Origin of the sequence: Bacillus sp. FJAT-27986, from assembly GCF_001685035.1 — a bacterium.
Classification (GTDB): Bacteria; Bacillota; Bacilli; order Bacillales; family Pradoshiaceae; genus Pradoshia.
The window spans coordinates 115,344-173,014 of the sequence record NZ_MAYV01000018.1; the positions used below are offsets into that span (position 1 = coordinate 115,344).

53 protein-coding genes, 1 pseudogene and 1 other annotated feature are annotated in these 57,671 nt (G+C 37.7%); of the genes and pseudogenes, 17 read left to right on the forward strand and 37 right to left on the reverse strand.

All coding sequences use genetic code 11. The features are described 5' to 3' along the window. Positions 1-125 precede the first annotated feature (125 nt). Positions 126-1,241, reverse strand: coding sequence for a citrate synthase (gene citZ / locus A8L44_RS16315; protein WP_066108903.1), 1,116 nt, complete (start codon positions 1,239-1,241; stop codon positions 126-128). Positions 1,242-1,565: 324 nt separating this feature from the next. Continuing rightward, positions 1,566-2,024 carry a DUF441 domain-containing protein gene (locus tag A8L44_RS16320; RefSeq protein WP_066108905.1) on the reverse strand — a complete coding sequence of 153 codons (459 nt, stop codon included), beginning with the start codon at positions 2,022-2,024 and terminating at the stop codon, positions 1,566-1,568. Positions 2,025-2,173: 149 nt separating this feature from the next. Here A8L44_RS16320 and ytvI point away from each other — a divergent pair, with 149 nt between their 5' ends. Continuing rightward, a complete protein-coding gene (gene ytvI / locus A8L44_RS16325) occupies positions 2,174-3,301 on the forward strand; it encodes a sporulation integral membrane protein YtvI (RefSeq protein ID WP_066108908.1) in 1,128 nt (375 codons plus the stop codon). Between the two features lie 52 nt (positions 3,302-3,353). On the opposite strand, the gene A8L44_RS16330 is transcribed toward ytvI, so the two are convergent. From A8L44_RS16330 to dnaE, 8 genes are all read right to left on the reverse strand, one after another. After that, complete coding sequence (locus tag A8L44_RS16330; protein WP_066108911.1) at positions 3,354-3,746, reverse strand: FxsA family protein; 393 nt, start codon at positions 3,744-3,746, stop codon at positions 3,354-3,356. A gap of 124 nt (positions 3,747-3,870) precedes the next feature. After that, positions 3,871-5,631, reverse strand: coding sequence for a pyruvate kinase (pyk, locus tag A8L44_RS16335; RefSeq protein ID WP_066108914.1), 1,761 nt, complete (start codon positions 5,629-5,631; stop codon positions 3,871-3,873). A gap of 29 nt (positions 5,632-5,660) precedes the next feature. Then, positions 5,661-6,620, reverse strand: coding sequence for a 6-phosphofructokinase (pfkA, locus tag A8L44_RS16340; protein ID WP_066108917.1), 960 nt, complete (start codon positions 6,618-6,620; stop codon positions 5,661-5,663). Positions 6,621-6,913: 293 nt separating this feature from the next. Then, positions 6,914-7,891 carry an acetyl-CoA carboxylase carboxyl transferase subunit alpha gene (gene accA, locus A8L44_RS16345; protein WP_066108919.1) on the reverse strand — a complete coding sequence of 326 codons (978 nt, stop codon included), beginning with the start codon at positions 7,889-7,891 and terminating at the stop codon, positions 6,914-6,916. Continuing rightward, entirely contained in the window at positions 7,891-8,754 is an 864-nt protein-coding gene (gene accD, locus A8L44_RS16350; RefSeq protein ID WP_066108920.1) for an acetyl-CoA carboxylase, carboxyltransferase subunit beta, read from the reverse strand. The genes accA and accD overlap by 1 nt, the downstream gene beginning before the upstream one ends. A gap of 373 nt (positions 8,755-9,127) precedes the next feature. Next, positions 9,128-9,766 carry a FadR/GntR family transcriptional regulator gene (locus A8L44_RS16355; protein ID WP_066108923.1) on the reverse strand — a complete coding sequence of 213 codons (639 nt, stop codon included), beginning with the start codon at positions 9,764-9,766 and terminating at the stop codon, positions 9,128-9,130. Positions 9,767-9,772: 6 nt separating this feature from the next. Beyond that, the gene (locus A8L44_RS16360) at positions 9,773-11,011 is read right to left on the reverse strand and encodes an NAD(P)-dependent malic enzyme (protein WP_066108928.1); all 1,239 of its coding nucleotides are present in this window, start codon (positions 11,009-11,011) and stop codon (positions 9,773-9,775) included. Between the two features lie 102 nt (positions 11,012-11,113). Continuing rightward, entirely contained in the window at positions 11,114-14,470 is a 3,357-nt protein-coding gene (gene dnaE / locus A8L44_RS16365; protein ID WP_066108931.1) for a DNA polymerase III subunit alpha, read from the reverse strand. A gap of 182 nt (positions 14,471-14,652) precedes the next feature. Here dnaE and A8L44_RS16370 point away from each other — a divergent pair, with 182 nt between their 5' ends. Further along, positions 14,653-14,988 (forward strand): YtrH family sporulation protein, encoded by a 336-nt coding sequence (locus tag A8L44_RS16370; protein ID WP_066108934.1) that lies wholly within the window; start codon positions 14,653-14,655, stop codon positions 14,986-14,988. After that, positions 14,985-15,485, forward strand: a complete 501-nt coding sequence (gene ytrI, locus A8L44_RS16375; protein WP_066108937.1) for a sporulation membrane protein YtrI — start codon at positions 14,985-14,987, stop codon at positions 15,483-15,485. The genes A8L44_RS16370 and ytrI overlap by 4 nt, the downstream gene beginning before the upstream one ends. Before the next feature lie 43 nt (positions 15,486-15,528). Here ytrI and A8L44_RS16380 read toward each other — a convergent pair whose 3' ends face one another. Beyond that, the gene (locus A8L44_RS16380) at positions 15,529-16,476 is read right to left on the reverse strand and encodes a DHH family phosphoesterase (RefSeq protein ID WP_066108940.1); all 948 of its coding nucleotides are present in this window, start codon (positions 16,474-16,476) and stop codon (positions 15,529-15,531) included. Positions 16,477-16,624: 148 nt separating this feature from the next. On the opposite strand from A8L44_RS16380, the gene A8L44_RS16385 reads away from it, so the two are divergent. Further along, positions 16,625-16,927 carry a YtpI family protein gene (locus A8L44_RS16385; protein WP_066108943.1) on the forward strand — a complete coding sequence of 101 codons (303 nt, stop codon included), beginning with the start codon at positions 16,625-16,627 and terminating at the stop codon, positions 16,925-16,927. Positions 16,928-16,996: 69 nt separating this feature from the next. Here A8L44_RS16385 and A8L44_RS16390 read toward each other — a convergent pair whose 3' ends face one another. Continuing rightward, positions 16,997-18,304 carry a CBS domain-containing protein gene (locus tag A8L44_RS16390; RefSeq protein ID WP_066108946.1) on the reverse strand — a complete coding sequence of 436 codons (1,308 nt, stop codon included), beginning with the start codon at positions 18,302-18,304 and terminating at the stop codon, positions 16,997-16,999. Positions 18,305-18,363: 59 nt separating this feature from the next. Beyond that, positions 18,364-18,612 (reverse strand): hypothetical protein, encoded by a 249-nt coding sequence (locus A8L44_RS16395; protein ID WP_066108949.1) that lies wholly within the window; start codon positions 18,610-18,612, stop codon positions 18,364-18,366. Positions 18,613-18,863: 251 nt separating this feature from the next. Here A8L44_RS16395 and A8L44_RS16400 point away from each other — a divergent pair, with 251 nt between their 5' ends. Continuing rightward, positions 18,864-19,313 carry a hypothetical protein gene (locus tag A8L44_RS16400; protein ID WP_066108952.1) on the forward strand — a complete coding sequence of 150 codons (450 nt, stop codon included), beginning with the start codon at positions 18,864-18,866 and terminating at the stop codon, positions 19,311-19,313. 155 nt (positions 19,314-19,468) lie between these two features. Here the strand turns inward: A8L44_RS16400 and A8L44_RS16405 are convergent, their stop codons facing one another. Beyond that, positions 19,469-20,146, reverse strand: coding sequence for a metal-dependent hydrolase (locus A8L44_RS16405; RefSeq protein WP_066108955.1), 678 nt, complete (start codon positions 20,144-20,146; stop codon positions 19,469-19,471). A gap of 132 nt (positions 20,147-20,278) precedes the next feature. Between A8L44_RS16405 and A8L44_RS16410 the strand changes: the two genes are divergently transcribed. Both A8L44_RS16410 and A8L44_RS16415 read left to right on the forward strand, forming a co-directional pair. After that, positions 20,279-21,370: a M24 family metallopeptidase gene (locus tag A8L44_RS16410; protein WP_066108958.1), complete on the forward strand. Its 1,092-nt coding sequence runs from the start codon at positions 20,279-20,281 to the stop codon at positions 21,368-21,370. A 260-nt stretch (positions 21,371-21,630) separates the two neighbouring features. Beyond that, positions 21,631-22,101 carry a universal stress protein gene (locus tag A8L44_RS16415; RefSeq protein ID WP_066108961.1) on the forward strand — a complete coding sequence of 157 codons (471 nt, stop codon included), beginning with the start codon at positions 21,631-21,633 and terminating at the stop codon, positions 22,099-22,101. A 67-nt stretch (positions 22,102-22,168) separates the two neighbouring features. Here the strand turns inward: A8L44_RS16415 and argH are convergent, their stop codons facing one another. Next, entirely contained in the window at positions 22,169-23,542 is a 1,374-nt protein-coding gene (gene argH / locus A8L44_RS16420; RefSeq protein WP_066108964.1) for an argininosuccinate lyase, read from the reverse strand. Beyond that, positions 23,539-24,747, reverse strand: a complete 1,209-nt coding sequence (locus A8L44_RS16425; RefSeq protein ID WP_066108966.1) for an argininosuccinate synthase — start codon at positions 24,745-24,747, stop codon at positions 23,539-23,541. The genes argH and A8L44_RS16425 overlap by 4 nt, the downstream gene beginning before the upstream one ends. Positions 24,748-24,974: 227 nt before the next feature. Here A8L44_RS16425 and A8L44_RS16430 point away from each other — a divergent pair, with 227 nt between their 5' ends. Further along, the gene (locus A8L44_RS16430) at positions 24,975-25,289 is read left to right on the forward strand and encodes a hypothetical protein (RefSeq protein WP_066108968.1); all 315 of its coding nucleotides are present in this window, start codon (positions 24,975-24,977) and stop codon (positions 25,287-25,289) included. A 54-nt stretch (positions 25,290-25,343) separates the two neighbouring features. Here A8L44_RS16430 and A8L44_RS19045 read toward each other — a convergent pair whose 3' ends face one another. The 9 genes from A8L44_RS19045 to sppA all read right to left on the reverse strand — a co-directional run bounded on the left by A8L44_RS19045 (position 25,344) and on the right by sppA (position 32,604). Then, positions 25,344-25,511 carry a hypothetical protein gene (locus A8L44_RS19045; RefSeq protein ID WP_175354317.1) on the reverse strand — a complete coding sequence of 56 codons (168 nt, stop codon included), beginning with the start codon at positions 25,509-25,511 and terminating at the stop codon, positions 25,344-25,346. Between the two features lie 46 nt (positions 25,512-25,557). Next, positions 25,558-26,391: an EcsC family protein gene (locus A8L44_RS16435; protein ID WP_066108971.1), complete on the reverse strand. Its 834-nt coding sequence runs from the start codon at positions 26,389-26,391 to the stop codon at positions 25,558-25,560. A 252-nt stretch (positions 26,392-26,643) separates the two neighbouring features. After that, positions 26,644-27,831, reverse strand: a complete 1,188-nt coding sequence (locus A8L44_RS16440; protein ID WP_066108974.1) for an acetate kinase — start codon at positions 27,829-27,831, stop codon at positions 26,644-26,646. Between the two features lie 203 nt (positions 27,832-28,034). Next, complete coding sequence (locus A8L44_RS16445; protein WP_066108977.1) at positions 28,035-29,021, reverse strand: class I SAM-dependent methyltransferase; 987 nt, start codon at positions 29,019-29,021, stop codon at positions 28,035-28,037. Positions 29,022-29,185: 164 nt separating this feature from the next. Beyond that, positions 29,186-29,686 carry a thiol peroxidase gene (gene tpx / locus A8L44_RS16450; RefSeq protein ID WP_066108980.1) on the reverse strand — a complete coding sequence of 167 codons (501 nt, stop codon included), beginning with the start codon at positions 29,684-29,686 and terminating at the stop codon, positions 29,186-29,188. A gap of 122 nt (positions 29,687-29,808) precedes the next feature. Continuing rightward, on the reverse strand, positions 29,809-30,282 hold the full coding sequence (ytfJ, locus tag A8L44_RS16455) for a GerW family sporulation protein (protein WP_066108985.1): 474 nt from the start codon (positions 30,280-30,282) through the stop codon (positions 29,809-29,811). 45 nt (positions 30,283-30,327) lie between these two features. Continuing rightward, positions 30,328-30,966: a DUF2953 domain-containing protein gene (locus tag A8L44_RS16460; protein WP_066108988.1), complete on the reverse strand. Its 639-nt coding sequence runs from the start codon at positions 30,964-30,966 to the stop codon at positions 30,328-30,330. Between the two features lie 138 nt (positions 30,967-31,104). After that, positions 31,105-31,590, reverse strand: a complete 486-nt coding sequence (locus A8L44_RS16465; protein ID WP_077248180.1) for an RDD family protein — start codon at positions 31,588-31,590, stop codon at positions 31,105-31,107. A gap of 12 nt (positions 31,591-31,602) precedes the next feature. Further along, on the reverse strand, positions 31,603-32,604 hold the full coding sequence (sppA, locus tag A8L44_RS16470) for a signal peptide peptidase SppA (RefSeq protein WP_066108993.1): 1,002 nt from the start codon (positions 32,602-32,604) through the stop codon (positions 31,603-31,605). A gap of 131 nt (positions 32,605-32,735) precedes the next feature. Between sppA and A8L44_RS16475 the strand changes: the two genes are divergently transcribed. Next, complete coding sequence (locus A8L44_RS16475; RefSeq protein ID WP_066108994.1) at positions 32,736-33,536, forward strand: NAD kinase; 801 nt, start codon at positions 32,736-32,738, stop codon at positions 33,534-33,536. Between the two features lie 75 nt (positions 33,537-33,611). Here the strand turns inward: A8L44_RS16475 and mbcS are convergent, their stop codons facing one another. The 5 genes from mbcS to ezrA form a co-directional block, all read right to left on the reverse strand. Then, a complete protein-coding gene (mbcS, locus tag A8L44_RS16480) occupies positions 33,612-35,195 on the reverse strand; it encodes an acyl-CoA synthetase MbcS (RefSeq protein ID WP_066108997.1) in 1,584 nt (527 codons plus the stop codon). A 168-nt stretch (positions 35,196-35,363) separates the two neighbouring features. Next, positions 35,364-35,564 carry an alpha/beta-type small acid-soluble spore protein gene (locus tag A8L44_RS16485; RefSeq protein ID WP_066109002.1) on the reverse strand — a complete coding sequence of 67 codons (201 nt, stop codon included), beginning with the start codon at positions 35,562-35,564 and terminating at the stop codon, positions 35,364-35,366. 87 nt (positions 35,565-35,651) lie between these two features. After that, a complete protein-coding gene (thiI, locus tag A8L44_RS16490) occupies positions 35,652-36,854 on the reverse strand; it encodes a tRNA uracil 4-sulfurtransferase ThiI (protein ID WP_066109256.1) in 1,203 nt (400 codons plus the stop codon). After that, positions 36,854-37,999 carry a cysteine desulfurase family protein gene (locus A8L44_RS16495; RefSeq protein WP_066109005.1) on the reverse strand — a complete coding sequence of 382 codons (1,146 nt, stop codon included), beginning with the start codon at positions 37,997-37,999 and terminating at the stop codon, positions 36,854-36,856. The genes thiI and A8L44_RS16495 overlap by 1 nt, the downstream gene beginning before the upstream one ends. Before the next feature lie 131 nt (positions 38,000-38,130). Then, complete coding sequence (ezrA, locus tag A8L44_RS16500; protein ID WP_066109008.1) at positions 38,131-39,825, reverse strand: septation ring formation regulator EzrA; 1,695 nt, start codon at positions 39,823-39,825, stop codon at positions 38,131-38,133. Between the two features lie 195 nt (positions 39,826-40,020). Between ezrA and hisJ the strand changes: the two genes are divergently transcribed. Continuing rightward, the gene (hisJ, locus tag A8L44_RS16505; protein WP_066109011.1) at positions 40,021-40,821 is read left to right on the forward strand and encodes a histidinol-phosphatase HisJ; all 801 of its coding nucleotides are present in this window, start codon (positions 40,021-40,023) and stop codon (positions 40,819-40,821) included. 26 nt (positions 40,822-40,847) lie between these two features. On the opposite strand, the gene refZ is transcribed toward hisJ, so the two are convergent. Further along, positions 40,848-41,480 (reverse strand): forespore capture DNA-binding protein RefZ, encoded by a 633-nt coding sequence (gene refZ, locus A8L44_RS16510; protein ID WP_066109013.1) that lies wholly within the window; start codon positions 41,478-41,480, stop codon positions 40,848-40,850. A gap of 352 nt (positions 41,481-41,832) precedes the next feature. Here refZ and A8L44_RS16515 point away from each other — a divergent pair, with 352 nt between their 5' ends. Beyond that, complete coding sequence (locus A8L44_RS16515) at positions 41,833-42,312, forward strand: GAF domain-containing protein (RefSeq protein ID WP_066109018.1); 480 nt, start codon at positions 41,833-41,835, stop codon at positions 42,310-42,312. A 42-nt stretch (positions 42,313-42,354) separates the two neighbouring features. Here the strand turns inward: A8L44_RS16515 and A8L44_RS16520 are convergent, their stop codons facing one another. After that, the gene (locus tag A8L44_RS16520; RefSeq protein WP_066109259.1) at positions 42,355-44,226 is read right to left on the reverse strand and encodes a sensor domain-containing diguanylate cyclase; all 1,872 of its coding nucleotides are present in this window, start codon (positions 44,224-44,226) and stop codon (positions 42,355-42,357) included. 418 nt (positions 44,227-44,644) lie between these two features. On the opposite strand from A8L44_RS16520, the gene rpsD reads away from it, so the two are divergent. Continuing rightward, a complete protein-coding gene (gene rpsD / locus A8L44_RS16525; RefSeq protein WP_066109019.1) occupies positions 44,645-45,247 on the forward strand; it encodes a 30S ribosomal protein S4 in 603 nt (200 codons plus the stop codon). A gap of 768 nt (positions 45,248-46,015) precedes the next feature. Further along, positions 46,016-47,110 carry a CAP domain-containing protein gene (locus tag A8L44_RS19515; RefSeq protein WP_066109022.1) on the forward strand — a complete coding sequence of 365 codons (1,095 nt, stop codon included), beginning with the start codon at positions 46,016-46,018 and terminating at the stop codon, positions 47,108-47,110. A 121-nt stretch (positions 47,111-47,231) separates the two neighbouring features. Here the strand turns inward: A8L44_RS19515 and tyrS are convergent, their stop codons facing one another. Continuing rightward, positions 47,232-48,494 carry a tyrosine--tRNA ligase gene (gene tyrS, locus A8L44_RS16535; protein ID WP_066109025.1) on the reverse strand — a complete coding sequence of 421 codons (1,263 nt, stop codon included), beginning with the start codon at positions 48,492-48,494 and terminating at the stop codon, positions 47,232-47,234. A 59-nt stretch (positions 48,495-48,553) separates the two neighbouring features. After that, positions 48,554-48,784, reverse strand: a binding site (T-box leader). 150 nt (positions 48,785-48,934) lie between these two features. Here tyrS and A8L44_RS16540 point away from each other — a divergent pair. Continuing rightward, positions 48,935-51,820, forward strand: a complete 2,886-nt coding sequence (locus A8L44_RS16540) for a transglycosylase domain-containing protein (protein ID WP_066109030.1) — start codon at positions 48,935-48,937, stop codon at positions 51,818-51,820. A gap of 70 nt (positions 51,821-51,890) precedes the next feature. On the opposite strand, the gene A8L44_RS16545 is transcribed toward A8L44_RS16540, so the two are convergent. From A8L44_RS16545 to acsA, 4 genes and pseudogenes are all read right to left on the reverse strand, one after another. Continuing rightward, on the reverse strand, positions 51,891-52,238 hold the full coding sequence (locus A8L44_RS16545) for an NUDIX domain-containing protein (RefSeq protein ID WP_368072453.1): 348 nt from the start codon (positions 52,236-52,238) through the stop codon (positions 51,891-51,893). Further along, positions 52,214-52,336 (reverse strand): hypothetical protein, encoded by a 123-nt coding sequence (locus tag A8L44_RS19520; RefSeq protein WP_257469196.1) that lies wholly within the window; start codon positions 52,334-52,336, stop codon positions 52,214-52,216. The genes A8L44_RS16545 and A8L44_RS19520 overlap by 25 nt, the downstream gene beginning before the upstream one ends. 235 nt (positions 52,337-52,571) lie before the next feature. After that, a pseudogene (locus tag A8L44_RS16550) lies at positions 52,572-53,024 on the reverse strand (GNAT family N-acetyltransferase); the annotation flags it as partial. Between the two features lie 149 nt (positions 53,025-53,173). Beyond that, positions 53,174-54,892, reverse strand: a complete 1,719-nt coding sequence (acsA, locus tag A8L44_RS16555) for an acetate--CoA ligase (RefSeq protein WP_066109033.1) — start codon at positions 54,890-54,892, stop codon at positions 53,174-53,176. Between the two features lie 276 nt (positions 54,893-55,168). On the opposite strand from acsA, the gene A8L44_RS16560 reads away from it, so the two are divergent. From A8L44_RS16560 to A8L44_RS16570, 3 genes are read left to right on the forward strand one after another with little or no spacing between them, the layout of a single operon-like run. Beyond that, on the forward strand, positions 55,169-55,801 hold the full coding sequence (locus tag A8L44_RS16560) for a GNAT family N-acetyltransferase (protein ID WP_066109036.1): 633 nt from the start codon (positions 55,169-55,171) through the stop codon (positions 55,799-55,801). 28 nt (positions 55,802-55,829) lie between these two features. Beyond that, positions 55,830-56,477 (forward strand): acetoin utilization AcuB family protein, encoded by a 648-nt coding sequence (locus A8L44_RS16565; protein WP_066109041.1) that lies wholly within the window; start codon positions 55,830-55,832, stop codon positions 56,475-56,477. Continuing rightward, positions 56,474-57,622 (forward strand): acetoin utilization protein AcuC, encoded by a 1,149-nt coding sequence (locus A8L44_RS16570; RefSeq protein ID WP_066109044.1) that lies wholly within the window; start codon positions 56,474-56,476, stop codon positions 57,620-57,622. The genes A8L44_RS16565 and A8L44_RS16570 overlap by 4 nt, the downstream gene beginning before the upstream one ends. Positions 57,623-57,671: the final 49 nt, after the last annotated feature.

A 57,671-nucleotide genomic window follows, 5' to 3' on the forward strand; every position in this document is an offset into this window, starting at 1 on the left:
ACAAGGTTAGTGAAACAGTCCGTTTCAGCTAACCTTTTCTCTAAATCTATAAATTTAAGTATAACTATCCAGAAGTTAATTAACAAATCATCCTACTATTAATTTTCAGATAATTTGACCTCTTATTAACGATTATTAACTGGTATATATTTTTGCATTCCTGGTCCCACATATTCAGCACGCGGGCGAATCAATCGGTTGTTTTCATATTGCTCCAGAATATGGGCAATCCATCCTGACATACGGCTAACCGCAAAGATAGGTGTAAATAAATCATGATCAATCCCCAGACTGTGGTATACAGAAGCAGAATAAAAATCTACATTTGGAGGAAGCGGTTTTTTTGAAGTAACTAGCTCTTCAATTTTGGAAGATATTTCATACCACTTCGGTTCACCCGTTAAGTTCGTGAGTCTTTGGGACATTTCACGAAGATGCTTTGCACGTGGATCTCCTTTTCTGTAGACACGATGTCCAAAGCCCATTATCTTTTCTTTATTTGCTAATTTATTACTTATATAGCTATCAACATTTTCAACAGAGCCTATTTCAGATAGCATTTTCATAACTGCTTCATTAGCCCCGCCATGCAATGGTCCCTTTAAGGCACCAATTGCTGCTGTGACACCCGAATAAATATCCGACAATGTAGCTACACATACACGCGCAGTAAATGTAGATGCATTTAATTCATGGTCCGCATGTAAAACTAATGCTTTGTTAAATGCCTCAATTTCAATCTGTTCAGGTTCTTTGCCATTCAGCATATAAAGAAAATTCTGTGCATAGCCAAAATCTTTACGTGGCGCAATAGGTTCTTCGCCTTTACGAATGCGTGAAAAAGCCGTCACAATGGATAGGATTTTAGCTTGCAAACGTATTGCTTTTCTGAAATTTGCTTCTTCATCCATAATATCGGCTTCCTCATCATATAACCCCAATAAAGATACAGCTGTTCTTAATGCTCCCATTGGATGAATCGTATCAATCGGATACATTTTGAAATGTTCAATCATTTCATTAGGAAGTCCTGCATTTGCAGCAAGTTGATTCTTCAAATCTTCCAATTCTAGCTTGTTGGGTAATCTGCGATGCCATAACAAATAAATAACCTCTTCGAAACTTGCGTTTTCAGCCAAATCATCGATATCATAACCGACATATGTCAATGTGTCATCGATAATAGAACTGATTGAAGATGATGTAGCCACTACTCCTTCAAGACCCTTTGTAACAGACATGGTTTTTCTCTCCTTTGCTAGAAATCTCCCCTATGTTCCTGATTTTGGTTGACGAATTGGGTTACCGCTTCACTGTAATGTATGTATTGCCTATATGCTTTCATCACATTTATATCTCTTACTTGTAAGTAAGCGTTATCATAAGAGCGTAAATTTCACCCAGCATCTCCCTCGTTGAACGATTGCTCAGAATAACAATAGATTTCACAAGAAATTTTTTACAAATCTGTGAAATCTATGCCCTGTTTTCAATTATAAACAATTATTTAAAATTTGTGAAACAAAAACACCTTATAAAAATCCAAAAGTATTTTATCTTAATAATTATCTGAAAAAATCAATAAGCTGCATGGCAAGATATGCAATCCCAGCTCCGATTAATGGACCTACTGCTACCCCATTAAAAAGACCGACAGCTAGGATCGTTCCAAAAACGAGTGCCACCGTAATATGAGGATCACTTACCAAAAGCTGCACACCATTCTTCGCAATTAATGCAACGGCTATTCCAGATAACATAGCAATCCAGGCATACGGCGATTTCATTGCTTCCGTCAGTTGCTTAAACCCTATATGGCCTGTGGCAATCGGCACTAATACAGCAATGGTAATAATCGTAACACCCCAATTAATCCCCTTAGACTGAATATAACTGAACATTTTTCCATCTAAACCGACAATTTTAAATACAAGCAAAAAAAGAACTGCAAATGTAAGGGAACTGTTTTTCGCAAATATCCCTATCGCCAAAAGAATAACTAAAAATATGTATGGACCATACATGATGTTTCATCCTTCCTGTTGAAAATGTATATCAAGTATAAAAAGACTGATAATTTCAAAAAATACCACTTGTGGTTAATATATGAACTTTCTTTTAATGATCTTAAAGAATATAATTAAATTCAGAAAGCCAAATAAAGGAGGCTTATATGAACCTTGAACACCTTTATAGAGTTTTACGCTTCTTAGTCGTTATTATCGGGATTTATCTATCCGTTTATTTACTGCTTATCATAGCTAAATATACATACCCATTTATCATAGGTTTTTCGTTTGCCTACTTGCTTAAACCTTTTGTTACGTTCTTAACGAATAAACTTAAAATACCAAAAAGTTTATCTGTTATTCTCTCTATGCTTGTTACGGTTGCGCTTATTGCTGGTTTGATTACCTTTCTTGTAGCTGAAATGGTTGCCGGGATAACCTATCTGTCAGAAGCATTGCCTGAACATTTAAATACGATGGTAGTATATACACAAAATTACATTACAAATCACTTCATCCCATTCTACGAGAAAATCATATCCTTCTTTAATACTCTTGATACAGGGCAACAGGATACCATTTTGTCAAATATAGAACAGCTAGGGAAAGAAGCTGGTAATACCATTGTGTCGATTCTACAATCGTTTTTAGCTTTTTTGCCTGTTGTTATTGGCTGGCTTCCAAGTGTAGGAACAGGGGCTATCTTTACTTTACTGGCCACATTTTTTATTGCGAAGGAATGGGATAGATTTATTAATTACAGTAAAAAAATGCTACCGAATAAAACCATGTACAATCTTAAGAACGTCATGAAAGAGTTGGAGAAAGCATTATTCGGTTTTATAAGAGCACAGCTGACGTTAATATCAATAACAGCCTTAATTGTTCTGGTTGGTTTATTAATTCTGCGGGTTGATTATGCCATTACAATCGCCCTTATAATTGGATTTGTTGATTTATTGCCCTATCTGGGTACAGGTTTAGTTTTCGTTCCATGGATTATATACGAGTTGATTATCGGCAACTTCGGATTTGCACTTGGTCTTGGTATTTTATATACGGTAGTGATTGTTCAAAGGCAATTCATGGAACCGAAAATCCTTTCCTCAAGCATCGGTCTGGATCCATTGGCTACTTTAGTTGCTATCTTTGTCGGATTTAAGCTAATTGGGTTTTTAGGTTTTATTTTAGGTCCCATTATCTTAGTGATATTGAGTACATTATATAAATTGCATATCCTTCATGATTTAAAAGATTATATTATGGGAATTCAGCCCCCTCCTCCTAAATAAAAGGAGGAGGCTGCATCCAACGATTTTTCCATCGTCAGAAGCAGCCCCTCATTTATCGAATAATCGTAATCGTTTTGCGTGATTTACTCATATACTTTGTAAGCAGTGCATAGAGGATTGGCTTAAAGGCTTTCCTTGTAAATGGCATTAGCAGCAGGAACCCCACTATATCACTGATAAAACCAGGCAGTAATAACAGGAAGCCTCCAATTAGAATACAGATCCCGCTGTATACTTCTTCACCGGGCATAAATCCTTTACTCATCTGGTCCTTTGCGCGCTGGATGATCTGCAAGCCTTGTTTCTTGGCCAAGAATACTCCGATGATCCCAGTAAAAAAGATGAGGAAAACCGTCCAGCCAATACCCAAATAAGAACCCGACACCAACAAAACAATAATTTCAATAATTGGTATCAGAATGAAAAATATGGTTGAGAGCTTCATTAGGAACCTCCTTATTGCAAAGTGTCTGGCATTTTCCTTTAGTTTAGCATAATTGATAGAAGTGGATAGAAAAAAGAGCTGTTTAAATTAGCAAACAGCTAAGCAAACAGCTCCATCATGTTTATTACAGAATTCCTGTATTACCTTCGTAAATACGGCCGCTTCGGCTATCTACAGTAATAACCTGGTTGTCCTGTAACACTGTTGTAGCATTTTCAAATCCAACAATAACCGGAATACCCTGGCTTAAACCAACTACTGCAGCATGGCTTGTTAAACCGCCTTCTACAGTTACCAATGCTGCGCATTTTTCAATCGCTGGCATCATATCTTTGTCCGTTGCATTTGTAACTAAAATACAACCTTCTTTTGCTTTAGCAATCGCTTCTTCAGCGTTGTTAGCAATAACTACACGGCCTGAAGCAGACTTTCTTCCAATTCCTTGAGCACTTGCTAAAACAGAACCAATCAAGTGGATTTTCATAATATTAGTTGTGCCTGATTCATTCACTGGTACACCCGCTGTGATAATAACCAATTCACCAGGTTTTACTAAGTTTTTCTCAGTTGCTGCTTGAACTGCATTTTCAAGCATATCATCTGTAGTAGTAGTACTAGTTCCTAGAATTGGATATACACCAGATACCAACGCTAATCTTCTCATCACTCTTTCATCAGATGTGATTGCGATGATAGGTGTTTTAGGACGGTAACGGGAAATTACACGTGCTGTTGATCCACTTTGTGTCGGTGTAATAATAGCTGAAACATTTAAGTTTAATGCTGTATGTGCTACAGATTGCCCAATTGCATCAGTTACATTATAATCATGATCTTTACTGCGGGCAGAAAGAATTGCTTTATAATTTAAAGCTGTTTCTGCTTTACTAGCAATGTTGTGCATAGTTTGAACAGCTTCAACTGGATATTGGCCAGCTGCTGTTTCACCTGAAAGCATGATTGCATCTGTTCCATCAAAAATTGCATTCGCTACGTCACTTGCTTCCGCACGAGTTGGACGAGGATTACGTTGCATTGAATCTAACATTTGCGTTGCTGTAATAACCGGTTTACCCACTGTATTGCAGCGTTTAATTAAATCTTTTTGAACAAGAGGTACATCTTCGGCAGGAATTTCAACGCCAAGGTCCCCACGCGCAACCATTAAACCATCAGAAACCGCTAAGATCTCTTCAATATTTTCTACACCTTCGTGGTTTTCGATTTTCGGGATGATTTGGATATGACCTGCATTATGATTTTCAAGCAATTCTCTGATTTCAAGAACGTCCGCTCCTCTTCTTACAAAGGAAGCTGCAATGAAATCAACATCTTCTTGAATACCGAATACGATATCTTCCGCATCTTTTTGTGTAATTCCTGGTAATTTGACAGAAACTCCTGGTACGTTAACACCTTTTTTATTCTTAATCATTCCTGTGTTAAGAACTTTTGTATAGATTTCTTTTTTATCTTTATCTAAACCAGTTACTTCAAGACCAATTAAACCATCATCAACAAGGATTCTGGATCCTTCATGAACATCATCAATTAAGCCTTCATAAGTGATTGAGAATTTCTCCGGAGTACCAAGTACTTCAGTCATAGAAATGGTAACATCTTGACCTGCTACTAATTCGAACCCACCATTTTCCATGTTGTGAGTGCGAATTTCCGGTCCTTTTGTATCAAGTAAAATCCCAACTGTTTTACCAGTTTCTTCTGCAGCCTGGCGAATAGTTTGAATTCTTGCACGGTGCTCTTCATGGCTACCATGAGAAAAGTTTAGACGGGCAACATTCATTCCTGCTTCCATTAATGCTTTTAACTTTTCTAATGATTCACTGGCTGGTCCAATTGTACATACGATTTTTGTTTTACGCACGTTGTATCCTCCTATTTACTATTTCTTAATTAAATTGAAAGCTCCTGAGATAATTCATACATTTTTTTGTCAACCACATGAGGTATCTTTAATGCCTCAATAATGTCATAATCAACCAATTTATTGTTAACGATCCCTACTGCGCGGCCGCCTTTTCCATCAAGGAGCAATTCAACTGCATTAGCAGCCAATCGACTGGCTAATACGCGATCTGTCGCTGTTGGTGATCCACCGCGCTGAACATGTCCTAGAACTGTCACACGCGTTTCGAAGCCAGTGCGTTTCTGGATATCTTCACCGATTTCCATACCACTGCCAACACCTTCAGCAACAATAATAATACTATGTTTCTTTCCTCTATCATGCCCACGCTTCAGCTTATTAATGATATCATTCATATCATAGTTTTCTTCGGGGATAAGAATAGATTCCGCTCCGCCTGCAAGTCCTGCCCATAGTGCAAGATCTCCGGCATTTCTTCCCATTACCTCAATAACGTATGTTCTTTCGTGTGAAGTAGCTGTATCTCTGATTTTATCAATAGAATCAATAACGGTATTCAAGGCAGTATCGAATCCAATTGTGAATTCGGTTCCTGGAATATCATTATCAATCGTGCCCGGTACACCTATACATGGAAATCCATGTTCTGTTAAAGCTTTGGCTCCACGATAAGAACCATCTCCACCTATAACAACAAGTCCTTCAATTCCAAATTTCTTCAATTGTTCTATACCTTGCAATTGAACATCTCTTTCCTTGAATTCCGGACAACGAGCCGTATACAGCATCGTTCCGCCTCTATGTATAATATCTCCTACAGATCCGATCTCAAGCTTTTTTATGTTCCCATTTAAAAGACCTTGGTATCCGTTGTAAATCCCATAAACCTCAATATTATGGTAAATCGCTTTTCTTACAACGGCACGTACTGCGGCATTCATGCCTGGTGAATCTCCCCCACTTGTTAATACACCTATTCTTTTCATGATATCACCCCAAGTTTAGTATTATCTTCATTGAGTACACATCTGTTTATAGCATCTGTATATAGACAGACAGAAACACAATCACGAAATATAGTTGTTTCCGTTTATTCATAATCGCATCCTTATTCTATGATAACAAAATCCTTTCGTAAAGCCCTTTGTACCAAGGAATTTTATATGAAAACGCTATCACATTGAGAGATTCTCATTATTATCAAGGGATTAAAAAAAATTGTACATCGTGTGTATTTTTCCCTATTGAACAAAAAAGAAACGTACATTTTCATGTACGTTTAATGATTCTTTACAAATTGAGTCGAAAATCCGTACTTGCCAATATTTTTATATTTTTCATATCTTTTATTGACTAGCTCTTCCTCACTCATATTTTTTAATGTATCAAGCGAATTTTTTAATATTTTATCAATCTCTTCAGCCTGATCTTTAACCGAGCGATGAGCACCGCCAAGTACTTCAGGAATAATTTGATCTATAATGCCTAACTCTTTTAAATCTGGTGCCGTAATTTTCATGGATTCCGCTGCCTTCTTTGCCATGGATGCATCTTTCCAGAGGATGGATGCAGCTCCTTCAGGAGAAATAACTGAGTAAGTTGAATTTTCAAGCATATGAATATGGTCTCCCACACCAAGTGCTAAAGCTCCGCCACTTCCTCCTTCTCCAATTACTATACAAACGATTGGCACCTTTAAACCGGCCATTTCGAATAAATTTCTAGCAATAGCTTCACTTTGACCTCTTTCTTCTGCCGCTTTACCAGGATAGGCTCCCTTTGTATCAATAAAACAAATAATTGGCCTCCTGAATTTTTCCGCTTGCTTCATGAGTCGTAAAGCTTTTCTATATCCTTCTGGATGAGGCATGCCAAAATTCCGTCGTATATTATCCTTTGTATCCTTACCTCGCTGATGACCAATAACAGTCACCGGCATCCCATGATACTTAGCTATGCCGCCCACTATTGCTTCATCATCACCAAAAAGTCGATCCCCATGACATTCAAAGAACGATGTAAATAAGTGTTCTATGTAATCGCAGGTTGTAGGGCGTAATGAGTGCCGGGCTATTTCAACTCGATCCCAAGGCTTAATATCTAGATACAGCTCTTTTTCCAATTGGCCCAAGCGTTCCTCCAGCTTATTAATTTCCTCTGTAAACTCTCCATCAGAGTGTGAAGTCATTTTCTTTAATTCATCTATTTTTTTTTGTAAATCCTGTATTGGTTTTTCAAATGACAATTCACCCGGCATTATTTACTCCCCCCTGATGTATGAATATCGATAATTGCAGCCAGTGTATCTTTCATTTTATTTCTCGGCACTACTGCATCCAGTTGACCATGTTTTAGAAGGAATTCAGCAGTTTGAAAATCTTCCGGTAACTTTTCATGGATTGTTTGCTCGATTATTCGACGGCCGGCAAATCCAATTAAAGCTTTAGGTTCTGCAAGGTTATAATCTCCGAGAGAAGCAAAACTCGCTGATACCCCACCGGTAGTTGGATGAGTCATAACCGATATAATCAAACCGCTATGCTCACTGAAACGTTTTAAGGCTGCACTTGTTTTTGCCATTTGCATGAGACTTATAACTCCCTCTTGCATTCTGGCTCCTCCGGATGCGGTAAATATAATAAAAGGTACCTTTAATTCATCAGCTTTTTCAATGGCCCGGGTTATCTTTTCACCAACTACAGAGCCCATACTGCCCATACGAAATGTAGAGTCCATTACAGCAATCACAGTGGTATGACCACTAATTCGACCTATTCCTGTTACTACAGCTTCATTTTGTTTTGTCTTATTTCGATCTCTATCGAGCTTTTCTGTATAATCGGGAAAGTTCAGTGGATTTTCCGATATCATCCCCCGATCGTACTCCTCAAAAGACCCTTTATCCATTAAATTGCTTAAACGTTCAACTGCACTCATCGGGTGGTGATAACCACATTTAGGACAAACTTTATCATTTTTTAATATTTCTTTAGAGTATTTAATAGTTTTACAAGACGGACATTTCATCATAATTCCTTCAGGCACATCTTGATTTGCTTTATCAGAAGGAATGGTTGCATACTTTTTCTTTTTTGTACGAGAAAACATGTCTTTCAACAAAACTCTCGATCCCCTTTCGTAATACAGTACATCAATGGTTCATAAATAAACCTTACTGATTTTCTCATCAGCCAGTGATTACTGAAACCACCTTGTCCATTATACCTGCCATCCCATCAGATATATACAGACTATGGTAATAGGACAAACTACTTGCACATTATTGAAGTCCTATCTTATCTACATACAAGAAACACATCTTTGAAAAATCATATCCTTACCGACCAATAGGACAAATCATATGCATCTTCATTAACCCTTATGTCTTAGTAAATCTATAAACCTTAATTGCAAGCAATGGAAAGTTTATAAAATTGGCCTTATATAGTTTACAAAACGTACCTATATAAGGCCAATATACTACAGATATCTATTATTCACTTTTCGCAGTAGCTCTGATTTTTGTATCATATATTTCAAGTGCTTGATCTTTTTCCCCGTTTTCCATTAAAGCAGCTAAAATAATATATTGCTTTCGGTCTTGAATGGAGAATTCATAGCCAGATGCTTTACAGTAACTGTTTACCGTTTTCCAAATTCTTTCCATCAATCGATTGTCAGTCAAACTGGCTAATTGAGAGAAGTAAGCCTCGTCCGTAAATGAGTTGGTTCTAGCCCAATTATATAGATCTTTAATAGTCTCAGGATTTTTACGGTTGTATTCGGACATTATACGTATACAATCTTTTTCTAACAACAATTTCACTTCAATCAAATCTTCTTTTGTTTTACCTTCTAAAATGAAAAATGAGCCAAGTAATTCAACAAGCTTATGCTCTTGAAAATCATGAATGAATGTTCCTTCTCCTCTTCTTGTTTCAATCAATCCCAAAAGCTCCAACGCTCTTAAAGCTTCTCTGACTGAGGAACGGCCAACATTTAAGCGGTCAGACAGCTCCCGTTCAGAGGGGATTTTATCACCTGGAACAAGATGATCCTCTTCAATCATTCTTTGCAGCTTGCGAACTATTTCTAAATATACTTTTGGCTGTCCTTCAGTTTGTAATTCCATCTGTCATCACTCACTTTTTCCAATGGATGATAGTAATTCTGTCTTCTTTCTGATTTCTTCCGGATCAACTTTTAATCTTGCAACCCCTGTTTCCATCGCCGCTTTTGCTACTGCAGCAGCTACTGCCGGAGCAACTCGCGGGTCAAAAGGAGCAGGGATTACATAATCCGTTTGCAGCTCTTCATCTGTAATTAGATTTGCAATCGCCTCAACGGCTGCAACTTTCATTTTCTCATTAATATGAGTTGCTCTTACATCCAGAGCCCCTCGAAAAATTCCCGGAAAGGCTAAAACATTGTTTACCTGGTTGGGGAAATCGGATCTACCAGTTCCTACGACTGCCGCACCTGCTTCTTTAGCCAATTCCGGCATAATTTCGGGAACTGGATTGGCCATCGCAAAAATGACTGGATCTGAGGCCATTGATTTAATCATTTCAGGAGTTAGCGCGCCTGCAACCGAAACACCGATAAAAACATCTGCATCTTTAATGACGTCCTCAAGACTGCCTTCCAAATGATCACGATTTGTATATTTAGCCACCTCTGCTTTTACAGCATTCATACCATATGGGCGTTCTTCATAAATCGCACCCTTGCTATCACACATAATTAAATCGCGTACACCAAAGTGATATAGTAGCTTAATAATGGCAATACCGGCAGCACCAGCGCCATTTGCAACCACTTTAATCTCAGACATTTTCTTATTGGAAAGCTTCAAGGCATTAACAAGACCTGCAACCGTTACAATTGCTGTACCGTGCTGATCGTCATGGAAAACAGGGATATTCGTTTCTTTTTTCAATCTTTCTTCAATGACAAAACAATTTGGAGCCGCAATATCTTCTAAATTAATTCCGCCAAAAGTTGGTTCAAGTAATTTTACTGTCTCCACAATTTTATCTACGTCGTTCGTATTTAGACAGATTGGAAAAGCATCGACTCCTGCAAACCCCTTAAATAATAATGCTTTTCCTTCCATCACAGGGAGGGCAGCTTCCGGACCAATATTGCCGAGTCCAAGCACTGCTGTACCATCTGATACTACGGCTACCATATTGCCCTTGAAAGTATATTCATATACTGTTTCCGGTTTATCATGTATAGCTTTACACGGTTCAGCTACACCTGGAGAATATGCCAGGCTTAAATCGTGTGCATTCCGCAGAGGTACCTTGGCCACTGTTTCCAATTTCCCCTTATTTAAACGGTGCATATGCAACGCTTCTTCTCTTAAAGTCAATTACCCACACCCCACTTTTTATCATACGATACATTTTATCCCACTTCTGGTATGACCAAAATTATACTGTAAATATATCACAATATTCTGTCTTGTACATAGTTAATCTTCTTTAATCAGGACATTTCCTTCTCCTATAATTCTTTCTAAATCTTTCAGTAGGGCGGGAGTAGGGTTCACCCAGTTTTCCTTGGATAATTGAATAGTTTTTGTATCTTTTTCGTAATATATATACACCTTTGTGTTCCCACGATATTGAATCAAAACATTACGAATAGCTGTTAAGGTTTTATTGGTTTGAACATTTGGAGCAACCTTAATATAGACGGATTTAAAAAGTTCCTTTATTTTCGGTATATCATTCTCTAAATCATAAAGATTTTGTGTGATAAATTGTTTCTTCCCATTGCGCTCCTCCAGCTTTCCTTCTATTAAAACTAAATTTCCTTCTTTTAAAATGGATGAATATTGCTTGTACACATTTGGAAAAGTAACCCCTTCCATATCACCCGTTTCATCACTTAGAAGCAGAAAAGCCATATTTTCGCCTTTCTTTGTACGGATCAGTTTAACAGATTGAATATAAGCACCAACAAATCCTGTTGAATTCAGTGGAAAATTGGACAGAGGAAGTGCTCCTGCATGTTTTAATAAAGGTCTTGAACCGCTGATTGGGTGGTCGGATAAATATAAGCCGAGAACTTCTTTTTCTTTTTGTAACTTTTTGTCCGTTGGCATCGGGTCGACTACTACATATTTCGGTTTAATGAACATATCATCAGCATCAAAAAAACCAACTTCTCCTGAATCAGGACGAACCAATTCAGCATGCTCCAGTGCCACATCTATGCTTGCCAAAATACTTGCACGATCCATTTTAAACTCGTCAAATGCACCCGCGTAACATAAATTTTCCAATACTTTTCTGTTTATGATACGGGAAGGAATACGTATACAAACATCAAATAGATCTTCAAATGGGCCATTTTTACGAGCTGCAACCAGTTCTTTTAAGACGGAAGCTCCAATGCCCTTCACAGCTGCCAGACTGTAACGCACCCCTTTATCTCCTTCAAGAATAAACGGGAAATGACTTTTATTGATTGATGGCGGATAGACTATATAATCTTTTGACTTTAATTCCTGAACGTATTGAGCTATTTTATCATCGTTTCCAATTACAGATGTCATCAACCCTGCCATAAAGCTGCGCAAATAATTTGCCTTTAAATAGGCTAACTGATATGCAATTAGGCTGTAAGCGACTGCATGACTCCTATTAAACCCATAATTTGCGAACCGGACGATTAAGTCATATACTTCATTTGCCGTATGCTGTTCGTGCCCTCTAGCCATAGCCCCTTTTACAAAATGAGCTCTTTGTTCATCGAGAACGTCTTTTTTCTTCTTACTTACAGCTCTTCTCAGCAAATCAGCTTCTCCTAAGCTGAAACCGGCCATTGTCGAAGCAATCTGGATTATTTGTTCCTGATACACAATGATCCCGTAGGTAGGCTTCAGAATTGTTTCCAATTCAGTAATAGGAAAAGTAATAGGTTCAATTCCATGTTTACGATTTATGAATGTCGGGATATTATCCATAGGGCCCGGCCTATACAGGGCATTGACCGCTACCAAATCCTCAAAAACAGTGGGTTTTAGCTTTTTAAGGACATTTTGCATGCCAGCTGATTCAAACTGAAAAATCCCTGATGTTAGTCCCTTACTTAATAACTCAAATGTGGCCGTGTCATCCAATGGAATCTGACTTAACTGAATCTTCTTACCCGATGAACGATTTACCTGTCTCACAATCTGATCAAGCAAAGTTAAATTTCGGAGTCCGAGAAAATCCATTTTCAAAAGACCAATTTCTTCTAAAATTTCCATCGGGAACTGGGTCAAATAAACACCCTCATGCCCTTCCTGAATCGGAATTAAATCGGTCAGCGGTTGATCGGTAATAATTACCCCTGCGGCATGTATGGATGTATGTCTTGGAAGCCCTTCCCACTTCTTGGCGATTTCAAAAATCCGCTTATGAAGTGCAGATTCTGCAATCCATGTACGGAAACGGCTGGATTCAGAATGCGCCAATTGTATGGTCAGTCCGTTAATAGGAGGAAGCGAACGAGATAGCTGGTCCAACTCCTTCGTGTTCAATCCACAAACTCTGCCCGCATCCCGCAAAGCGGCCTTTGCTCCAAATGTACCAAAGGTTATAATTTGTGCCACATGAATGGGTCCATATTTCTTTGCTACGTACCGTATCATTTCTTCTCTGCGATTGTCTGGAAAGTCGATATCTATATCAGGCATCGTAATCCTTTCCGGATTCAGAAACCTTTCAAACAATAGATTGTATTCAATAGGATCGACATTGGTAATTCCAAGCACATAAGCAACCATCGAACCTGCAGCAGATCCACGTCCAGGACCTGTTAATATCCCTTGTTTATTAGCATGATTCATAAAGTCCCAGACAATCAGGAAATAGTCACTGAACCCCATATCAGCAATTACAGTTAATTCATATTCCAATCGTTCAAAGTGCTTTTTATCGGGAGTTGGATAACGCTTGGCAAATCCTTTTTTGCAAATCTCTATCAAATATTGATGTGCGGACAAATCATTAGGAACGGGATACTTTGGAAGTAATTTTTGATTAAACTCTAAGTTTACACAGCATTCTTTGGCTATTTGAATCGTATTTTCAAGAGCAGCCACATCGGATGAGTACCACTCCATCATTTCAGAACGGCTCGCAAAATGCTTCCTTTCATTCTCAGACAACTCGATTTTATCCAATTCTTCTATCTTTATATTATCTTTTAAACAAGTCAATGCTTGATAAGCCAGTGAATCTTCTGGCTTCAAATAACAAATATGGTGAGCTGCAACAAGCTGGGTGTTCGTTTTGTCAGCCAGTTGTTTGATCTTCGCCCTCTCCATTCCTTCCGTAGACGGTTTAGGCAATGAAAGATAAAAAGATTGATTACCAAACAAGGTTTTATATTTCAAGAGGACTTTTTCTGCAGCTTGCTCATTGTGGAAAAGTGTACTTTCAATTTCACCTTCTATTCCCGGTGTAATGGCAATGAGGCCTCTTGCATATCCTTTCAACCATCTGAATGGCAAACCATCAGGAGACTTCGTTTGAATTGCACTCGATATCTTCATTAGGTTATGATATCCTTCATTATTTTTAGCCAGCAAAATAAGAGGATAACTTTTATGCTCTTCATCATCAAATATATCTGCAGTCAAACCTATGATTGGCTTGATTCCCTGTTCCATGCATTCCTTGTAAAAAGACACAGCCCCATACATAACATTTCGATCTGTTAATGCGATACTGCTGAAACCATTATTCTTTGCCGAGGTAACGATATCCCTGATTGATAACGTACTCTCCAGAAGACTATACGCGCTATATACATGAAGATGGATTAATGACATTCTTTCGTCACATCCTTGTTATCATTTTTGTATTTAGGAGAAATTCTCTCTTATTCTCTATTATAGAAGTCCAATGCTCAAAAAGAAAATATGTTCGATGCAAGTTGAAAAACTTTTTAGCCTAATTACATATTACTCATCCCTCCCTCATATATATGTAAAAAACAAAAAGGACGAGGTAAATGAACCAGGCTTTCTTACCAGCATTTATAAACAGTTTCTTCATTTCATTTGGCGTACTGCTTGGCGGATCTTTGATCGGTGGACTGGCTGCTTTCATAACAGGTCAACCCCCATTAACTCAAGTGTTTCGCCTATCCGAGGGTTTAAGAATTTGGGCTATTGTGGCAGCTATTGGCGGAACTTTCGATGCGGTCTATTCATTTGAACGAGGAATCTTTCATGGTGCGACAAAAGATTTATTCAAACAAATCCTGATTATTATTTCAGCCCTTGGAGGAGCTCAAGCCGGTGCTCTCATTATCCAATGGCTGACACAGGAGCAGTTAAATCCATGAGAATCCCTCCATATTATCGAAATCCCTTATGGCAACGCTTTTTCGCAGGAGTTATTATAGGGGCGATCATAAGCTGGGGGCTTTTTTTGTATATGTTCGGTGATCTGCAGGAAAAGCAAATTCAGTTAATAGAAACACAGCAGGATGCTATTAAAGATTTACACGATGAGCTTGAAATATGGCAAAATGAATACGAAATTTTAAATAAAAAAAATGAGAGTAAATTACTCGTACAGGAAGTAACCGTTCATATTACAAACTATAAAAAATACAGATTGGATCCACTCAGTATTTTTGAGGTAGAGCAAAGTATTAAGAAAGATTTCGAAAGCTTATTAGGTAAGGATTTGGAAAGTGTGAGTCATGGAAAAGAACTCCTTAAAAGAGCAATTATTAATAAGAATATCAAATTAAACGGCAGGCACTATCAATTGGAAGTCCAGGAATTAATTCTATACACGCATATCGAAATTTCATTGTCGCTCAAACAAATTTAAGAACAGCCGGGTACTCCTCTGGGTACCTGGCTGTTCCACTTAATTATTTGGATCCATAGTTGGAACAAACCTGTACGAGATCTGCAAGGACATTATTCATGTCCTCCCAATTGTAAATGGTTGCGCCAGATGCTAAGGGATGCCCGCCTCCATTATATTTCATAGCTACACCATTAATAACAGGGCCTTTTGATCTGAGACGAACTCGAATTTCATCATTTTCTTCAATGAAAAATACCCATGCCTTGATTCCCTTTACAGATCCCAAAGTACTGACAAGTGAAGATGCTCCGGAGGATTTTACACCAAATCGTTCCATGACTTCCTTCGTAATTACGACTACCCCAACTCCTGAATCAATTATTTTAAAGTTTTCAAAAACATAGCCATTCAAACGAACGACCGCTTCATCAACATCATACATACCATCGTATATATCCGTGCGATTAAATCCGTACTGAATAAGCTCGCCGGCATACAGAAATGTTTTATCGGTAGTACTTGGATATAAAAATCTACCCGTATCACCTACGATTCCTGCATATAATAATCGCGCTGCCTCCTGATTCATTCGTAATCCTTTATCCTTACCGTACTCATATAATTCATAAATCATTTCACTGCAAGAGCTTGCTGATGTATCAACCCACAAAAAATCTCCGTAAGGATCCTCATTTGGATGATGATCTATTTTAATCAAAAGATCCCCCCTCGTATACCGTTGATCACAGACCCTTTCCTGATTGGCTGTATCACAAACAATCACTAATGCTCCTTCATATGCTTCATCCGGAATCACATCAAGTCGCTTTAGAAAATGTAAAGATTCCTCTTCTTGACCAACCATGAATACTTGTTTTTCTGGAAAGGAATATTTAATGATTTCTCCCAATCCACATTGTGATCCATATGCATCAGGGTCTGGCCGAACATGTCTGTGCAGAATAATCGTATTGTATTTTTTGATTGCATCTATAATCTGTTCCTTCATCACTTTTCTCCCTTTATCTTTTGTATTTTTTATGTATGGTCATGCATATGATACCCGCAACCAAGGATAAGGAATCGAATTCCAAATTGGTACAATATTTCAATATCTTGTACAATATAGGCATACAACCCAATTGGAGGCACAGTGCATGATAATATTTGTATTTTTAATTGTAATGTCTTTTTCGTTTTTTATTTACTATAAGACAAAATACTTCAGAACCAAGTTACCTATGCAAAGAGCATATCTGTCCGGTAAATCATCCATCTCTTTAGGTGTATTTGTTGCTCTTTTCGGTCTTAATCAGCTATTCCTTTTTCATACAACTGTCACCTATATCGTCGCTGCTATTTTTATCATAGTTGGCGGATGGAGTATATATGGCGGTGTAAGAATGTATAAATATTATGCTCCCCTTGCTGAGGAAGAATATCAGGCGGCACTAAAATAATCGTATCATAATCATTACGTGAATATGCAAAATTGCCTTTATAGCTCCTATAAAGGCAATTTTTTATCGTTAACTACGCTCCAATAACTGGCAGGTCATCATGGCCTTACCGACCAATTTTCCTTCATTGAAGACTTCTATATCTACTTTTCCAAACTTCCGTCCAATTTCCAGTACCTTTGGTACAATTTCGAGTTTGCTCTCAAGCTGAACAGGCTTTAAGAAATAGATCGTCATATTCTCTACAACTAAATCACCGCGTTTATATCCTCGCAGCACTCTATTCGTTGCTTCAATTACCATAGCTGTAAATACACCATACGAGATCGTTCCCAAGTAATTAGTCATCTGAGGTGTCACCTCACACTGATAACTATCATTACCCTGAACAGCCGTCATTTGATTGGCGATGACATCATCAATCGTCTCACCGACCTGTGGTTGCCGCTGGCTCATTTGCAATGCCTTTAAAACATCTTGTCTGCTTATAATTCCGATTAAAAGATTGCGGTTATCAATGACTGGCAAGAGCTCAATACCCTCCCAAACCATCATATGAGCGGCAGATGCTACACTCGTCTTTTCACCTACAAAGATAGGATTTTTAGTCATAACTTTATCAATCTGTACGGAAGCATCAACCCCAAGAATATCCCTAGATGTAACCATTCCCTGCAGGCGCAAATTATCATCTACCACCGGAAAACGGCTATGCTTTGTCGCTTTATTCAGTTCAGTCCAACGTTCAACTGTATTTCCTGCTTTCAGTACTTCTGTTTTCTCAATTGGAATAAGAATATCTTCGACAAGTAAAATCTCTTTTTTAATCAGCTGATCATAGATTGCTCTATTAATCATTGTTGCAACAGTAAAGGTATCGTAAGACGTAGAGATCACAGGCATTTGCAATTCATCCGCAAGTTTTTTAACTGAATCCGCTGTATCAAATCCACCGGTGATGAGCACAGCTGCCCCTGTGGTTAATGCAAGTTCATGTGCTTTCACACGGTTCCCGACAATCAAAAGATTGCCTGCCTCTGTGTAACGCATCATCGCCTCAAGCTCCATAGCCCCTATGACAAATTTATTCAGAGTTTTATGAAGCCCTGATCTACCACCGAGGACCTGTCCATCAACGATATTAACAACCTCAGCAAATGTCAGTTTTTCTATGTTTTCTTTTTTCTTCCGTTCAATACGAATGGTTCCAACTCTTTCAATCGTACTGACATACCCTTTATTTTCAGCTTCTTTAATTGCTCGATAGGCGGTTCCCTCACTGACGGTCAGTGCTTTTGCAATTTGCCGTACAGAGATTTTTTGGCCAATCGGTAGTTCATCAATATATGCCAATATTTGTTCATGCTTAGTAGCCAAACTATTCACCCTTTTTCGTTATCCATTATTACTATTATAATGGGAAACGTTCCAATCAATCAATGTGACCTTTTATATTGTCTGGAAATATGGGGATTTTTTGTACCTTTTGACTGCGCAATTGTTCGTTTATTACCCACACTGTACAAAATAGCTGAAAGGTTCCCTCCCAAAACACTAAATGCGAGCGCAAGCCATGCGAATGAAAAAATGGTTTCTTCCATATTACCTTCAAATGATAGATATGGAAGTGCCCATAATAACATCGCCAGGCCAATTACCAAACTGATACCACAACGAATTTTCATAGATTTATCCCTCCTATAAGATAAATATATGAATAAACGAAAAAAAAAGAAGTACACATAAAACTAACAGGTTCGGTTTTAAGAACAAAATTAATTATGGATACATGCAGAAGTTAATTCAATTCACATTGAATTTGCTCATTTTTGCGTGCAATAAAGGATTTTTTCAGTTGAATTCTAAGTGTTTTAGAAATTTATGTTAAACTATTTTAGTGATTGATTAGTAAATTATTCCATTAAGAGGGAAGCGTATGAAAAAGTACTTGGTTACATTGATTGTATTGATTACTTTAAGTATGGGTGGCTATTTTCTTATTGGACTATTAAACGTAACACCACCTTCACCAACCATAACTGTTGAAGATAAAAATGTAGAGACCGCGCAAGGCTCATATTGCTGGAATGGACTCATAAATGCTGGTTGTGTTGATATGCCTTCTCCTCCAGAAATTATTAAAGATCACGAATTCAAACCTGTGGTTGCATCACCTGAATCCGAATTGAACATAGAATTCAAAAACACACCGCAAGAAAATACATTAAATGTAAATCAATGGCTTACCAATGAAAAAACAGCGAATGTACATATTCGGGATAATAAGATCGTATTGCCAAAAGAAAAAGGGATATATGTTTACGACGTATCGGCAAGATGGGAAAAGGGCGACTCAAGTTATGCTTTTGTAATAGAAATCCGCTAGTTAAAATAAATCACGTTAAAAAGCATCGGCATAGTACCGATGCTTTTCTTGGTTACACTATGAAAAATGGTTAGATTTTAATGCTAATTCTAGTATTAATTATTCTGATATTTAGCATTTTCTAAAAACCAATCCGTTCACATAAAACTCTATTTTTATAATTCAATAGATTCTCCCGGTTTCAGAACCCGAACGAGTTCTGAATCACATAAGGAAGCAAAATAATATGGATCCTGCTTAATCGGTGGGAACGTATTATAGTGAATTGGAACAACTTGTTTAGGGTGCAGGAATTCTGCAGCCAGCGCAGCATCTTCTGGCCCCATCGTGAAATTATCTCCAATCGGCAGGAATGCTAAATCAATCGGATGACGGTCACCAATCAACTTCATATCTGAGAATAAGCCTGTATCTCCGGCATGGTAAATCGTTTTACCTTCCGCTGTAATCAACAACCCTGCAGGCATCCCTCCATAAATTAATTGGCCATTATCCTCAAACCCCGTTCCGTGAAAAGCTTGGGTTAATTTCACTTTTCCAAAATCAAACTCATAAGCTCCACCGATGGACATGCCATGTGTTTTTACACCTTTCCATCCCAAGTATGTACTTAATTCAAAATTACAGATTACCAGCGCATCATGTTTTTTGGCCAACTGAACCGTATCACCCAAATGATCATCATGTCCATGTGTAATTAAAATATAATCCGGATTTACATCCTCCACTGTTAAATCTGTCAATTCATTTCCCGTAATAAATGGATCAATCAGCAATTGTTTTCCCTCTGTTTCGATTTTCACTACGGAATGGCCATGAAAAGATACTTTCATCTCCTTCAGTCCTTTCATTGTTTTTTCAATAAATACCCGTTAAATTAAGTTTTCTAACAATTTACATTATCCTGCATAATTGATACTCTACTTTCATAGTAACATTTACATAAAATATTATGGAGGTCCAATATGAGTAACTTAAATCACTTGGCAAATTGGCTTACCGAAAAACAGGCTGATGCTGCTTTTATCACGTCTACAGAAAATGTTTTTTACCTAAGTGGGTTCTATAGCGATCCTCATGAACGCTTATTGGCAGTAATTACTTTCCCTACTGAAGAACCTATTTTAATTTGCCCGCAAATGGAGGTTTCAGACGCAAAACAGGCTGGCTGGGGGTATGAAGTGCTTGGCATTTCTGATACCCAAAATCCATGGGAAGTTATTAAAGAAACACTGAAAAAAAGAAACATTTCTATTCAAACTCTGGCAGTGGAAAAAGAACATTTAACTATGGAACGACTTGAAGGACTTAATTCAATTTTAAACCAGCCGACATATATATCGGCGGAAGAAAAAATGCGTCAACTGCGTATGATTAAAAGTCCATCTGAATTAAAAATCATTAAAGAAGCTTGCCGTCTTGCTGACTATGCCATAAAAATCGGAACTGAAGAAATTGCAGAGGGTAAAACAGAAATGGAAATCCTGGCTGCTTTGGAGTATCAATTGAAAAGAGAAGGCGTATCCGAAATGTCCTTTGCAACAATGGTGCTAACTGGTGAAAACGCCGCTTCCCCTCATGGAGTTCCTGGACAAACGAAAGTCAAAAAAGGTGACCTGGTTCTATTCGACTTAGGTGTTGTGGTAGATGGATATTGTTCTGATATTACACGTACAGTTGCTTTCGGACAAATTAATGAAGAACAAAGGGAAATTTACAACACTGTTCTTGAGGCTCAAATTGCTGCAGTTGAAGCATGCCGACCTGGAAAAACTTGTGCCGAAATAGATTTAACAGCACGTAATATTATTAGAAATAAGGGATATGGTGACTATTTCCCTCATCGTCTTGGTCATGGCCTTGGAATTAGCGTTCACGAATATCCTTCCTTGACCGAAATCAATACACTGTCTCTTCAGGAAGGAATGGTCTTTACGATTGAGCCGGGTATTTATGTTCCTGGCAAAGCCGGCGTTCGCATAGAGGATGATCTATATGTGACTGAAAACGGGGTAGAAATTCTTACTAAATTCCCGAAAGAACTAGTAACTATTTAAGAGCACTATATAATAAACCAACAGACAGCGGGGATAACTCGCTGTTTTTATTATGTATTAAAAAAGAATACTAATCGGATTGAGAGACATTATCTTTCTTGAATCATTAAGTATTTCAAAATAATATTCAATAAATTAAGATATTCGTTATTGTATTATTTATAATATTTATAATTCATTTCAAAATATGTTCATATAATATTCCGACTTTTTGTGTAATTTATAGTATAATATAAATATACTTAAAGGAGGAGATTAATATGGCATTAACCTATAATAATATCCTTGTGGCAGTTGACGGTTCACAGGAGGCAGAATGGGCCTTCAAAAAAGCAATTGACGTAGCAAAAAGAAATGACGCTAGGTTAGTTTTAGCTCATGTTGTCGACAACCGTACATTTGCTGCAGTTGAGGCATACAGCATTTCTATTTCTGAGAGCGCTGAGCAATATGCAAAAGACCTTTTAGAGGAATATAAACAAATTGCTCTTGATGCTGGTGTTAGAGATGTAGCTCTATCTATTGAGTTTGGATCTCCAAAAGTAAAAATTCCTAAAGATATCGCTAAATCTTTTAATGTTGACTTAATTATTTGTGGCGCAACCGGTTTAAATGCTGTTGAGCGTTTCTTTATCGGAAGCGTATCTGAACATATTATTCGTTATGCAAAATGCGACGTAATGGTTATTCGTTCCGATGATAAACCTGTGGATCAAGCTGCAGCAAAGTAAGTATACACGTAATTAACAATAAAAATCCCATGCGCCGCGCACATGGGATTTTTATTGTATGAGGCTCTTATTCCACTAAACTCTTTGCTTTATCAATAGCCAGTCTTACCTGATTAAAGCCAGTACCACCAGAGCTGTTTCTTCTTCTCACAGCCTCTTCCGGTTTCAAAGCTTCATAGATATCTTCCTCAATTAGATTGGATGCTTCTTTTAATTTTTCTAATGGAAGATCGAGTAGATAGTACCCCTTTTGTATACAATATAGAACTAATTTACCGACAATTTCATGCGCTTCACGAAAAGGGATTCCCTTAGCTGCCAAGTAATCAGCCAACTCGGTCGCATTTGAAAAATCGTTATAAACTGCTTCCTTCATCACATTTGTATGAACCTTCATAGTCTCTATCATTCCATTAAAAATTTTCAAAGATCCTTTTAGTGTCATAACCGTGTCAAACATGCCTTCTTTGTCCTCTTGCATGTCTTTATTGTAAGCCAGTGGCAAGCCCTTTAAGAGAGTTAATAACCCAAAGGCATTTCCATACACACGTCCGGTTTTACCGCGAATCAACTCTGCCATATCCGGATTTTTCTTTTGTGGCATAATACTTGATCCTGTTGAAAACGTATCATCCAATTCGATAAACCGATACTCTTGGCTGGACCACAAAATAATTTCTTCACTGAATCTGGATAGATGCATCATGATCAATGATGCATTATTCAAAAACTCTGCGATGAAGTCACGATCACTTACAGCATCTAAGCTATTTTCATAGATTCCATCAAACCCCATCAGCTGAGCAGTCAATTCCCGATTAATTGGGAATGTTGTACCAGCCAACGCGCCTGCTCCAAGAGGCGAGAGATTAATCCTTTTCAGGCTGTCCTGTAAACGTTCTTTATCTCGCTGAAGCATCCAAAAATAGGCCATAAAGTGATGCCCTAATGAAATAGGCTGGGCTCTTTGTAAATGAGTATATCCCGGAACAACTGTCTCGATATGCCTTTCGGCCACCTGAATCAGCGTGTTTTGGAATTCTGTAATTCCGCCGATGATTTCATTGACCTGGGAACGTAAATATAAATGCATGTCCGTTGCCACCTGATCATTACGGCTTCTGGCAGTATGCAATTTACCTCCAACCGGCCCAATTTCATCAATAAGTAATTTTTCCAAATTTAAATGGATATCTTCAAAATCTACAGAAAAAGAGAGCTCTCTTTTTTCCGCCTTTTCTTTTAAAGAGTACAATCCATTCTTAATTAACTCGACTTCCTCTTTCGAGAGAATCTCACAGGCTCCAAGCATTGTCACATGAGCAAGGCTTCCTTCGAGGTCTTCCATCACTAATTCTTGATCAAACGCGATGGAGGCGCCAAAGGAATCAATCCATTCTTCGGCAGTTTTCGTAAATCTGCCTCCCCACAGTTTTTTCACACTGTCACCTTCTTTTGATTGTGAACCTGACTGTTTACTTTTGTAGGCAGTCCCCATAGATTGATAAATCCAACCGCACTCGCATGGTCAAATTCGTCAGCTGAAGTATAGGTTGCCAGGTTTTCATTATAAAGAGAGTATTCAGACTTTCTACCTTCCACAATAGCATGACCTTTAAATAATTTCACACGTACTACGCCAGTCACGAAGCTTTGAGATTGTTTCAAAAAGGCAATCAAAGCATCTTTCAGCGGTGAAAACCATAGGCCCTCATAAATGAGTTCAGTTAATTTCTTCTCAATTACAGGCTTAAAATGTGCCAATTCTTTAACCATTGTTAGGTCTTCCAGTTCTTTGTGCGCTTTAATTAAAGTTAATGCACCAGGACACTCGTATACTTCCCTTGACTTAATTCCAACCAAACGGTTCTCCACATGATCAATTCTGCCAACACCATGTTTACCAGCAAGATTATTAAGATTCTGGATTAATGCGGCTAAAGGAGATTCAACTCCATTTAATGCAACAGGTACTCCTTCTTTAAACGTAATCTCAATAATATCTGGTGTATCAGGAGTATGTTCAAGAGCTGTTGTTAAATCATACGCTCCCTCCGGAGGGGCTGCCCAGGGATCCTCAAGAACTCCGCATTCATTACTGCGTCCCCATAAATTTTGGTCAATTGAGTATGGGCTATCTAAATTAATCGGTACAGGAATATTATTTTGTTTTGCATATTCAATCTCTTCCTCGCGAGACCAGCTCCAGTCTCTAACCGGTGCAAGTACCTTCAAGTTAGGGTTCAAAGCTTGAATTGATACTTCAAAACGTACTTGATCATTCCCTTTTCCTGTACAGCCATGTGCCACAGCAACAGCATTTTCTTTTTCCGCTACTTCAACAAGTTTTTTTGCAATCAATGGTCGGGATAAAGCAGAAATCAATGGATATTTCCCCTCATACATTGCATGCGCCTGAAGAGCAACTAACGCATAATCATTAGCAAATTCTTCTCTGGCATCTATTACATAGGAAGAACAGGCACCAACCTTAATAGCCTTCTCTTTTATAAAATCTAAATCTTTGCCTTCGCCTACATCCAGGCAGCATGCTACCACGTCATACCCCTTTTGTTTTAACCAGGAAATAGCAACTGATGTATCTAATCCTCCTGAATAGGCAAGTACTACTTTATTTTTATTCATGAACGTTCCCCTCCGATGTATATTTATTCAAATAAAAATGTTTTTATGCAATTAGAATATGTTATTCACTTTACCAACATTATGTGACTTTTTCAAGTATTTCCTGAAAATTTATTTTATGCTGAATCATTGTAACTTTCCGCTATTATAAATTACAAAAGAAATTCGTATATATTAGCCAGATTGTGTAAACTATTTGTATGAATGAACATTGGGAGTGAACTAAAATGGAGGATTTTTTCATATACGATGAACGTCTGGGTATACCGATTCCTCACCTGAAATTGGACTTTGCTGTCTACCCTCCTATTGTACAAAAAGCCATCCTAAACCGTTGGGAACAAATTAGAGGGGAGATCCCAGAGCGTATACAGGATATTGAACGGATTATTAATCATAAATTAAATCAGTTAAATGATGAAGATGATTTTGAGGTTTCATGTACTCTAAATTACGAAATTGCTGAACATGCCTCAATCATAAATGATTTATGGATTTGGTACAGAACTGAACAGGATTTAACAGGAAAAAAACATTTATAATTTGTGGTCTATTATCAAAAAAACCGCCCATTATTGAGGGCGGTTCATTCTATATTATTCATAAATTATGCAATTTAATCTTCCCTTACTTCCCGATGAAATGTACATGCTCTGGAAAGTTAATTTCTCCAATACTAATTTACAAACTTTTTTAGAACCGGGTATTTTAAATAAATCAGTTGAAATCTGCTGAAGACCTATATCAGTTACAACCATATCCATTCGAGAGCTTACTCCCTATATGTAGCTACACACGGTGATACATCTATCAAAGGTTCTCTTTTTCACTTAAGTAACGATATTTATAAAATTTATCTGCAAAATCCGTAACTTTTTTTGTTAGACGATAATTAGCACCTGAACCGATAGCCATGCTTAGAATTGGTATTCCCTTAAATACCTTTTTCCTAAAGAAATATATAGCCATCACCTTCATCATTTGTTTAATAGGCTGATCAAACCAAAAAACATTGCTCAACTCATCTTCCCCTTCATAGAAATAAGAAGGTGAATGATCCAAATCCTCCATTAAGGTCTCCCAGAAATACTTTTGCATACGTTCTGGCATTGTACCAGCATGGAATACCTTTAGTGAAAGCATAATTTCATATGGGGTGTTCATTTCAAAACCATATGAAATTCCAATCAGCTGAATGCTCCTTAAATTGATCACCATTTGAGCCGGCAAATCCGCGGCTAAAGCCACCCCTCCATTTACAGCCGAAATACCTCCCTGAACGAGAGAATACATCCGATGTCTGGCCACTTGCTGTTCAGCGATATAGGCCAACTGATCAATGGAAAGCTCTTTTAAGTCTTTTAGTGTTGATATATTTTCATCAAAAACGCGGGCATTTGTTAGTATACGATTCCTTGCATCAAGTTGGAATTGAGACTCATGAATCATGGAGTGCAGGTGAAATAACCAATTATCCATTTTTGAGAAAAACTCCTGTTGTGTACTCTCCGGCAACAGCGTGAACATATTCTCTATCCACCGATCATAATATGTTTCAAAATCGGTTGGCTCACTTGCCTTCATCTCCGCTTCCCACTCTTTTATTTCCATCCAAATTTCCTGATCCCGTTTAGTCAACGCCATATAATGATCACCTCTTTAAATGGTCTGATACAAAAAGTATATCACATATCGTACCAATTCCTATATTCTCGAAAATAGCTGTACTGAAGTCCTATCAATGAACAGATATAAGAATAACGCAAGATAACATCATCCATTAGAATACTCCTGAGTGAATTTAATAGCACTAAACACAAAAAAGGAATTCAGACTAGGAGCTATAAAGCTCTAGTCCGAATTCCTTTTATCATTAAACTAAAATTATGCAAGTTATTAATGTGTTAAACGTACCACATCACGGGCAATCATTACTTCTTCATCAGTTGGGATAATGATAACTTTAACTGGTGAATATGGATGGTTCACAAATTGCTCTTTTCCACGTACATTGTTTAAAGCTGGATCCCAATATACGCCCATGAATTCTAAACCTTTTAATACACGCGCACGGATTTCAGAACTATTTTCACCAATACCAGCTGTGAAGATAATTGCATCTACCCCGTTCATTTTCGCTGCGTAGGATCCAATATATTTGTGAATACCATCAGCAAATTTAGAGATAGCCAATTCAGCGCGCTCGTTACCTTCTTCAGCCGCTTGTTCAATATCACGTAAGTCGCTGGAGAAACCGGAAACACCAAGCATACCGGATTTTTTATTAAGAATATTGATTACATCATCAGCTGTTTTACCTGTTTTAGCCATTAAGAATGGGATTAAGGCAGGGTCTAAGCTTCCGGATCTTGTTCCCATTGTTAAACCTTCCAATGGAGTGAATCCCATAGTTGTATCGATAGATTTTCCGCCTTCAATTGCGGTAATACTTGCTCCATTACCTAAGTGGCAGGAGATTAAACGCAATTGCTCAAGAGGACGTTTTAATAGCTCAGCTGCACGTTCGGATACATATTTATGAGAAGTTCCGTGGAAACCATATTTACGGATTCCGTATTCTTTATAATAGTCGTATGGCAAGCTGTACAGATAAGAGCTTTCAGGCATTGTTTGGTGGAATGCTGTATCGAAAACAGCAACCGCTGGTACGTTTGGCAATACTTCACGGAAAGCTCTGATACCAGTTGCGTTCGCACGATTGTGAAGCGGCGCTAATTCAGCCAAGTCTTCAATTTGCTCCAATACTTCATCCGTAATAACAGCAGAATCCTTAAAGATTTCTCCGCCATGTACGATTCTGTGTCCAATTCCTTCAATTTCTTCAAGGGAATTGATGATTTTATATTCAGTAAGCTTTTCAAGCAAAAGCTTTACAGCAACGGAATGGTCAGGTATTTCTGTAACCATCGTTTTCTTTTCTCCATTTACTGTAATTGTAAAAATGGAGTCTTGAAGTCCGATTCTTTCTACAATCCCTTTAGTGATTACAGTTTCCTCAGGCATCTCAAATAATTGAAATTTCAAAGAGGAACTCCCAGCATTAATCGCGATTATTTTTGACATATATTCTCTGCTCCTTACATTTATGAATAGCATCGATGTTACACGGTAACTGCTTATTTTATATGTTCTCGATTCCAATTAAAACATTGAACAAGCGTTCTCGCAAGCCGAAATTACTTTGTTACCGTTTTCACAATAATATTATTTTATTTAAACAATTCTAACTTGTCAAAAAATTTATATAACGGTAATAAAACTATCTTTTACTTTTCATCTTCTATCCATGCATCAATTTTACTTAACATGGAAGCTGTAGCTGCCCTGTCAGATAGCTTCGGCATATTGACGAGCAAAACCTGCTTTGGTGCTTTTATATCTTTCCCTTTTTTCTGCAGGATAAGAATACTTTTAGCCGATTGCTTCGATTGGAATAAACTTTCAGGCAGCTGAATCATCCCCTGAATATATCCCTCTTCGTTAATAAATTGATGAAGAGCCTTTGCTTCAACTGTGTTGAAAAGATCATTAGGAATCAGGAAAAATAGATATGCCCCTTCTTTTGAATACGTGAAGCTTTGTTCAATTAATAAATGATGGGCATATGACATACCATTTTCAGATTTCACTTTAAAATCGGCCGCTCTCTGATCGTTTGGATAATAGCCTACCGGTAAATCACAAACTACTGCATCTGCAGGGTTAATAAACAACGGCTGCAGGCTATCCTGATGTAAAAATTGGATAGGATGGCCGATGAGATTAGCTCCACAATAGGCGAGTCGAATTAAAGTTTCATCGACCTCAACACCTGTAGCATCTAGCTCCTTTTTATCCAGTGAATTTAAAATAGAAAACAGAAGGTTACCTGTTCCGACTGCCAAATCAGTAATCGTTAACGTATCTTGATTTTTGGTGAATTTTTCGAGCAGATAAGCAAATAGAAATCCCAAGGCATCCGGAGTCATTTGATGATTTGCCTGAACATTAGATCTGCTGGATTTCAATACTGCCAATTGCCAACCTTTACGGATATCTTCTTTACTAAACTGCTCCAAAGGTTTATCCTGATAGCTATTTTTTAAACGTTTGACTGCCAGTTCACTCAATTCTTCCTGAAGAACGGCATTATGGAACCAATTTTCTCCTGTTTCAGCGATGGCTTCCAACTCTGTAATCCCTAGTTCGTCCTGTATTATAGTTGCGGTAGATGTTATCAATTCGTATATAGATTCAACATTTGTTGTGATCATTTTAAGTTCCTCCAGCTTTTATGCATTTTACTTTCCCCATTGTAGTATTACGTTTCATAAAGGACAAGTCTAATCATTCAAAAAAATACGTTCATTAAAAACGCCCCTTAAACGTTAGAAAAGCCTGTCTAACTTTAAGGGGCAGAAACTTTATATAGAGCTTTTTACTTTGCAGCTTTTGCTGCTTCAAGCGCTGCTTCATATTGCGGATGCGTAGTGCCTTCCGGTACATATTCCACATATGTCACTTTATTATTGCTGTCAACTACAAAAACAGCACGTGCCAATAAACGTAATTCTTTCATTAGTACTCCGTAAGCCTCTCCAAAAGAAGCGTCTCGGTGATCAGAAACCGTTATGACGTTTTCTAAACCTGCTGCTGCACACCAGCGTTTTTGAGCAAAAGGAAGATCCATACTTACTGTCATTACAACAACATCCCCTGCTTTTGCTGCCTCTTCATTGAATTTTCTTGTTTGAGTATCACAAACGCCTGTATCCAAAGAAGGTACGACACTAATAATTCTTACTTTTCCATCTGTATCTTTCAATGTTACTGGGGATAAATCATTAGCCAACACTGTAAAATCAGGTGCAGTGTCACCTACTTTTACTTCCTTACCAATCAATGTAACCGGATTACCTTTAAATGTTACTGTTGCCACACCAATTCCTCCTTATATTCCGATATATTCTCTACATTCTTAAGTATAGAGATATACATACTCTTTGTAAAAAAATAACCACATTCGCATGGAATGTGGTTATGATAAAACTTTACTAACAATCACATAAAGCTATTCCCTGATTCATTGGAAGAGGAATCTGAAGCATCCTGAGAATTAGAGTTATTTTTTTTATTGTTTTTCCCTACCTTCGAAATCATTGATTCTACCTTATCCATAGCAATCGGAGCTGAATCAAGAATTTTTTCGATTAGATGTGTACTCTCATTAAGATGAAGCATTTTTACACCATGTGCATTAACAATTAGAAACGCAATCGGTGTGATTGAAACACCACCTGCAGCTCCTCCGCCGAATGGATGACGCTTCTCCTCGCCAGTACCCTGGCTTCCTCCACGGCTAATTTGATAGTCACTGCCTCCAGCTGCATAGCCAAATCCAACCTTTGACACAGTCATTATCACACTGCCATCAGGAGTTTCTACGGGATCACCAATAATCGTATTAACATCAATCATACTTTTTAAGTTTTCCATTGCTGAATTCATAAGACCTTCAATTGGATGATTGGACATTTTATAACCTCCTGCATAGTTTTGCTTTATTCAAATTTTCATTTCCTATTCCCTTAGCATTAAACGTGCCAGCTTCCAACCTGCAACTATAGTTTTTGCCATTCGGACACGGGCTATGCATTCGATTTTCGTTTCAAATGGTTTCTTGACTGAGAAATATGGGATAATATCGATTTTAGGAGGTATCATTAATGAAAAATACTGACTGATGATACCAATAGCTCCGCCAGTTAAACCCCATAATGCTCCGGTTGCCACTGCTGTTGTTGATGCTTCACCTGTACCGTAATGAATTTCCATTTGCAAATCTGTCATTTGTATTTTAGAGGTGAATTTTTTTACAGTTTCTTGATAACTCCTCAATTGTGAAAGCATTTCCTTCAGATTCTGAAAGGCAGCTTGAACACCATCCATAGATAAAGATTCATCAGCAGAGGATTCACTTTGGTTTGATTGATTTTGTTGCCGATAAGTACTTTCTCGATAAGAAGAAGGCTGATATTTTTCGTCAGACAGCTGTACTACTTTAGAATAGTGGATAAGGCCCCTCCATAATTGAACCTTTATAATTGCCTTATTCTTTTCCTGAGTGTGATGATATTCAATATGTATCGTTACTTTCGAAAGCAAAAAGACGGATATAAGGATTAGCACAACTATACAAATCAGTAATAAAAGCTTCATCGTTTATATCCTCCCGAGTACGTCATCAAACAAACAGTATGGTCAATCATAACTGAATCTAAACTTCTCATTGACTTTTTTAACGTCGAGATAGCAAAAAGACCCCTTCTAACAGAAGGAGTCCTTTATAACCTGTATTTATTTACCGCGCTCTTCCAACACAACAACTGTATCACTGAACATATCATGAAAGCCCTGTTTCTTTGGATTAAATGCAATAACGATATAACCGAGCATAAGTACAGCGGAGATATATCGGCCAATCCATTCTCTAAAAATTACTGTTTTCCAATCCAAAGGCGTTCCATCCAATGATACCACTCTAAGACCCATAATCATTTTTCCTAGAGATTGGGCTAAAAATTTGGAAGTAAGAATGAAATACCCGAAAAATACTATCGAATCAACTATGGTATAAGCTGAGAAGATACCCGTATTATCCATAGAAATATCAAACAGTCTGAATATCGGATTGATAAATAATCGACTTATGCTGCCAATTACTATAAGATCGATGAGATAAGCCCAGAATCTCATCCAAAATCCTGCACGCAGATGGTTTGGAATAGAGTCAGGAGGCTGTATCTGTTCGTCTAAAGTCAGTTCTTCTTGATAATCTTCCATTTTCCACCCTCCTTAATTCGCAGAATATAGATACATCATCCGTGGCGATTGATTTTCAGTCATTAGGCTTTTGATCGTGCTTACCTCATCATTCACGCCTGCCCATTGCTGCATTTTCATCGAAAATAATGAGCTTAGGCTATCTGATCCAACTAAACGAACCACTTGTGCACCTTTTAGATTTTCACTTTTTTTCATATCGGCAATTACATCCTCTAAATAACCAAGCTCATCAATTAAATTAATCTCCTTTGCTTGACGGCCATCGTAGATACGCCCATCAGCAATTTTTCTTACTTCATCCTCAGGCATACTGCGCCCTTCCGCAATGACCTTCACGAATTGATCATAGGAGCTGGTAACCATCGATTGAAGAATTTCCTTTTCATCCTCTGTCACTTCTCTAAATGGATTCATAAGATCCTTAAATTTACCGCTTTTAATAGTGACCATGTCGATTCCATACTTTTCAGCTAACCCTTCAAAGTTATAGCTTTGCATAATGACTCCGAGTGACCCTGTCATTGTTTCCGGACTGGCAAATATCTTGTCGGCCGGTGTTGAAATATAATAACCTCCAGATGCAGCCTGTGAACCCATTGATACATATATTGGTTTCTTTGTTTCCTTTTTAATTTGCATTAACTTATTATGTATTTCCGCACTTTCTACGACACCGCCACCTGGGCTGTTGACGCGTAAAATAATTCCTTTGACCGTATCATTGTCCTTAATGGCATTCAATCTTTCCATAAAGGATCGGTGATTATAGGCTTCAGCCGTAAAATAACTTTCTTCCTCACCTGTGTCCTGAATGACTCCTTCTACATCCATGACAACAATTTGACTGTTCACATCCCCTTCTTCAATGATATCCTCCTCAAATAATGTATCCTCAAACAAATTTGTCATAGCAGACTCTTCACTTGAAAATGTTGAGATAGCATTCATAAGAACGGATACAAAAAATATCACCGCTGCTATTCCAAGTGCCAACCATCTTTTTTTACTCATACAAATTGTCCCCCAATCACGCTTTAAGTAGTTTTAATGTTCTTATTATTCATGATAGAATTATTATAGCACCTTATTTTGGTAAACCTATAATCAGGAGTACCAATACTAACCTACAAGGAGGGAACAAAATGGGGGAACGCAGAAATATCTTTTTTTATTACAAGCAAGGTCAAGAAATGGTGGATCAGGTCAATAAATTAAAGGATAATGCAAGCAACTACGGATTCGAACTTGTAGATGAACATAAAGATGCTAATATTATCGTTAGTGTAGGAGATGACGGAACATTTCTTCAGGCAGTACGTAAGACAGGCTTCAGAGAGGATTGCCTGTATGCAGGCATTTCATTAAACAAGCAATTAAATATGTATTGTGATTTCTACATAAATGATACGGAAAATATGGTGGAAGCAGTCACAAAGCCCGTCATTGAAGTAAGAAAATATCCTACAATTGAAGTAACGGTTGATAACCAAATAAGTTTTGATTGCTTAAATGAATGCACATTCCGTTCTGCTTTAATTAAAACAATGGCTATCGATGTTCACATTGATGACATATTATTTGAAACATTCCGTGGGGATGGGATGATAATTTCTACACCTACTGGAAGTACTGCCTACAACAAATCGGTCAACGGTGCAGTTGTAGACCCTTTGCTTGACTGTATGCAGGTGAGCGAAATAGCATCGATGAATAATAATCATTATCGTACGCTTGGTGCTTCATTTATTTTGGCTCCAGATCGTACTCTTTCTCTTCAAGTATTAGATAATGAAAACGATTACCCGATTATCGGGATGGATAATGAAGCGATGAGTATTCATCTTACCGAACGATTGGATATTAAACTGAGCGGAAGATATATCAAGACGGTAAAGTTACGTAATAATTCTTTTTGGGAAAAAGTCCACAGGACATTCCTTTAAATTTTCATACGAAGGAAACAAAAAAGATGATTCCGCTGGTCGGAATCATCTTTTTTTGACGAAAGAGGATTTTGTTTACGCCTTATATACTTCTTTCTCCTTATTTCTTAATTCGACACGCATTATTTTGCCGCTGATTGTTTTCGGCAAATCTTCCACAAAAGTAATTTTTCTTGGATATTTATATGGGGCTGTAAGCTCTTTAACATGGTTCTGCAAGGTTTGCACCAATTGAGGATCATTGACATCAACGCTATCTTGTAAGACTACGAACGCTTTTACGATTTGCCCTCTTACCTCATCCGGACTCCCTACTACAGCGCACTCCTTCACATATGGATGTTTAACAAGTGCATCCTCCACTTCAAATGGCCCAATGGTATAACCCGAACTGATAATAATATCGTCACCGCGTCCTTCAAACCAAAAATACCCGTCCTCATCTTTTTTAGCTTTATCTCCTGTAATATAAAAATCGCCTCTAAACTGCATTGCTGTCCGTTCCGGATCCTTATAGTAATTTTTAAACAACGCGGGAGTTTTAATGTGGACAGCTATATCGCCTACTTCGCCAGGTTGGCAAATCTGCCCCTCCTCATTAATAATTTCTACGTTATTTCCAGGGGTTGGTTTCCCCATGGAACCCGGCTTCACATCCATCCCCTTCATGATACCGACCAGAAGGGTATTTTCTGTTTGCCCGTATCCATCACGAACGGTGACCCCGAAATAGTTTTGAAACGTATCGATCACTTCTCTATTAAGCGGCTCACCTGCTGAAACGGCACTATGTAGGCTTCCCAGGCTATATTGATCGAGGCTGTCTACCTTCGCCATCAATCGATATTCCGTAGGGGTACAGCATAAAACAGTAATTGAATGCTGATCAATTAATTTTAAATATTTCTCTGCTTCAAACTTTCCGTGATATACAAACCCAGTAGCTCCCGATCCAAGAACAGATAAAAAGGGACTCCAAATCCACTTTTGCCATCCAGGTCCGGCTGTAGCCCATACAACATCATCTTCACCTATTGATAACCAGTTTGAGGCAGCTGTTCTGAGATGTGCATAGGCCCAGCTATGAGTGTGGACAACTCCCTTTGGTTGCCCTGTTGTACCTGAAGTATAGGATAAAAAGGCCATATCATCTCCCATGGTTTTCACCATTTGTAACTCTTCTGAAGCGTCTTTCATTCGTTCATCCAGTTGAATCCACCCATCTTCATTTCCATTTATAACAAATGATTTCAGTGAATCCTCCGATATAATTTCTGTAAATAAAGAGGTATGAGGCTTATGAACAATTACCGCTTTTGCTTCTGCATGCTTGCTTCGATAAACAAGATCTTTTTCTCGAAGCATTTCAGAACATGGTATGACCACTGTACCTATTTTTAAAGCAGCTAAGTAAATCACATACGCTTCAATAAAGCGAGGAATCATGACGAGAATTTTATCCCCCTCCCTCAACCCTTCCTCTAACAAAATATTGCCAACTCTATTCACCCTTTTAATCAATTCTCCATACGTAATTTTTTGTGTTTCCCCGTATTCATTTTCCCAAATCAAAGCGATTTTGGTTTCGTTCTTACTGTTATTTTCTACCTCGCTGACTAGATTATATTGTTCTGGTGCGATCAGGTTCTGTTGATTCATATCCTTCTCCTCCCTTAAAACAAATAATGTTAATCAAACTCTATTATACATTGTTTTACAAATAATGGATTAAGAGAGTGGAAAAAGATTGGCTCTTACAATGGCTTTCAACATACAAAAAAAAGAAAGCGGACTAAAAATCCGCTTTCTTGTAGCCATGTTATTTAATTATCTGGAGAATCCTCCACCCAATTGTTGTTCAGCCATTTGAACAAGACGCTTAGTAATCTCTCCTCCAACAGAACCGTTAGCACGAGAAGTTGTTTCTGCTCCAAGTTGTACACCGAACTCAGAAGCGATTTCATATTTCATTTGGTCAAGAGCTTGTTCAACTCCTGGTACCAAAAGATTGTTTGAGTTATTTGACATGTGTTTTTCACCTCCTTGTGATAATAGAGTGTGTAAAAACACATATCTTCATTCCGGATTTAAAATGGTAATTGTTCACAAATAAATTTAGAATAAATCCTCTGTTTCCGATTCTTTCTCCTTACCTGTGAAAACTAACATTTCTGTTTTATCCAATGCCTCTTTAATTAAAGGTTCAAAATCGACATAGCTCTCATAATGACCGACTTTTTCTCTTTTTGGCTTAGTTTTGGGATTAGCTGGTGTAAACACCGTACAGCAATCCTCAAAAGGACGTATGGATATCTCATGAGTATCAATTTTCTCTGCAATTTCAATAATATCTGTTTTATCCATTGCTATAAGCGGCCTCAGAATTGGTGTATTTGTAACCTCATTAATTGTAAACATGCTTTCCATCGTCTGGCTGGCTACTTGGCCTAAACTTTCACCAGTCACAATCGCGAGCGCATTTTGTTTTTCTCTGATTGCATCAGTAATTCGCAGCATCAATCTGCGTGTGGTTGTCATTGTGTAGTTATCAGGTATTTGCTTTTGAATCAATTTTTGAATTTCGGTAAATGGCACAACATGCAGTACCATACGTCCATTGACTTCTGCCAGCTTATTCGCTAAATCAATTACCTTTTGTTTCGAGCGTTCGCTTGTGAAGGGAGGACTGTAGAAATGTACACATTCAATCTCTACTCCCCTTTTCATCGTTAAATATCCCGCAACCGGGCTATCAATCCCTCCAGAAAGCATGAGCATTGCTGAGCCGCTGCTTCCTATTGGCAATCCGCCAGCTCCAATAATTTTTTCACCCGTAATATAAGCAGCATCCTGGCGTACTTCGACTCTCAATTTCAAATCTGGATTGTGAACATCGACCGTTAAACCGTCTACATGCTGCAAGCAATATCCCCCTACCAAGCCATTTAAATCATATGTTGAATAGGGATAGGTTTTATCAGCACGCTTAGCATCAATTTTAAACGTACGAATTTTTGTTGTTAGATGATTTATATAAAACAAAGCTGATTCCTGAATGGCTGAGATTTCTTTATCAACCTTTAAAGCCGGACTTATCGAAGAAATGCCATATATTTTTTTGAGAATATCCATAATCGGCTTGTAATCTGCACCTTGTAAGTGAACATACATTCTCTCGTGCTGCGCCTCAATACGAACCTCCGGATAATCTGACAATGCTTTTTTTATATTTTTACGTAATTGAACAATAAAGCCTTTACGATTCCTTTTCTTCAATGTAATCTCACCATAGCGGATTACGATATGATCAAATCTTATCATTTCTTTCTTACCTCACTTAACATTTGGATTGCTCTTTCAATTTCCTTAAGTGCCTGCTCTATTTCTTCCTTCGAATGATCATAATCTAAGCTTATTCGTATGGAACTGCCGGCTATTTGCTCATTTTTTCCCATAGCGAGAAGTGTTTGGCTAACCGTTTTTTTCTTTGATGAACAAGCACTGTTTGTTGAGACATAGATTCCAAACTCACCCAAAGTATGAACGAATGTTTCTGATTTAAGTCCCGGAATTGAAAAATTAATAATATGTGGAGCTGCATGTTCTATAGGTGAATTGATGACAACATTCTCCATTTTGGATAGCTCTTGAAGTATCAGAGTACGGTACTCGTTCATTCTTCTACTGCCGTCCCTGCTCTTTTCGATTGCCAATCTCATTGCTTTTGCCAAAGATACGGCCCCAGCCAAGCTTTCCGTCCCACTGCGCATGCCTCTTTCTTGGTTCCCCCCGGCAATTAACGGTGAAAGTGTAATTCCCTCTCTGGCAAATAGAATTCCGGTGCCTTTTAATCCATGGAATTTATGTCCTGATAAAGAATATAAATCGATATGAGCATCACGTAAAGAGAGTTCGACTTTACCAAAGCCCTGAACCCCATCTACATGAAAATGTATTTTAGGATAACTCTTCAAAAAATGTCCTATTTCATAAATTGGTTGTACAGTTCCCACTTCGTTATTAACATGCATAACTGACACCAATATTGTATCTTCTCGGATTGCTTCCTTAACTTGCTCAATTTCAACTCTGCCATCTTGATTAACAGGCAAGTAGGTTACGTCATAGCCAAGTTCCTTTAGCTGTTCAAACGGTCTTTTTACGGAAGGATGCTCGATTGAGGTGGTAATAATATGCTTCCCTCTGTTTCGATAATTTTCTGCTATTCCTTTTATGGCCAGATTATTGCTTTCAGACCCTCCTGAAGTAAAGATAATCTCTGTAGCCTTTACTCCCAGAAGACCCGCGACCTGTTCTCTAGCCTGTGCTAACAGTTTTTCTGACTTCCCTCCGAAGCCATGTAAAGAGGATGGATTCCCCCAGAAATCGGCAGTAACCTTTGCGAAGGAATCAATCACTTCCTTATAGGGTTTTGTTGTCGCGCTATTATCTAAATAAATCATGCTTTTTCCCCTTCCTATCAATAAGAAAATGTAGCATATCCTGTCCTGTTTATAAAGTAATTTTCTCTTATGCCTCTATCTTATGCTGGATTAAACAAAGAAAAAAACCAGACTGGTAAGTCCAGACTGGTCTATACATTGCTATGTTCAAGATACTCTTGGATTTTTTTTAACGAACCCGGTTCAACTTTTTCAATTGCCTCAGCTGCATGCTCTAAAGCATCTTGGTATTGATAATTGCGGAATTGCTTTTCTGCTTCGGTCAGGGCAATAGCAACTGAAGGGAATTTGCTTCTATATCGATTGCCGTATTGAATAACCTTCTCGGCCATCATTACTTGTTCAGTCAATTCAACAGTAGCCTCCTGAACACGACTAACCGCAACACTTGCAATATCCAGATGGTGCATGACTGCATTCATATTCAATGGTTTTTCTTCCAATTTCTCTTTTACTTCTTCAATGCTTTCTTTTGCTTGTATAACCATTAATTCATAAGAAGTTGGAAGACCCGGTAAATTGCTTCCTTTGATGATTCGTAAGGATTCCGTCATGCTTTGATGCAACTTCCTTATCGTTTCTCTTGATTCCAATTCATCCTTACGCAGAGTATTTAATTTCTCTTCAAATTCTTTTTGTAAGTCTTTCAGTTCATCCAATTTGGATTCAAGCTCAACGATGTCCTCTTTTAATACCGTATAAGCTGTCTCTCTTTCGTATATTTTCTCTTTAAGCATTTCCCATTTTGATTTCAATGTAATCAGTGTTTTATCAAGATTAGAACGTGCATCAAGTTCCTTCTCCGGCATTTGATAGATTTGTTTCACCAATTCTGTCTCTTCATCAAGTCTCTCAAGCTGATCAATTGATTTATCTAGCTTTTGCTGATACAAATCCTTAACTGATAAAACATACTGACGTGCCACAACCTCTTTTTCCAACAAATCATAATAGGATTGAATGGATTCGTTTAATTCCTCGATTCCTTTTGCAGCTTCTTCGGTGTTTATCTCAACAATATATTCCTTATATTTTTCTAAATTTTCTTCCATTTTTTCAATTTCATTTTCAAAAAACATATGACTTAACGGATATCCTTGCTCACACATTTCCGCATATCCCATTTTAAGTTCATGCAAAAGTCCCGGTATATGTATTTGGCAATGCCCAATTAAATCAGGAATCAAATCCAATTTTTCTTTCAGGTTTTGCAATTTAGCCTGGATGCCCAGTACTTGCTCTCTAGCCTCTAAGTAATCACCTGATTCTGTTTGGTTATTGAATGTGTCAAAATCCAGAGCAAGCTTATCAAATTCCTCTTCCAATTTACCCGCAGCTTCACCAAATGAATGACGGTGTGCCAATAAACGTTTCTTCTGTTCACGATAAGCTAATAAAAGCTCTTCAACTAATTTTTTATTTTGCTCCTCGCTGCCCACCAATTCATTTAATTCATGAAGCATTGCTGAAAGTGTAATTTCGATTTCTTCAATAATATGCTCAATCTTCTTTTGAACCTGCACTGATTTATTAAATCGGTACTTGTCAGCATATTCTTCTGCATCAAACAGCAGGGTCTCAACATCGGCAAGGCGATCCGTTTGGATTGTATCCCATTCGTTACGCCATCTTTCAAACATTCTCTCTGTTTGACCAGTCATATTCAAACTTTTTACCCTGGCTAATTCTTCTGCTATCGGCCTGTTCATGATGTCAATTTTTTTCTCTGCAAGTCTATCTATTTCTTTGTAGTGTTTCTTCCTTGCCAATATTCCAATAATAAAGGCAATAAAGATAATCACCAATATCCCTATTACATACTCCATATGAAGCCTCCTATTCAAAACGAGACAGATAATATATATAAATAAGTTCAATATCAATGATTTAATGATAACATGGTATAAAGTATTTTTAACTAATAAAATCTACTTTTTCTACAAAAAATTATTCAATGCCCTCTTTTAATGTCCAGAAAATATATTTTATTTAAAATATTTGTCGAAAAGGAGGCTTTCTCGATGAAATTTAAGGACGGACATGTACATACCCCATATTGTCCGCACGGAACAGATGAACCCGTTTTTGCTTATATTGAAAAAGCGATAGCGCTGGGGTACGAAGAAATCACCTTTACCGAACACGCTCCTTTACCAAAAGGGTTTATTGATCCGGCTCCAACACGGGATAGTTCCATACAAATGGATCAGTTATTCACATATATAGAGGAAATAAGGCGTTGTAAAGAGAAGTATAAGGCGAAGGTTGCTATTAATATTGGTTTGGAAGTGGATTATATAGATGGCTGGGAACAGGAAACAACAGAATTCCTGAATGAAATTGGCCCTTATTTGGATGACTCGATTCTGTCGGTTCACTTTTTAAAGAATCAAAACGACTGGTATTGCCTGGATTATAGTGAAACAGAATTCGGTCATATGATAGAACAATACCAATCTGTTGATCAACTATATAAGGCTTATTACCATACCCTTCAAAAATCGATTATAAGTGATTTGGGGACATTTAAGCCCAAACGGGTAGGCCATATTTCTCTAATTACAAAATTCCAGAAAAAGTATCCAAGCAATGCCCCATTAGAATCCTATTTACTACCAATACTTTCATTAATAAAAGAACGTGGGTATGAACTGGATTTAAACACGGCCGGCCTTTTTAAACCCTTGTGCGGTGAGACGTACCCTCCCATCCCCTTTATTCAGGCAGCCATAAAAATGGGGATCCCTCTCTGTTATGGATCTGACGCTCACCATCCGGAAGATCTTGGAAGAGGATTAGATGTACTAAAAACAAAATCTTAACAAACGAATAATCGCTTAGCATCCAGTCAGATGGGGACAGGGCAAACACGCTCCTCAAATAAGCAGTCATTAAGAAATCGTTCAATCTCTAACTGATACTTGTTTATAAAATACAATTCGTTCGTAAATAATTGCCAAACCTCACTGAAGTATTGGGCCTGAATAAAGGGTTCATTCAGTAATGCTTTTAGCTTCATGACAAACATAGATGGATTAATCTTTTTTAATTCACCGCAATCCATACCAGCATCAAGGAATAAATTAATATAAAATTTTTCTTTCGATAAATAGGTTGTATAGATTTCTCTGTTCAGGCTTGAGTCTACTGATATTTCTCTTAATACAAGACGTGTTAATAGGAACTTTTCTCTGTAATAATGCAAGCAAAATTTGGTATACTTTAAGACACATTCTTTCGGACCAATGAGTGGGAGTTGTTCAGCGATATTTTCAATACCGCTTATATAGCCTTCGAAGAAATCTGTAAAACAATATTCAAGGAGACCTTGCTTATGCTGAAAGTGATAAGCTATATTTGCTGAATTACCTCCGGCACGGCCAGCGATATCTCTGATTGAAGTTGCTGAATAACCTTTCATATAGAATAAATAGACAGCAGCTTCAAAAATATCATCTTTTTTATTCGATAGTTTATCCATAAATTTATCTTCCCCCTTTATGATTAACATTCTCTAGGAATGTCAGATGACAAAGTGAAACCTTGCTCGGCGGGGAGTTCTTTCATCCAACACCGAGTATTCGTTGAACCAATCGGGGATATTGCGCTAAGACCTACACAGAACCGTAATAGAAGTGAAGTCTTCGTGCTAATTTGAAAGGAATAAAAGCCGTTCTAGCATAAGCTGTGCGTTCACATGGATTTTCTCTTATACATGAAGTAGTTCTTCTTTTTAGAGACTTATCCTTCTATAACTTCTCGACAAAAAAGACAGTACTGACTATGGTTAGAGGTTATTCTCTATTGAGGGTAACAATGAAAGGAGAATGATGATGTTTCAAGTCGGAAAATATAAAAAAACGAAACCAGAAAACTATCAAATGGTTAGCAAACAGCTGGAAGCCCTAATAGATGGTGAAACAAATTTAATTGCCAATTTGAGCAATGCTTCTGCCCTTTTAAATCAATTTTTGGACGACGTGAACTGGGTAGGATTCTACCTATATGAAGAGGAGCAACTGATACTTGGACCATTTCAAGGTCTCCCAGCCTGCATTCGAATTCCTTTAGGCAAGGGAGTATGCGGAACAGCGGCAGAAAAAAGAGAAATAATCAGGGTAATGGACGTACATCAATTCCCTGGACACATCGCCTGTGATGCTGCCACTCAATCAGAAATCGTTTTGCCGATTCTGAAGGATGGCCGTCTGATTGGTGTACTTGATATAGACAGTCCATCAAAGAATCGTTTTGACAAAGAAGATGAACATGGATTAAAACAATTTGTTGATATACTTGTCCAATCAATTTAAAAAACAAAAGGCTAAGCCAAAAATGAGCTTAGCCCTTTTGTATTAACAGGATACAATCATCTGATTTTTACCTGATCGCTTAGCTGTATACAGGGCATCATCTGCCCGCTTGAAAAGGTTTTTAATCGTATTGTTATTTTTCTGATTGGATTCCCAATACGATACACCGCAAGAAATGGTAACCGGAGGATTTGTTTCTTTTCTTACTTTTTCAACAAGTCTTTCCGCAACTGCTTTACCAGCCTCTATCGGTGCCTTTGGAAGGAAAATAGCCAGTTCTTCCCCGCCCCACCTTGTACCTATATCGGTGTCTCTAATACTATTTTTAATTAAATCAGCTACCTGAATAAGGACCTCGTCTCCCTTTTGGTGCCCATATGTATCATTTGTCAGCTTGAAATTATCTATATCTATTAATATAAACGTTCCCTCAGTTTCAGAATTTATCAGTTCAAGCATTCTTCCTTCAAGATAATTTCTCGAATATAGACCTGTTAAATAATCAGTTATGACCATCTTTTCAAGCTCTTCTCTTAATATTGAGTTCACAAATGCCATCGAAGAATGATGAATAAGAGACTGCATTAATTTAAACATATCAAATGTAAAATGATACGGTACTCGATGAAGAACAATACAAAAACCATCCATCTTTCCACTATGTATCATAGGGAAAGCCATAAGGGATTTATAAGGGCCATCCTGCCCGACTTTATCCGAATCCATATCCCCAATATATAAAGCCTCCCGATCCTGCTCTAAGCTGCCTTTGACATATTGGATGTAGTGTTTAGATGTCTCTTCAGTGAAAAAAGGTGAACTTCCCGGGACAAGTTTTGTCTGTCCATTCCTAATCATAAAAAAGCCTACTTCGTCTGCGAGGAATGATTTATTTATTTGTTGCTTCATATAACTAACTGTTTCACTAAGCCTCAAGGTAGAATTTAGACGATGCGATGTTTCATTAATCAGACGTAAATCCGCAATTAAGCGTTTGGATTGTTCATATAATTGGGCATTCTCCAGTGCCCCGCCTGCCGTATTCGCGAGGAGAGAGATGAATTCGATTTCCGTATCAGGAAATATGACTGCTTCAGGTGCAATAACTTGTAAAACCCCATAAACACCCTGCTTGCCTAATAAAGGCGCATACAACACAGAATTTTTCACTTCCATTGAATCCTCAAATTGAACACGACCGGAAACATATGCCTGCATGGCAGATAAATTTTCCCCATCCATTTCCAAACTTTTAATTGGAAGATTTAATGTGTTATCGCTATCCTGAGACATTAGCAAATAGTAAACAAAGGACGGATATACTTCACGCAGGGTTTCTATTACCTCCGCCAAAACGGAATGCATATTCATAGAGGAATGAAACTCTGTCGTAATCCGTTGCAATAGTTTATATCGTTTCTCTTCCTTTTTTCGTTCTGAAATTGCAATTGCCTTGTGCAGTAATTCTCCTATCACTGTCCTCAATTCAGATAAATCAATTCTATTATCATTTTTCAACTCTTTATTTTCAGAAAGAACTACAAATAGTCCCAGTAATTCTCCTTCATGATATAAAGGAATTCCCAAGGGGTATAATGTATCAGTTAATGATACACAGGCTTCCGTACATAAATCTTTCATTGAGGAGTTTAGTAAAGCATCAAGTGAAATGGTGCTAGCAAACTGATTTTGGAGTTCTGTTTTCGAAGCCGCTTTTTCCAGATAGAGCTTTTGTTTCCAAGGATCATTATAATAACAGGCAATCTCATCCACCCTTAATAATTCCAATAAGAAGTCGACCATTTTATCTGTAAATCTATCTAAAAAGAGTTCATTATCATCTTTAATCATACATTCAACAAATAGACTTTTTAAATTTGTTTCCCAGCTCAGATTTAATTGATTATCTACCATCACATTAATCAACACCTGTTGTCATATTTTATTTCGTATTTTTTATAAATTTAGATTGATTTTTAAAAAAATAATACTTTATACCTGCATTTTACCAATATATGCTAAAATAATCATTACTTTCTTTCAATATAATTACATTTTTTATTTAAACCTGTGAAGGAAGCATCATATTGTAACGATTCCATTTAAGAGAATCCCTTGACTTATGTAACAATAAATTATACAATATTCTTTGTGTAAAATATCGCAGCTTATGTTCACATCTTTATTCGTTCATTTCATTCCTCTACCATGAGGTGTATCTTGTAACCCGCTGCTGCTAGGGCGAAGGTACATGAAAATGAAATGGCAGTAATGTTTGTAAACATCAGTTTTTATTTTACAAAAATAAAAACATTCAAGGAGGAGTCTTCTTATGGCTCGTTATACAGGTCCAAGCTGGAAACTATCCCGTCGTTTAGGAATTTCCCTAAGCGGTACAGGTAAAGAATTAGAAAAGCGTCCTTACGCACCAGGACAACACGGTCCTAATCAACGCAAAAAGCTTTCCGAATACGGTTTGCAATTGCAAGAAAAACAAAAACTTCGTCACATGTACGGTGTGAACGAACGTCAATTCCGCACAATGTTCGATCGTGCTGCTAAAATGCCTGGTAAACAAGGTGAAAACTTCATGATTCTTCTTGATTCTCGCCTTGATAACATTGTTTACCGTTTAGGTTTAGCTCGTACTCGTCGTCAAGCTCGTCAGCTTGTAAACCACGGACACATCTTGGTTGATGGACGTCGCGTTGACATCCCATCTTACCGTTTAGCTCCTGGTCAAGTAATCGGAGTACGTGAAAAATCTCGTAACCTTGATATCATCAAGGAAGCTATGGAAGTAAACAACTTCGTACCTGACTACCTAACTTTCGATGCTGACAAGTTAGAAGGTACATTCACTCGCTTACCTGAGCGTTCTGAATTACCAGCTGAAATTAACGAAGCTCTTATCGTTGAGTTCTACTCTCGTTAATTAATACGCTTTGTAAATAGCGTATTCAAAAACCCTGGAAACCTTGTTTCCAGGGTTTTTATTTGTGTAGAAAATATAATTACTAAACTTATAATCAGACTCGAAATATTATTTATAGGAATTATGAAGCAAATGACACTTAATTCTCTCTTTGTTTTTGGAAAAACGAAGACCAGGCAATACCTTAAAAATTTACCATGACATCATCTGCAAACACCATTAAACGGGACTCCAAACCTAAAACGGATCTTAGGTTTTTCATCCTAACAAGATCTGTTTTGGTGTACTTAACATAGCTGTGGACATATCTATTAAATCAATTTCTTTTGGAATACTTTTCAATCACATAAAGTAAAAGCCAGCATCAAACTCACTAAAAATCGGAAATTAAATCCCCTCTAACTTTATCTACAAATAGAAATTAGTCACCTCTTCAGATGTATTATAAAAGAACTATATTGTGGATCAAATTTATCATTCACTTATTAGACAGTACAGTAGAATAACGGTTTGTTACCTCCTTCATTTCAAGACTATCCCAACTATTAGAGTAACTGATACTTATACCAATCTATACATATTGTAGTAGGCGAGAAAATGAAAAATGAAAAAAATAAAAATCAGAAAAAATATAATAGTTTATTTAATATTTTATTAACAAACTAATCAAAAATTGTGATAATATAGTGAATTGTGTAAATTATTACTAACAAAGAGGAGGGGAATTTGTTGGCTTCTTAATTTTAATAAGGAATACCAACAACTAAGATGAAAAAATATATTGCTGGAATTTTAACTGTTTTCTTAAGTTTTACTGTACTATTTTTAACGAATAGTAATCAGGTTGAGGCTGCTTCCAAAACGATGTACGTAACTGCAGACAATTTAAATGTGAGGGAGAAAGCATCATCATCGTCAAAAATTATTACGGCCGTAAAGAAAAATACAAAATTGATTGTAACTAAAAAGAGCGGTAACTGGGGATATGTCAAAGTTAACAAAAAAAATGGATGGGTATCAATAAATTATTTAACATCCAAGGCTCCCGTAACAAATAAAACAATGTACACTACTGAAAAAACAACCCTGAAAAAGCTAGCAAAAAATAACTCCGGCACGCTGAAAACGATTAACAAAGAGGCAACAATAATTGTTTATTCAACTACTTCCGATAAATATGCCAAAGCAAAGTACGGTGGAAAAACGGGATGGATTTTAAAATCTAAAGTGAAAGATTCGAAGACAGTTACAACAACTTCAAAAGCAGCAATAAAATATAAAACAATTAAACAAAATGACAATACTTTAGCAAAAGGCACTACGAAAGTCGTCCAAAAAGGAAGCAACGGAAATCAAACGATCATATACAAGAAAACGTTTAAAAATGGAAAGCTAATTAGCACAAAAAAAATATCGTCTAAAGTAACAAAAAAAGCAGTGAATCAATTTATTAAAGTAGGTACTAAAGAAACTAAAGCATCTAATTATGCAACCGAGGTTCTTCGATTGGTTAACCAAGAACGCGCAAAAGTAAATATAGCACCTTTGAAAAATTTAAATAGTCTTTCGAAAGTTGCCGAAGTTAAATCAAAAGATATGCGTGATAACAATTATTTCAATCATACAAGCCCCACATACGGGTCTCCGGGAGAAATGGTAAAAAAATTCAATATTTCTTTCACGATGCTTGGTGAAAATATTGCAGCTGGACAAATTACTCCTGCATCTGTAGTGAACAGTTGGATGAATAGCCCAGGGCACAAAGCGAATATTCTCGATGCACGTTATACCCATATCGGAATTGGGTATGCAGAAGGTGGTTCATGGAAACATTATTGGACACAATTATTTTTAAAACAGTAAGTAAAAATACTTAATATCCATTTCAATTTTATTTTCTTTCAACCATTTATAATAAAGCACAATAAGAAAAATATATACATTAAAAGGGCTGCCTAACCGAGACAGCCCTTTCTTCTTTCTATCATGCGTACTTAATAAGCGTGTATTTCTTTTTACCGCGGCGAATTACCGTGAATTGCCCTTCTAGCTTATCAGCCTCTGTCATCGTATGAGCGAGGTCTGTGACTCTTTCACCGTTGATGTAGATCGCACCATTTGTGATATCCTCACGTGCCTGACGTTTAGATGGAGAAATTTTTGCATTTACTAGTAAATCAACCAAGAGCAATTCCTCATTGCTGCCCACTTCAAAGCTTGGTACATCCTTGAAGCCCTGGCGAATTTCTTCTACAGATAATTGCTTAATATCACCGCTGAATAAAGCTTTAGAAATATTGATTGCTTGTTGTAAAGCTTCTTCACCATGAACAAGTTTCGTTACTTCCTCAGCAAGCGCCTTCTGAGCTGCCCGTTTTTCCGGAGCTTCAGCAACCTCTTTCTCAAGCGCTTCGATTTCTTCTTTGCTTAAGAATGTAAAGTATTTAATGTATTTAATAACATCACGGTCATCTGTATTAATCCAGAACTGGTAGAACTCATATGGAGACGTTTTTTCACGATCTAACCATACCGCTCCGCCTTCTGTTTTACCAAACTTAGTTCCATCTGATTTTGTAACTAATGGAACCGTTAAACCAAAGGCTTTTGCATCTTCCTTCGTTTTACGAATTAATTCCAGACCTGCGGTAATATTTCCCCATTGATCACTTCCGCCGATTTGTAAACGGCAGCCTTGAGTTTCGTATAACTTCAGGAAATCAAGAGATTGCATGATCATGTAACTGAATTCAGTAAACGAGATACCAGACTCAATACGGGATTGTACAGAATCTTTTGCAAGCATGTAGTTGAGTCCAAAATGTTTCCCAATATCCCGAAGGAACGTAATTAAGTTCATGTTGCCAATCCAGTCATAGTTATTAGCCATGATTGCTTTATTCTCACCAGTTTCGAAGTCGAGGAAACGGGAAAGCTGATCTTTAATACGTGCAGTCCATTGGTGAACAACATCCTCTGTATTTAACGTCCGCTCAGCTTTTTTACCACTTGGGTCTCCTATCATACCTGTCGCTCCGCCGACTAATGGGATTGGCTGATGTCCTGCTAACTGGAATCGTTTCAGGATTAAAATAGGTAACAAGTGGCCAATATGCAAGCTATCGGCAGTGGGATCGAAGCCAGCATATAGTTTCACGCTTTCTTCCTGTAATAATTTTTCCAATCCCTCTTCATCTGTAAATTGATTCACGAGACCTCTAAAACGTAAATCATCTAAAATATTCATCCTTCTCCACCTCTTACTATTTAGATTAGATTAAAATAAAAAACGCCCCTTCATCTAAATGAAGGGACGATTACTATCGCGGTACCACCCAACTTGCGAAACATATAACTGTCTCGCCGCTTATCCTTTTAACGGAAAGGTTCCGGCATTCGCTACACAGCTTTACATAAAGCATTCCCGAATGCTGCTCGAGGAGGTAATTCATCATTTCGCTTGTACCGGTTTACACCACCCACCGGCTCTCTTAAACATTGGCGAACTAACTACTGAAATCCTGTTATCGCATCAAATATATAATATTGGTTATGCTTTTTTTACCATAATAACAAACTGTTTGTCAAACCCAATAATTGTATTGTTTCGCTAATATAGAGAAACTATACCTACCTGAAACACTTGCTTATGCTATAATGTATGTGATTTGTTGGGGGAGTGAATGAATGAAAGATATTTTTATAAAACTTAAAGAAAGGCTTGCGCCATTGTGGGACTTTGTAAACAAACCCGTTGTACAGCGAAGAGCACGTATTTCCTATCAGGTTATCTGGAATAATCTATTAATCTTCTTAATTGTATCTGTCATCGGGATGGCATTTGCTGGCGGAGTTGGAGCTGGTTACTTTGCATCTATGGTAAAAGACGAACCAATCAGGAGCAAGGAACAGCTTAAATCAAGTGTGTCCAGTTATGAAGAAACATCTGAGATTTATTTTGCAAGCAATGTATATATGGGGAAAATGCGTTCTGATCTTGAACGTAAAGCAGTGAAACTGGAAAATGTTTCGGATTACGTTAAGACAGCATTAATTTCCACAGAAGATTCCTATTTTTATGAGCATAAGGGTGTTGTACCAAAAGCCATCATTCGAGCTTTACTTCAGGAAGTGACAAATTCTTCTGTCCAATCAGGAGGAAGCACACTGACACAACAATTAATAAAACAACAAATCTTAACGAATGAGGTTTCCTTTGATCGTAAGGCGAAGGAAATCCTGCTGGCATTACGCCTTGAAAAATTCATGAAAAAAGATGAGATTTTAGAAGCTTATCTGAATGTCTCACCGTTTGGCAGAAATTCCTCCGGCCGTAATATTGCCGGTGTCCAGGCTGCAGCGGATGGCATTTTCGGGGTAGATGCCAAAGATTTAACTCTGCCACAGGCTGCCTTTATTGCGGGATTACCAAAGAATCCATACCTTTATACACCATTTACACAATCCGGTGAAGTGAAGGAGGACCTTTCCCCAGGTATCAATCGTATGAAAACAGTTCTTAAAAGAATGTATACCAACGATGCCATTACAAAGGAAGAATATGATAAAGCATTAAAATATGATATTAAGAAAGACCTTGCAAAGAAACAAACATATCCTACTGAAAAGTATCCATACTTAACATATGAAGTAGAAAAAAGAGCAATTGAAATCATGATGCCAATATTGGCAAAGAACGATGGGCTTTCAAGCAAGGATTTAGAAAAAGACGACGACCTATATAAGCAATACTATACTCTGGCTGATCAGGCCATCCGACAAAATGGCTATCAAATTCATACAACCATCAACAAAAAAATGTATGACAATATGCAAAAAGTCACTAAAAATTACCCTTATTATCAGGGTACCCGACAGGTGGAGAAAAAGAATCCGGATACAGGAGAAACCTATATAGAGAATGAACCAATTGAAGTTGGCGCCATGCTAATTGAAAACTCTACCGGAAAAATACTCAGCTTCGTTGGAGGCCGTGATTTTAAACGGGAGCAGCTTAATCATGCTACATCAGCTGTACGTTCAAATGGTTCAACAATGAAGCCACTACTTGTATATGCACCAGCAATGGAGTACGGAGTTTCCTATCCAGGCAAAACTTTGATCAATGCACCTGTGAACATTCGCGGTTGGAGTCCAGGAAACTATGCTGGCGGCGGAATTACCGGTATAACCTCTGCACGTGAAGCATTAAAGAGATCCTATAATATACCGGCAGCGGTTCAATATGCGGAAATTATAAATCGCAACCCAGTAAAATATCTTGAAAAAATGGGCTTCACCTCTTTAGAAAAGCAAGATTATACAAACCTTTCCACGTCTTTGGGTGCATTAGCCAGAGGCGTAACCGTAGAAGAGAATACGAATGCCTATGCAACATTTGCAAATGGTGGACAATTCGTAGATAGCTATATGATCGAAAAAATAGTAGATTCTAATGGAAAGACCATTTACCAACATAAAAAAGCGAAGACGGATGTATTCAGTCCACAAACAGCTTATTTAACAATTGATATGATGAGGGATGTCATCACCTCTGGAACAGCAGCAGGTTTAAACAGTAAATTGAAGTTTTCAGCCGACTGGGCCGGCAAAACCGGCACTAGCCAGAACTTTCATGATGCCTGGATGGTCGCGACCAATCCAAATGTCACATTTGGAGTTTGGATGGGATATGATTCAAATGCATCTGTGGATACATATGGAATGAGTTATTCACAGCGAAATCAAACATTATGGGCACAATTAATTAATTCAGCTTATGATGTTGCACCAAACTTAGTCGGGACTTCGAAGCGACACCAAATGCCAGGTGGTATTGTATCCAGATCCTATTGCACATTGACCGGTTCCCTGGCATCCAAATCATGTATAGATGCAGGACTCGCAAAATCCGATTATTTCAATGCCAAATATCTTCCTTCATCTGAGAACGGCAATTTGGCAACATCAAGCGAAAGATATGTGTTCATAAATGGTAAGAAATATGTGGCACTGGGGTCTACTCCAGAGGAATTCACAGAAACCGGTCTTGTGATTAATGCCGACTTTTCTAACATTACAGGAGCAAAATACCTTATTGATAAATCATCTATTACGCCAAAAGGCTCTGAATTTGAAGGGGCAGCTATCGGAGCTTCGAAAATGAATGATAACGGGAAAGTACCTGGAGCACCGTCAGTTACTTCAAAGGAGAAAGTCATCAACTGGAAATCTTCTGGTGACTCTGACATAGTTGGATATCGTGTTTATAGAAATGGTGCTAAAGTAGCCAGTATCAAAGCTGACAATACACTCAGCTTTAAAACAGATGGAAATGGAAAGTACTACATTACTGCAGTGGATATAGCTGGTAATGAATCTGCTCCATCCTCTATTATCGAATATAAACCAGCTCCTAAGCCGGAACCTAAGCCTAAAGAAGTAAAAAAAGAGAAGGCAGAAGATAAAAAAGAAGACATAGAAGATAAAAAAGAAGAGAAGAAAGATCCAAAAGAAGATGAAAAACCAGTTCATGCCGAAGAACAAGAGCATGATGAAAATACAGAGGAATAAAAAAGAGGCTGTTCCAGGTCGGTATCACACTCGACTATCGGAACAGCCTTTCTCTATATCTATCAAACAACTATTTTTTGCAATCCCCAATATATATAGGATTACTTGAATCCCTTTTTATATATTGAATAAGAAAATCTCTGTCCTCAGGATATGTTAACTTCAGTGTTTTTAATTCCTCAAGGTCTTTCCAGGCAATATCATAAATAAGACCGTCCGGATCCCGAATATTTCTTTCACCACCCATAATCCTCACTATATAGTAGCGAACTTCAGCAGTAATATTGTGTGTTTCATATATTACCCTTTTTACCTTAACTTCTTCAACAATTTCTGTTAAATATCCCGTTTCTTCTTCCATCTCTCTAATACAGCACTGTTCAAAACTTTCATCTACTTCTTTACCGCCCGATGGAATAGACCATAATTTTTCTCTTCAGGTTTCCCCTGCAGAACCATTAACAATTGACCATTGTCATTGATACATAGACCTGAAGAACCAAACCATTCTTTCACTTTATCAAGCCCCTTTTAAACTACAATCTTTAATTTCTATATAGCAAAATGATGTTACTTTTCTTCATCATTTAATAAAAATAACTCAACAATTTATATGCAATTGCTTTTAGGTAATTTGTTCAATAGTTTCATCGGCATCACTCCATTTCTTTTCTGGCTAATCAATTATCAATTTATCTATTTTTACTATCCTATTAAAATTAAAAAACTTATGTAATTGGTAAATGATTTTTTATAAAAGTTTACTCATAATTTCCCCTGGTAACCCATCTATCGCACAGACCTTTTCAGATTTGAATCCAAGATTAGCTAATATTTTTCTCGAAGGAATATTATTAGGGTCTATTATCGCCACTAATTTCTTCAATTCCGATTTCCTCACTTTTCCAATTAATACTTCGGCAATATCTGTCCCATACCGTTGCCCCCAATGTTCAGGTAGAATCATATAGCCAATTTCAGCTTCGTCAGTAAGTTTTTCATTTAAAATTAAAGATCCGAGTCCAATGAATCTCTGAACGGAAGCATCAAAAATTTTAAAAGTCCCAAAGTTTTCATGTTTCTTATTACGTTGCAATATCTTTTGATAGTTCAACCTTGCCTCCTCTAAAGGCAGAGCCCGTTCTGTTATTTGGGCCATAACCTTCTCATTACTTACCAAACTATAATAATCCTTAAAATCGGTTTCTTAAAACTTCATTAGGTTAATATTCTTCATTTCCCCCACTCTTCCTGCTAAATGGAATGATATGTATTCCATTTGCTCATATCCTTTGTAAAAACCAAAAAAAGGGGTGTTTATAAGGGTTAAATCACCTTATAAACACCCCTGTTTTAATCTTCCATCGTTGATAAGTCGCCTGTTGGCAATTCAAGCTCCCAAGCTTTTAATACCCTGCGCATAATTTTACCACTGCGTGTTTTCGGCAGTTTATCCTTGAACTCAATCTCTCTTGGTGAAGCATGTGCAGCAAGCCCTTGTTTAACAAATAGCCTGATATCCTCTTTCAGCTCATCCGAAGGCTCGTATCCAGACCTGAGGGCAATAAATGCTTTAATGATTTCACCCCGTACAGGATCCGGTTTGCCTATTACACCCGCTTCAGCAACCGCCGGATGTTCTACCAGCTTGCTTTCAACCTCAAAAGGTCCTACCCGTTCTCCGGATGTCATAATAACATCATCAATTCTGCCCTGGAACCAGAAGTACCCATCTTCATCCATATAAGCTGAATCGCCTGAAACATACCATCCTGATGGCATAAAATAGGATTCATACTTTTGTGGATTATTCCAGATTTGCCTCATCATGGATGGCCATCCTTTTTTAATTGCTAAATTGCCCATACGATAAGGCGGTACTTCATTCCCTTGGTCATCTACGATGGCAGCCTCGACTCCAGGAATTGGCTTACCCATAGAACCCGGTTTAATCTCCATACTTGGATAGTTACAGATTAGTTGTGCACCGGTCTCTGTCATCCACCATGTATCATGGATACGTTTGGAGAATACTTTTTGTCCCCATTTAATAACTTCAGGATTTAAAGGTTCACCTACACTTAGTAAGTGGCGAAGGCTGGATAAATCAAATTGTTTTACTACCTCATCCCCTGCACCCATCAGCATACGGAATGCAGTAGGGGCACTGTACCACACGGTTACATGGAAATCTTCAATGGTTTGATACCAAGCTTCCGGGCTAAATCGTCCACCTGTGACCACAGAAGAGGCTCCATTTAGCCACGGAGCAAATATCCCATAAGACGTTCCTGTGACCCAGCCTGGATCCGCTGTACACCAATATACATCCTCTTCTTTTAGGTCGAGTACCCATTGTCCGGTTTTCAGATGCTGAATCATTGAATTATGCGCATGCAGAACACCCTTTGGCTTACCGGTTGAACCGGAAGTATAATGTAGAATCAGACCGTCTTCCCGATCTACCCATTCTATATCTAATTTTTTAGATGCATTTTCATATTTGCTGTTAAAATCTATATATTTACCAGTTTCCTCTACATTATCTCCTACTACAAAAATATGTTTCAATGCTGGCAGGTCATCTGCAGGAATTCTAGACAATAATTCAGGGGTAGTGACGATTACACTGGCTTCACTATCTTCCAATCGATCCTTAACCGCCCCTTCCATAAATGCCTCAAATAACGGGCCGACAATAGCTCCCAATTTTATCGCACCCAGCACTGTGAAATACAATTCCGGTGATCTCGGCATAAAAATAAATACCCTGTCACCTTTTGTTACATTCCCATATTCCTTCAGAACATTTCCTGCTTTATTCGATAAATCTTTCATATCACTATATGTATACTTCTCATAGCGATTAGGGTCCTTATAATATAATGCTACCTTATTGCGCCTGAAATTTTCAGTATGCCTGTCAATACATTCGTATGCCGCATTCACTTTACCCGTTTCATTCCAAGAGAATTCCTGCTCTACATCCTTCCAGTCAAATGATCTGTAGATTTCCTCATAGTTTGCTAAATTATAATCCCCTTGCACAACAGAAAGCGCTTCCAGTTTCATAATTATTCCCCCCTGATCAAAGATAATATATTGATAGTATAGTACAAAATCCATTTTATCTCAATTTTTAAAATATTTAATAAGTTACACTAATATGTTACAATTTTTATAATTGTAGTGTTTTTAAGATAACATCCCCATTAAGTGTTTAAGATAATTATGCCAGTAAGCTTCTTAATTTCCACTACATATGACTTAAAAAGTTCATATCATGAAGCATTTATGGATTTAAAGTGCTGTATAATAGCTTTAAAATGTGACCTGGGTGGTGTATGGATGGAGCATAAAAAAACGTATAATTTGAAGGAATTGCAAACCCCATGTGGGCCGTTAGTTATCGAGGGCCCGGTATCTCGAGATCAATTAGAAAATCTTGAATTTCATGAGGGTCTCGTTGCCTTTAGGGTTCCTGAGAAGCAGCATAAGGCTTTAATTCAAATCAGCAGCCTTCCTGAAGGCCGAATTATTATTGCGAGGGCCGGCGATGTCATTGTCGGATATGTCACTTATTTATACCCAGATCCTCTTGAAAGATGGTCTGAAGGGAAAATGGATGACTTACTGGAATTGGGTGCTATTGAAGTAATCCGTGAATATCGCGGATGTGCGGTCGGGAAAAACTTGATCCGCGTGGCTATGATGGATGAGTGGATGGAAAATTACATTATTATTACCACAGAATATTATTGGCATTGGGATTTAAAAGGCAGCGGATTAAATGTATGGGAATATCGAAAAATGATGGAGAAAATGATGAGTGCCGGTGGCTTGGAATGGTATGCCACTGATGACCCTGAAATTTGCTCCCATCCAGCCAATTGTTTAATGGCCAGAATCGGGAAAAACGTTAAAAAAGAGAGTATTCAAAAATTCGATCAATTACGATTCATGAATCGATATATGTATTGAACGAACTGATTTTTGAGGAGGGCTACTTGTGATTATTGAGGATATCATGATCAAGGATGTTATTACGCTTCAAAAAAATGCTACACTCCAGCAGGCAATTGATTTAGTAAAACAAAAAAAAATCAGGCATATACCAATAGTAGATGATGAACAACGGTTAATCGGCCTGTTATGTGATGTCGATATCCGCTCTGCAACTCCATCTATCTTCCATCTTGATGAATATAAGGAAGACCTTCTAAAGCCAATAAGCGATATCATGATTACCGATATTTATACAGCACACCCACTTGATTTCGTTGAAGAGATTGCATTTGTATTCTATGAACAAAAGATATCTTGTATGCCTGTGATCAGCGACAACAAATTAGTCGGGATTATTACTGAAACAGATCTTCTGCATACATATGTAGAACTTACTGGCTCAAATCAGCCTGCATCCCAAATAGAGGTGAAGGTCACTAATAAATCAGGTACGCTCAGTGAAATAGCCGAAGTCATCAAAGGCCACAATTCCAATGTAAATAGCATTTTCATTTATCCATATAAAGAAGACCCGGCATTTAAAGTCTTGGTACTAAGGATTCAAACAATGAACCCGCTGAAAATCGTACAGGGCCTACGGTCATCCGGATATGAGGTATTATGGCCAGATATACCGGAGAGCACTCTATGAAGGAAGCCTCATTTGTTTATTCAACCGATTTACTTTCCTACAAATTTAATGATAACCATCCTTTTAACCAAAAACGGCTGCAAATAACAGTAGACTTATTAAATAAAATGAATGCCCTGAAAGAGGATGACTGCATCAAACCACGAATGGCAACAGATGAGGAATTAAGCCTGGTGCATGATCCCGATTACATCAGTGCGATTAGATTAGCCGGACAAGGAAAGCTTGACCAGGATAAAGCATTAAATTATGGAATTGGGACCGAAGACACCCCCATTTTCTCTGGAATGCATGAGGCAAGCGCCTGGCTTGTGGGAGGAACATTGACTGCCGTTGATGAAGTAATGGAAGGGCGTGCTCAGCATGCCATAAACCTGGGCGGTGGTTTGCATCATGGCTTTAGAGGGAAAGCCTCCGGATTCTGTATCTATAATGACAGCTCTGTTGCCATTAAATATATGCAAAAAAAATATAATGCCAGAGTTCTCTACGTAGATACGGATGCCCATCATGGAGATGGTGTTCAGTGGACTTTTTATGATGATCCTTCTGTTTGTACACTGTCCATTCACGAAACAGGTCGCTACCTATTCCCTGGAACTGGCAATATTACTGAACGTGGAAATGGAAAAGGATATGGTTATTCATTTAATATCCCCCTCGATGCCTTTACGGAGGATGAATCATGGCTCGAGTGCTATGAAAAATCCTTTAAATCTGTCATAGAATTTTTTCGCCCAGACGTTATTTTAACTCAAAACGGCGCTGACGCTCATTACTATGATCCATTAACGCACCTTTCTGCTACCACTGCAATCTATCAATCCATCCCAAAACTGGCCCATAAGCTTGCACACCAGTACTGTCAAGGTAAGTGGATAGCAGTTGGTGGCGGTGGATATGATATCTGGAGAGTGGTTCCGCGTGCCTGGTCCCTAATATGGCTAGAAATGACTAATAATTCGAATTGTTCAGGTGAGTTGCCTGTTGATTGGGTCAATCATTGGTCAGCATTAGCACCCGTTACATTACCCACTACATGGGAAGATCCACCTGATATGTACAAGCCCATCCCACGTAAGGCTGAGATTACTGAAAAAAATGCAAAAACTCTAGAAAAGGCATTATACACGATTCTATCCTAACCCGATGAATCTGCTGAATTTCAAATACCTGATTATTTAAATTTCTTAT

Excerpts from the sequence above, each read along its gene's own strand:
- A8L44_RS16425 (WP_066108966.1), bottom strand. The coding sequence starts at position 24,747 with ATGAATAAAAATAAAGTAGTACTTGCCTATTCAGGAGGATTAGATACA.
- A8L44_RS16560 (WP_066109036.1), top strand. The coding sequence starts at position 55,169 with ATGGAGCATAAAAAAACGTATAATTTGAAGGAATTGCAAACCCCATGT.
- A8L44_RS16415 (WP_066108961.1), top strand. The coding sequence starts at position 21,631 with ATGGCATTAACCTATAATAATATCCTTGTGGCAGTTGACGGTTCACAG.
- A8L44_RS16515 (WP_066109018.1), top strand. The coding sequence starts at position 41,833 with ATGTTTCAAGTCGGAAAATATAAAAAAACGAAACCAGAAAACTATCAA.
- tyrS (WP_066109025.1), bottom strand. The coding sequence starts at position 48,494 with ATGAATATTTTAGATGATTTACGTTTTAGAGGTCTCGTGAATCAATTT.
- A8L44_RS16435 (WP_066108971.1), bottom strand. The coding sequence starts at position 26,391 with ATGGCGTTGACTAAACGGGATCAGGAAATTTGGATGGAAATAAAAGAG.
- A8L44_RS16445 (WP_066108977.1), bottom strand. The coding sequence starts at position 29,021 with ATGATCACAACAAATGTTGAATCTATATACGAATTGATAACATCTACC.
- A8L44_RS16430 (WP_066108968.1), top strand. The coding sequence starts at position 24,975 with ATGGAGGATTTTTTCATATACGATGAACGTCTGGGTATACCGATTCCT.
- citZ (WP_066108903.1), bottom strand. The coding sequence starts at position 1,241 with ATGTCTGTTACAAAGGGTCTTGAAGGAGTAGTGGCTACATCATCTTCA.
- A8L44_RS16370 (WP_066108934.1), top strand. The coding sequence starts at position 14,653 with ATGAACCAGGCTTTCTTACCAGCATTTATAAACAGTTTCTTCATTTCA.
- A8L44_RS16465 (WP_077248180.1), bottom strand. The coding sequence starts at position 31,590 with ATGGAAGATTATCAAGAAGAACTGACTTTAGACGAACAGATACAGCCT.
- A8L44_RS16570 (WP_066109044.1), top strand. The coding sequence starts at position 56,474 with ATGAAGGAAGCCTCATTTGTTTATTCAACCGATTTACTTTCCTACAAA.
- A8L44_RS16460 (WP_066108988.1), bottom strand. The coding sequence starts at position 30,966 with ATGAAGCTTTTATTACTGATTTGTATAGTTGTGCTAATCCTTATATCC.
- mbcS (WP_066108997.1), bottom strand. The coding sequence starts at position 35,195 with ATGAATCAACAGAACCTGATCGCACCAGAACAATATAATCTAGTCAGC.
- A8L44_RS19045 (WP_175354317.1), bottom strand. The coding sequence starts at position 25,511 with ATGGATATGGTTGTAACTGATATAGGTCTTCAGCAGATTTCAACTGAT.
- A8L44_RS16320 (WP_066108905.1), bottom strand. The coding sequence starts at position 2,024 with ATGTATGGTCCATACATATTTTTAGTTATTCTTTTGGCGATAGGGATA.
- dnaE (WP_066108931.1), bottom strand. The coding sequence starts at position 14,470 with ATGTCATTAATCCATCTTCATGTATATAGCGCGTATAGTCTTCTGGAG.
- A8L44_RS16440 (WP_066108974.1), bottom strand. The coding sequence starts at position 27,831 with ATGTCAAAAATAATCGCGATTAATGCTGGGAGTTCCTCTTTGAAATTT.
- A8L44_RS16520 (WP_066109259.1), bottom strand. The coding sequence starts at position 44,226 with ATGGTAGATAATCAATTAAATCTGAGCTGGGAAACAAATTTAAAAAGT.
- A8L44_RS19515 (WP_066109022.1), top strand. The coding sequence starts at position 46,016 with ATGAAAAAATATATTGCTGGAATTTTAACTGTTTTCTTAAGTTTTACT.
- rpsD (WP_066109019.1), top strand. The coding sequence starts at position 44,645 with ATGGCTCGTTATACAGGTCCAAGCTGGAAACTATCCCGTCGTTTAGGA.
- A8L44_RS16495 (WP_066109005.1), bottom strand. The coding sequence starts at position 37,999 with ATGATTTATTTAGATAATAGCGCGACAACAAAACCCTATAAGGAAGTG.
- A8L44_RS16485 (WP_066109002.1), bottom strand. The coding sequence starts at position 35,564 with ATGTCAAATAACTCAAACAATCTTTTGGTACCAGGAGTTGAACAAGCT.
- A8L44_RS16330 (WP_066108911.1), bottom strand. The coding sequence starts at position 3,746 with ATGAAGCTCTCAACCATATTTTTCATTCTGATACCAATTATTGAAATT.
- A8L44_RS16410 (WP_066108958.1), top strand. The coding sequence starts at position 20,279 with ATGAGTAACTTAAATCACTTGGCAAATTGGCTTACCGAAAAACAGGCT.
- accA (WP_066108919.1), bottom strand. The coding sequence starts at position 7,891 with ATGCCGGGTGAATTGTCATTTGAAAAACCAATACAGGATTTACAAAAA.
- refZ (WP_066109013.1), bottom strand. The coding sequence starts at position 41,480 with ATGGATAAACTATCGAATAAAAAAGATGATATTTTTGAAGCTGCTGTC.
- A8L44_RS16385 (WP_066108943.1), top strand. The coding sequence starts at position 16,625 with ATGATAATATTTGTATTTTTAATTGTAATGTCTTTTTCGTTTTTTATT.
- A8L44_RS16475 (WP_066108994.1), top strand. The coding sequence starts at position 32,736 with ATGGGGGAACGCAGAAATATCTTTTTTTATTACAAGCAAGGTCAAGAA.
- A8L44_RS16400 (WP_066108952.1), top strand. The coding sequence starts at position 18,864 with ATGAAAAAGTACTTGGTTACATTGATTGTATTGATTACTTTAAGTATG.
- sppA (WP_066108993.1), bottom strand. The coding sequence starts at position 32,604 with ATGAGTAAAAAAAGATGGTTGGCACTTGGAATAGCAGCGGTGATATTT.
- acsA (WP_066109033.1), bottom strand. The coding sequence starts at position 54,892 with ATGAAACTGGAAGCGCTTTCTGTTGTGCAAGGGGATTATAATTTAGCA.
- A8L44_RS16395 (WP_066108949.1), bottom strand. The coding sequence starts at position 18,612 with ATGAAAATTCGTTGTGGTATCAGTTTGGTAATTGGCCTGGCGATGTTA.
- ytvI (WP_066108908.1), top strand. The coding sequence starts at position 2,174 with ATGAACCTTGAACACCTTTATAGAGTTTTACGCTTCTTAGTCGTTATT.
- A8L44_RS16540 (WP_066109030.1), top strand. The coding sequence starts at position 48,935 with ATGAAAGATATTTTTATAAAACTTAAAGAAAGGCTTGCGCCATTGTGG.
- ytfJ (WP_066108985.1), bottom strand. The coding sequence starts at position 30,282 with ATGTCCAATCATCCAATTGAAGGTCTTATGAATTCAGCAATGGAAAAC.
- pfkA (WP_066108917.1), bottom strand. The coding sequence starts at position 6,620 with ATGAAAAGAATAGGTGTATTAACAAGTGGGGGAGATTCACCAGGCATG.
- ezrA (WP_066109008.1), bottom strand. The coding sequence starts at position 39,825 with ATGGAGTATGTAATAGGGATATTGGTGATTATCTTTATTGCCTTTATT.
- A8L44_RS16405 (WP_066108955.1), bottom strand. The coding sequence starts at position 20,146 with ATGAAAGTATCTTTTCATGGCCATTCCGTAGTGAAAATCGAAACAGAG.
- A8L44_RS16380 (WP_066108940.1), bottom strand. The coding sequence starts at position 16,476 with ATGAAGGAACAGATTATAGATGCAATCAAAAAATACAATACGATTATT.
- hisJ (WP_066109011.1), top strand. The coding sequence starts at position 40,021 with ATGAAATTTAAGGACGGACATGTACATACCCCATATTGTCCGCACGGA.
- ytrI (WP_066108937.1), top strand. The coding sequence starts at position 14,985 with ATGAGAATCCCTCCATATTATCGAAATCCCTTATGGCAACGCTTTTTC.
- A8L44_RS16355 (WP_066108923.1), bottom strand. The coding sequence starts at position 9,766 with ATGGAATTACAAACTGAAGGACAGCCAAAAGTATATTTAGAAATAGTT.